The organism is Enterobacter cloacae complex sp. P38RS, assembly GCF_014930775.1.
Taxonomy (GTDB): Bacteria; Pseudomonadota; Gammaproteobacteria; order Enterobacterales; family Enterobacteriaceae; genus Enterobacter; species Enterobacter bugandensis.
Genome location: NZ_JADBRS010000018.1, coordinates 1 through 56,984, shown reverse-complemented (window position 1 = coordinate 56,984; position 56,984 = coordinate 1). Strand labels below are relative to the sequence as shown.

Annotated in this window: 52 protein-coding genes and 1 tRNA gene (1 of these 53 running past the window's edge); 33 read left to right on the top strand and 20 right to left on the bottom strand. The window is 55.2% G+C overall.

Annotated features, from left to right (window positions below; all coding sequences use genetic code 11):
* On the top strand, positions 1 to 756 hold the 3' portion of the coding sequence (gene frsA / locus IM303_RS18830) for an esterase FrsA (protein WP_028012084.1). It extends 489 nt beyond the left edge of the window; only the last 756 of its 1,245 coding nucleotides appear in the window; its start codon lies beyond the left edge, outside the window; it ends in the stop codon at positions 754 to 756.
* 57 nt (positions 757 to 813) lie between these two features.
* Positions 814 to 1,215 (top strand): sigma factor-binding protein Crl, encoded by a 402-nt coding sequence (gene crl / locus IM303_RS18825; protein ID WP_008500249.1) that lies wholly within the window; start codon positions 814 to 816, stop codon positions 1,213 to 1,215.
* A gap of 111 nt (positions 1,216 to 1,326) precedes the next feature.
* Here crl and phoE read toward each other — a convergent pair whose 3' ends face one another.
* Positions 1,327 to 2,379 (bottom strand): phosphoporin PhoE, encoded by a 1,053-nt coding sequence (gene phoE / locus IM303_RS18820; RefSeq protein WP_028012086.1) that lies wholly within the window; start codon positions 2,377 to 2,379, stop codon positions 1,327 to 1,329.
* A gap of 305 nt (positions 2,380 to 2,684) precedes the next feature.
* Here phoE and proB point away from each other — a divergent pair, with 305 nt between their 5' ends.
* The 4 genes from proB (at position 2,685) to IM303_RS18800 (ending at position 6,174) form a co-directional block, all read left to right on the top strand.
* Positions 2,685 to 3,788 (top strand): glutamate 5-kinase, encoded by a 1,104-nt coding sequence (proB, locus tag IM303_RS18815; protein WP_193360164.1) that lies wholly within the window; start codon positions 2,685 to 2,687, stop codon positions 3,786 to 3,788.
* 11 nt (positions 3,789 to 3,799) lie between these two features.
* Positions 3,800 to 5,053 (top strand): glutamate-5-semialdehyde dehydrogenase, encoded by a 1,254-nt coding sequence (proA, locus tag IM303_RS18810; RefSeq protein WP_048999734.1) that lies wholly within the window; start codon positions 3,800 to 3,802, stop codon positions 5,051 to 5,053.
* A 111-nt stretch (positions 5,054 to 5,164) separates the two neighbouring features.
* Positions 5,165 to 5,237, top strand: a tRNA-Thr gene (locus tag IM303_RS18805).
* A gap of 622 nt (positions 5,238 to 5,859) precedes the next feature.
* Positions 5,860 to 6,174, top strand: coding sequence for a hypothetical protein (locus IM303_RS18800; protein ID WP_049119897.1), 315 nt, complete (start codon positions 5,860 to 5,862; stop codon positions 6,172 to 6,174).
* Here the strand turns inward: IM303_RS18800 and IM303_RS18795 are convergent.
* The 10 genes from IM303_RS18795 to IM303_RS18750 all read right to left on the bottom strand — a co-directional run bounded on the left by IM303_RS18795 (position 6,171) and on the right by IM303_RS18750 (position 17,954).
* Positions 6,171 to 6,977 (bottom strand): DUF4225 domain-containing protein, encoded by an 807-nt coding sequence (locus IM303_RS18795; protein WP_049119898.1) that lies wholly within the window; start codon positions 6,975 to 6,977, stop codon positions 6,171 to 6,173. The two genes, IM303_RS18800 and IM303_RS18795, sit on opposite strands and share 4 nt — an antisense overlap.
* 897 nt (positions 6,978 to 7,874) lie before the next feature.
* Entirely contained in the window at positions 7,875 to 8,729 is an 855-nt protein-coding gene (locus IM303_RS18790; RefSeq protein WP_049001814.1) for a GIY-YIG nuclease family protein, read from the bottom strand.
* Between the two features lie 137 nt (positions 8,730 to 8,866).
* A complete protein-coding gene (locus tag IM303_RS18785; protein WP_049001819.1) occupies positions 8,867 to 9,613 on the bottom strand; it encodes a cyclopropane-fatty-acyl-phospholipid synthase family protein in 747 nt (248 codons plus the stop codon).
* A 10-nt stretch (positions 9,614 to 9,623) separates the two neighbouring features.
* The gene (locus tag IM303_RS18780) at positions 9,624 to 9,881 is read right to left on the bottom strand and encodes a YjhX family toxin (RefSeq protein WP_028012097.1); all 258 of its coding nucleotides are present in this window, start codon (positions 9,879 to 9,881) and stop codon (positions 9,624 to 9,626) included.
* Positions 9,882 to 10,120: 239 nt separating this feature from the next.
* Positions 10,121 to 12,058 (bottom strand): bifunctional diguanylate cyclase/phosphodiesterase, encoded by a 1,938-nt coding sequence (locus tag IM303_RS18775; protein WP_047367578.1) that lies wholly within the window; start codon positions 12,056 to 12,058, stop codon positions 10,121 to 10,123.
* 17 nt (positions 12,059 to 12,075) lie between these two features.
* A complete protein-coding gene (locus tag IM303_RS18770) occupies positions 12,076 to 12,570 on the bottom strand; it encodes a molybdopterin-dependent oxidoreductase (protein WP_028012099.1) in 495 nt (164 codons plus the stop codon).
* A 427-nt stretch (positions 12,571 to 12,997) separates the two neighbouring features.
* Positions 12,998 to 13,561, bottom strand: a complete 564-nt coding sequence (locus tag IM303_RS18765; protein WP_041911125.1) for a cytochrome b — start codon at positions 13,559 to 13,561, stop codon at positions 12,998 to 13,000.
* On the bottom strand, positions 13,558 to 14,631 hold the full coding sequence (locus IM303_RS18760; protein ID WP_049001823.1) for a catalase family peroxidase: 1,074 nt from the start codon (positions 14,629 to 14,631) through the stop codon (positions 13,558 to 13,560). The genes IM303_RS18765 and IM303_RS18760 overlap by 4 nt, the downstream gene beginning before the upstream one ends.
* Before the next feature lie 309 nt (positions 14,632 to 14,940).
* Complete coding sequence (locus IM303_RS18755) at positions 14,941 to 16,725, bottom strand: diguanylate cyclase (RefSeq protein ID WP_049001831.1); 1,785 nt, start codon at positions 16,723 to 16,725, stop codon at positions 14,941 to 14,943.
* 119 nt (positions 16,726 to 16,844) lie between these two features.
* A complete protein-coding gene (locus tag IM303_RS18750; protein WP_045259869.1) occupies positions 16,845 to 17,954 on the bottom strand; it encodes an AI-2E family transporter in 1,110 nt (369 codons plus the stop codon).
* Between the two features lie 337 nt (positions 17,955 to 18,291).
* Between IM303_RS18750 and mmuP the strand changes: the two genes are divergently transcribed.
* The 6 genes from mmuP to tauD all read left to right on the top strand — a co-directional run bounded on the left by mmuP (position 18,292) and on the right by tauD (position 24,195).
* Positions 18,292 to 19,692 carry an S-methylmethionine permease gene (mmuP, locus tag IM303_RS18745; protein ID WP_193360163.1) on the top strand — a complete coding sequence of 467 codons (1,401 nt, stop codon included), beginning with the start codon at positions 18,292 to 18,294 and terminating at the stop codon, positions 19,690 to 19,692.
* The gene (gene mmuM, locus IM303_RS18740; RefSeq protein WP_193360162.1) at positions 19,679 to 20,611 is read left to right on the top strand and encodes a homocysteine S-methyltransferase; all 933 of its coding nucleotides are present in this window, start codon (positions 19,679 to 19,681) and stop codon (positions 20,609 to 20,611) included. The genes mmuP and mmuM overlap by 14 nt, the downstream gene beginning before the upstream one ends.
* 174 nt (positions 20,612 to 20,785) lie before the next feature.
* Positions 20,786 to 21,748, top strand: coding sequence for a taurine ABC transporter substrate-binding protein (gene tauA / locus IM303_RS18735; protein ID WP_049001834.1), 963 nt, complete (start codon positions 20,786 to 20,788; stop codon positions 21,746 to 21,748).
* 10 nt (positions 21,749 to 21,758) lie between these two features.
* Positions 21,759 to 22,526: a taurine ABC transporter ATP-binding subunit gene (tauB, locus tag IM303_RS18730; protein WP_048957570.1), complete on the top strand. Its 768-nt coding sequence runs from the start codon at positions 21,759 to 21,761 to the stop codon at positions 22,524 to 22,526.
* The gene (gene tauC / locus IM303_RS18725; protein WP_041911117.1) at positions 22,523 to 23,350 is read left to right on the top strand and encodes a taurine ABC transporter permease TauC; all 828 of its coding nucleotides are present in this window, start codon (positions 22,523 to 22,525) and stop codon (positions 23,348 to 23,350) included. Before tauB ends, tauC begins: the two co-directional genes overlap by 4 nt.
* Positions 23,347 to 24,195, top strand: coding sequence for a taurine dioxygenase (gene tauD / locus IM303_RS18720; RefSeq protein ID WP_049001836.1), 849 nt, complete (start codon positions 23,347 to 23,349; stop codon positions 24,193 to 24,195). The genes tauC and tauD overlap by 4 nt, the downstream gene beginning before the upstream one ends.
* A gap of 69 nt (positions 24,196 to 24,264) precedes the next feature.
* Here the strand turns inward: tauD and IM303_RS18715 are convergent, their stop codons facing one another.
* Together IM303_RS18715 and hemB are read right to left on the bottom strand one after the other, a co-directional pair.
* Positions 24,265 to 25,965: a lysophospholipid acyltransferase family protein gene (locus IM303_RS18715; RefSeq protein ID WP_049001837.1), complete on the bottom strand. Its 1,701-nt coding sequence runs from the start codon at positions 25,963 to 25,965 to the stop codon at positions 24,265 to 24,267.
* Positions 25,966 to 26,037: 72 nt separating this feature from the next.
* Positions 26,038 to 27,012 carry a porphobilinogen synthase gene (hemB, locus tag IM303_RS18710; protein WP_028012112.1) on the bottom strand — a complete coding sequence of 325 codons (975 nt, stop codon included), beginning with the start codon at positions 27,010 to 27,012 and terminating at the stop codon, positions 26,038 to 26,040.
* Between the two features lie 445 nt (positions 27,013 to 27,457).
* Here hemB and IM303_RS18705 point away from each other — a divergent pair, with 445 nt between their 5' ends.
* Positions 27,458 to 30,232, top strand: coding sequence for an autotransporter outer membrane beta-barrel domain-containing protein (locus tag IM303_RS18705; protein WP_049001839.1), 2,775 nt, complete (start codon positions 27,458 to 27,460; stop codon positions 30,230 to 30,232).
* A gap of 89 nt (positions 30,233 to 30,321) precedes the next feature.
* Positions 30,322 to 30,948 (top strand): helix-turn-helix domain-containing protein, encoded by a 627-nt coding sequence (locus IM303_RS18700; protein WP_049001841.1) that lies wholly within the window; start codon positions 30,322 to 30,324, stop codon positions 30,946 to 30,948.
* 2 nt (positions 30,949 to 30,950) lie between these two features.
* Here IM303_RS18700 and ampH read toward each other — a convergent pair whose 3' ends face one another.
* The gene (gene ampH, locus IM303_RS18695; protein ID WP_041911111.1) at positions 30,951 to 32,111 is read right to left on the bottom strand and encodes a D-alanyl-D-alanine-carboxypeptidase/endopeptidase AmpH; all 1,161 of its coding nucleotides are present in this window, start codon (positions 32,109 to 32,111) and stop codon (positions 30,951 to 30,953) included.
* A gap of 204 nt (positions 32,112 to 32,315) precedes the next feature.
* Here ampH and IM303_RS18690 point away from each other — a divergent pair, with 204 nt between their 5' ends.
* The 3 genes from IM303_RS18690 (at position 32,316) to IM303_RS18680 (ending at position 35,296) form a co-directional block, all read left to right on the top strand.
* Positions 32,316 to 32,849, top strand: a complete 534-nt coding sequence (locus IM303_RS18690) for an isochorismatase family protein (protein WP_041911110.1) — start codon at positions 32,316 to 32,318, stop codon at positions 32,847 to 32,849.
* A 114-nt stretch (positions 32,850 to 32,963) separates the two neighbouring features.
* The gene (gene sbmA / locus IM303_RS18685) at positions 32,964 to 34,184 is read left to right on the top strand and encodes a peptide antibiotic transporter SbmA (RefSeq protein ID WP_028012117.1); all 1,221 of its coding nucleotides are present in this window, start codon (positions 32,964 to 32,966) and stop codon (positions 34,182 to 34,184) included.
* A gap of 14 nt (positions 34,185 to 34,198) precedes the next feature.
* Positions 34,199 to 35,296 carry a DUF1615 domain-containing protein gene (locus IM303_RS18680; RefSeq protein WP_049001844.1) on the top strand — a complete coding sequence of 366 codons (1,098 nt, stop codon included), beginning with the start codon at positions 34,199 to 34,201 and terminating at the stop codon, positions 35,294 to 35,296.
* Here IM303_RS18680 and IM303_RS18675 read toward each other — a convergent pair.
* Entirely contained in the window at positions 35,293 to 35,592 is a 300-nt protein-coding gene (locus IM303_RS18675) for a DUF2755 family protein (protein WP_014882725.1), read from the bottom strand. The two genes, IM303_RS18680 and IM303_RS18675, sit on opposite strands and share 4 nt — an antisense overlap.
* A 249-nt stretch (positions 35,593 to 35,841) precedes the next feature.
* Between IM303_RS18675 and IM303_RS18670 the strand changes: the two genes are divergently transcribed.
* Positions 35,842 to 36,072: a DUF2754 domain-containing protein gene (locus IM303_RS18670; RefSeq protein ID WP_028012119.1), complete on the top strand. Its 231-nt coding sequence runs from the start codon at positions 35,842 to 35,844 to the stop codon at positions 36,070 to 36,072.
* Here the strand turns inward: IM303_RS18670 and ddlA are convergent.
* Entirely contained in the window at positions 36,069 to 37,169 is a 1,101-nt protein-coding gene (gene ddlA / locus IM303_RS18665; RefSeq protein ID WP_049001847.1) for a D-alanine--D-alanine ligase, read from the bottom strand. The two genes, IM303_RS18670 and ddlA, sit on opposite strands and share 4 nt — an antisense overlap.
* Before the next feature lie 103 nt (positions 37,170 to 37,272).
* On the opposite strand from ddlA, the gene IM303_RS18660 reads away from it, so the two are divergent.
* The 5 genes from IM303_RS18660 (at position 37,273) to adrA (ending at position 41,613) form a co-directional block, all read left to right on the top strand.
* A complete protein-coding gene (locus tag IM303_RS18660; protein WP_049001850.1) occupies positions 37,273 to 37,956 on the top strand; it encodes an extensin family protein in 684 nt (227 codons plus the stop codon).
* A 168-nt stretch (positions 37,957 to 38,124) separates the two neighbouring features.
* Positions 38,125 to 39,339: a multidrug efflux MFS transporter gene (locus tag IM303_RS18655; protein ID WP_049001852.1), complete on the top strand. Its 1,215-nt coding sequence runs from the start codon at positions 38,125 to 38,127 to the stop codon at positions 39,337 to 39,339.
* 211 nt (positions 39,340 to 39,550) lie between these two features.
* Positions 39,551 to 39,811, top strand: coding sequence for an anti-adapter protein IraP (gene iraP, locus IM303_RS18650; RefSeq protein ID WP_049001853.1), 261 nt, complete (start codon positions 39,551 to 39,553; stop codon positions 39,809 to 39,811).
* Positions 39,812 to 40,086: 275 nt separating this feature from the next.
* Positions 40,087 to 40,407 carry a phosphate starvation-inducible protein PsiF gene (gene psiF, locus IM303_RS18645; RefSeq protein ID WP_041911105.1) on the top strand — a complete coding sequence of 107 codons (321 nt, stop codon included), beginning with the start codon at positions 40,087 to 40,089 and terminating at the stop codon, positions 40,405 to 40,407.
* Between the two features lie 102 nt (positions 40,408 to 40,509).
* A complete protein-coding gene (gene adrA / locus IM303_RS18640) occupies positions 40,510 to 41,613 on the top strand; it encodes a diguanylate cyclase AdrA (protein WP_049001855.1) in 1,104 nt (367 codons plus the stop codon).
* A gap of 14 nt (positions 41,614 to 41,627) precedes the next feature.
* Here adrA and proC read toward each other — a convergent pair whose 3' ends face one another.
* On the bottom strand, positions 41,628 to 42,437 hold the full coding sequence (proC, locus tag IM303_RS18635) for a pyrroline-5-carboxylate reductase (RefSeq protein WP_041911103.1): 810 nt from the start codon (positions 42,435 to 42,437) through the stop codon (positions 41,628 to 41,630).
* A gap of 97 nt (positions 42,438 to 42,534) precedes the next feature.
* Here proC and IM303_RS18630 point away from each other — a divergent pair, with 97 nt between their 5' ends.
* The 5 genes from IM303_RS18630 to ppnP all read left to right on the top strand — a co-directional run bounded on the left by IM303_RS18630 (position 42,535) and on the right by ppnP (position 45,172).
* Positions 42,535 to 42,993 (top strand): YaiI/YqxD family protein, encoded by a 459-nt coding sequence (locus IM303_RS18630; protein ID WP_010428006.1) that lies wholly within the window; start codon positions 42,535 to 42,537, stop codon positions 42,991 to 42,993.
* A 144-nt stretch (positions 42,994 to 43,137) separates the two neighbouring features.
* Positions 43,138 to 43,662, top strand: a complete 525-nt coding sequence (gene aroL / locus IM303_RS18625) for a shikimate kinase AroL (RefSeq protein ID WP_028012127.1) — start codon at positions 43,138 to 43,140, stop codon at positions 43,660 to 43,662.
* A gap of 44 nt (positions 43,663 to 43,706) precedes the next feature.
* Positions 43,707 to 43,898, top strand: a complete 192-nt coding sequence (yaiA, locus tag IM303_RS18620) for a protein YaiA (RefSeq protein ID WP_003859135.1) — start codon at positions 43,707 to 43,709, stop codon at positions 43,896 to 43,898.
* Between the two features lie 237 nt (positions 43,899 to 44,135).
* A complete protein-coding gene (locus IM303_RS18615; protein WP_028012129.1) occupies positions 44,136 to 44,813 on the top strand; it encodes an AroM family protein in 678 nt (225 codons plus the stop codon).
* A gap of 71 nt (positions 44,814 to 44,884) precedes the next feature.
* Positions 44,885 to 45,172, top strand: a complete 288-nt coding sequence (gene ppnP / locus IM303_RS18610) for a pyrimidine/purine nucleoside phosphorylase (protein WP_008503270.1) — start codon at positions 44,885 to 44,887, stop codon at positions 45,170 to 45,172.
* A gap of 47 nt (positions 45,173 to 45,219) precedes the next feature.
* Here the strand turns inward: ppnP and rdgC are convergent, their stop codons facing one another.
* Positions 45,220 to 46,134, bottom strand: coding sequence for a recombination-associated protein RdgC (gene rdgC / locus IM303_RS18605; RefSeq protein ID WP_014882739.1), 915 nt, complete (start codon positions 46,132 to 46,134; stop codon positions 45,220 to 45,222).
* A gap of 123 nt (positions 46,135 to 46,257) precedes the next feature.
* On the opposite strand from rdgC, the gene mak reads away from it, so the two are divergent.
* A complete protein-coding gene (gene mak, locus IM303_RS18600) occupies positions 46,258 to 47,163 on the top strand; it encodes a fructokinase (protein ID WP_045259882.1) in 906 nt (301 codons plus the stop codon).
* An 80-nt stretch (positions 47,164 to 47,243) separates the two neighbouring features.
* On the opposite strand, the gene sbcC is transcribed toward mak, so the two are convergent.
* On the bottom strand, positions 47,244 to 50,375 hold the full coding sequence (gene sbcC, locus IM303_RS18595) for an exonuclease subunit SbcC (protein ID WP_193360161.1): 3,132 nt from the start codon (positions 50,373 to 50,375) through the stop codon (positions 47,244 to 47,246).
* Positions 50,372 to 51,577 carry an exonuclease subunit SbcD gene (gene sbcD, locus IM303_RS18590; RefSeq protein ID WP_193360160.1) on the bottom strand — a complete coding sequence of 402 codons (1,206 nt, stop codon included), beginning with the start codon at positions 51,575 to 51,577 and terminating at the stop codon, positions 50,372 to 50,374. The genes sbcC and sbcD overlap by 4 nt, the downstream gene beginning before the upstream one ends.
* Positions 51,578 to 51,764: 187 nt before the next feature.
* Here sbcD and phoB point away from each other — a divergent pair, with 187 nt between their 5' ends.
* From phoB to proY, 4 genes are all read left to right on the top strand, one after another.
* A complete protein-coding gene (gene phoB / locus IM303_RS18585) occupies positions 51,765 to 52,454 on the top strand; it encodes a phosphate response regulator transcription factor PhoB (protein ID WP_008503265.1) in 690 nt (229 codons plus the stop codon).
* A 21-nt stretch (positions 52,455 to 52,475) separates the two neighbouring features.
* Entirely contained in the window at positions 52,476 to 53,771 is a 1,296-nt protein-coding gene (phoR, locus tag IM303_RS18580) for a phosphate regulon sensor histidine kinase PhoR (protein ID WP_047363942.1), read from the top strand.
* A gap of 410 nt (positions 53,772 to 54,181) precedes the next feature.
* Complete coding sequence (gene brnQ, locus IM303_RS18575; RefSeq protein WP_193360159.1) at positions 54,182 to 55,501, top strand: branched-chain amino acid transporter carrier protein BrnQ; 1,320 nt, start codon at positions 54,182 to 54,184, stop codon at positions 55,499 to 55,501.
* A gap of 80 nt (positions 55,502 to 55,581) precedes the next feature.
* Entirely contained in the window at positions 55,582 to 56,955 is a 1,374-nt protein-coding gene (gene proY, locus IM303_RS18570) for a proline-specific permease ProY (protein ID WP_028012135.1), read from the top strand.
* Positions 56,956 to 56,984: the final 29 nt, after the last annotated feature.

Genomic DNA, 56,984 nt, shown 5'->3' with positions numbered 1-56,984 from the left:
CTGCCGGGTCAGATGCGCGAGCTTGAGTTCGCCGTTCCGGGCGGTGCGCCCGTCACCGGGTTCCTGCACATGCCAGAAGGCGACGGCCCGTTCCCGACCGTGCTAATGTGCGGCGGGCTGGATTCCCTGCAAATCGACTATTACAGCCTGTATGAGCGCTACTTCGCACCAAAAGGGATCGCGATGCTGACGCTCGATATGCCTTCTATTGGATTCTCATCGAAGTGGAAGTTAACGCAGGATTCGAGCCTGCTGCACCAGCATGCGCTTAAAGCGCTGGAAAATGTTCCGTGGGTTGACCACACCCGCGTCGCGGCGTTCGGCTTCCGTTTTGGTGCCAACGTTGCGGTGCGTCTGGCTTACCTTGAATCTTCACGTCTGAAGGCCGTCGCCTGCCTGGGCCCGGTGGTTCACGCCCTGCTCAGCGATCCTGCCCGTCAGGGCAGCGTGCCGGAGATGTATCTGGACGTCCTTGCCAGTCGCCTTGGCATGCATGATGCCTCAGACGAAGCGCTGCGCGTTGAGCTCAATCGCTACTCGTTAAAAACGCAAGGGTTGCTGGGACGCCGCTGCCCGACGCCGATGCTGTCCGGTTTCTGGAAAAACGATCCGTTCAGCCCGGAGGAAGAGTCACGCTTAATCACTTCGTCATCTGCGGATGGCAAATTGCTTGAGGTGCCGTTCAGTCCGGTGTATCAGAATTTTGACAAAGCCTTGAAAGAGATCACGCGCTGGATCGCCCAGAGAGTGTGTTAATAGATTGCTAAATTTCGCTGGTTTGGTAAAACAGTGGCTTCACAAAAGGAGATCGCAATGACGTTACCGAGTGGACACCCGAAAAGTAGGCTGATCAAGAAATTTATGGCTCTCGGCCCGTATATTCGAGAAGAGCAGTGTGAAGAGAATCGCTTTTTTTTCGACTGCCTGGCTGTATGCGTCAACGTGAAGCCTGCACCCGAAAAACGTGAATTCTGGGGCTGGTGGATGGAAATGGAAGCAGAGGAGAAACGTTTTACGTATAGCTACCAGTTTGGCCTGTTTAACAAAGACGGCAACTGGCAGGCTACTACCATCAAAGATCAGGAAGTGATCGATCGCCTGGAATACACCCTGAAAGAGTTCCACGACAAAGCGAGCGCGCTGCTGGCCACCCTGGACCTTAAGTTCGAGCCTGCGGATGACTTTTCCAGCGAAGCGGTGAAGCTGACCGCGTAATGGTTTCTCCCTCTTCCTGTGAAAGAGGGCCGGGGTGAGGGCAGCAGACCGCATTTACCCTGGGCAAAAAAATCCCGGCTTGTATGCCGGGATTTTCTTATCTGGATAATCTTAGAACTGATACGTCACACCCAGCGCAACGATATCATCGCTGCTCACGCCCAGCTTATTATCGTCGTCAATCTGGTTGATTTTATAATCAACAAACGCGGACATGTTTTTGTTGAAGTAATACGTGGCGCCCACGTCAATATATTTCACGATATCTTCGTCGCCAATGCCTTCGATATCTTTACCTTTGGACTGTACATAACCCACGGATGGGCGCAGACCAAAGTCAAACTGATATTGTGCAACCACTTCGAAGTTTTGCGCTTTATTTGCAAAACCACCGGAGATAGGGGCCATATTGCGGGTTTCAGAATAAATAGTGGCCAGGTAAATATCGTTCGCGTCGTATTTCAGACCGGTTGCCCAGCCCTCGGCTTTTTTACCTTCACCGCGCGCCTGCAGGTTCTGCGCGTTGGTGCGATCGGAGCTGGCATAAGCACCAATGACGGAGAAATCGCTGCCGCCGAAGTCATAGGCCAGAGACGTACCAAAGCCGTCACCGTTCTGCTTTTTCACGTCGCGGTTTTCGTTTTTGCCCTGGTACTGCAGGGTCATATCAAGACCGTCTACCATGCCAAAGAAGTCGGTATTGCGGTAGGTGGCCAGTCCGGAGGCACGTTTCGTCATGAAGTTGTCGGTCTGTGCCAGGCCGTCACCGCCGAACTCAGGGAACATATCGGTGTATGCCGCGACGTCATAAAGCGCGCCCAGGTTACGGCCGTAATCCAGTGAACCAAAGTCTTTCAGTTTAATACCGGCGAACGCCAGACGTGTTTTCTGCGAGGAGTCGCTTTCAGCTTTGTTACCTGCGAATTCAGCTTCCCAACGGCCATAGCCCGTCAGCTGATCGTTAATCTGGGTTTCGCCTTTAAAACCGAAACGAACGTAAGTCTGGTCACCATCTTTGGTGTCATCATCACTGATATAGTGCATAGCTTTCACTTTGCCGTACACGTCCAGTTTATTACCGTTTTTATTATAAACTTCTGCTGCGTGAACAGATGCGGAAGCCACCACGCCCATAACCACTAATGCCAGAGTGCTCTTTTTCATTTTCGATCCTGTCTTATAAACGCGCTTTAAAAATTCGCTGGACGATAAGCTGATGCTTAAGTCCCGTGAAAAAACAGGAAGGGTTTTATCGTTCTGTAATGAAACTTTTATGACAAACTAAGAATAATTTTAAAAAACTGTGATTTATTATTACGGTAATAAATTTGTCAAATTCTGCCGCTACGCTTCCTGATCCCGCGCAACAAAGTGCCTGGTGATGCACTAAGGCAGTTGGCAACCGGGCTGACTCCTGTTAAAACGTTCGTTCGACATTACTTTCCCTTATCGTTGAACGGCAGAGAATCATGAGTGACAGCCAGACGCTGGTGGTAAAACTCGGTACCAGTGTGTTAACAGGCGGATCGCGCCGCCTAAATCGCGCCCACATTGTTGAGCTTGTACGCCAGTGCGCTCAGCTGCATGCCGCAGGGCACCGTATTGTGATTGTGACCTCCGGGGCGATTGCCGCCGGGCGTGAACACCTGGGTTATCCCGAACTCCCCGCGACGATCGCCTCTAAACAGCTGCTGGCCGCCGTGGGACAAAGCCGACTCATTCAACTCTGGGAACAGCTGTTCTCTATCTACGGTATTCACGTCGGGCAGATGCTGCTGACGCGTGCGGATATGGAAGACCGGGAGCGCTTCCTGAACGCCCGCGATACCCTGCGCGCCCTGCTGGACAACAATATTGTTCCCGTTATCAACGAAAACGATGCCGTTGCCACCGCTGAAATAAAAGTGGGCGATAACGATAACCTCTCTGCGCTGGCCGCCATCCTGGCCGGTGCCGATAAACTCCTGCTTCTGACCGATCAGCAGGGGCTGTTCACCGCCGACCCGCGCTCCAACCCGGAAGCCGAGCTGATTACCGATGTTCATGGTATCGACGATGCGCTGCGCGCCATCGCCGGTGACAGCGTGTCCGGCCTCGGAACGGGCGGGATGGGGACAAAGCTGCAGGCCGCCGACGTGGCGTGCCGCGCCGGTATCGACACCATCATTGCCGCGGGCAGCCGCCCTGGCGTGATTGGCGACGTGATGGAAGGCATTTCCGTTGGCACCCGCTTCCACGCCCAGGAATCCCCACTGGAGAACCGCAAGCGCTGGATCTTTGGCGCGCCGCCTGCCGGTGAACTCACCGTTGATGAAGGGGCAACCGCGGCGATTCTGGAACGAGGGAGTTCATTGCTTCCTAAAGGAATTAAAAGCGTGACAGGCCACTTCTCCCGTGGTGAAGTGATCCGCATCCGTAACCTTGAAGGTCGCGACATCGCGCATGGCGTAAGCCGCTATAACAGCGATGCCCTGCGCCGCATTGCGGGCCACCACTCGCAGCAGATCGACGCTATTCTGGGCTATGAATATGGCCCGGTTGCCGTGCATCGCGATGACATGATTATTCGTTAAGGAGCCAGAACATGCTGGAACAAATGGGCGCAGCCGCGAAGGCCGCTTCTTACAAACTGGCGCTCCTTTCCAGCCGCGAGAAAAACCGCGTGCTGGAAAAAATCGCTGATTATCTGGAAGCACAGTCTCAGGACATTTTGCTTGCCAACGAGCAGGATCTGCTGGAAGCGCGTCGAAACGGCCTGAGCGAAGCGATGCTCGACCGCCTGGCGCTGAACCCGGCGCGTCTTAAAAGTATCGCCGACGATGTTCGTCAGGTTTGTAATCTGGCCGACCCGGTAGGACAGGTGATTGACGGTGGGCTGCTCGACAGCGGTTTGCGTCTGGAGCGTCGCCGCGTGCCGCTCGGCGTCATCGGCGTGATTTATGAAGCCCGTCCAAACGTGACGGTTGACGTCGCTTCCCTGTGCCTGAAAACCGGTAATGCCGCCATTCTACGCGGTGGGAAAGAGACCTGGCGCACCAACGCCGCGACGGTGAAAGTCATCCAGCAGGCGCTGGAAGAGTGCGGTTTGCCGGCGGGTGCCGTGCAGGCGATTGAGAGCCCTGACCGCGCGCTGGTCAACGAGATGCTGCGCATGGACAAATACATCGACATGCTGATCCCACGCGGTGGCGCGGGCCTGCACAAGCTGTGCCGTGAGCAGTCGACCATTCCGGTCATCACGGGCGGCATCGGCGTATGCCATATCGTGGTAGACGACAGCGCCGAAATTGAGCCAGCGCTGAAGATTATCGTCAACGCCAAAACCCAGCGCCCAAGCACCTGTAACACCGTAGAAACGCTGCTGGTGCACCAGGGGATTGCGAGCGCCTTCTTGCCTGCTCTGAGCAAACAGCTGGCGGAGAGCGGGGTGACGCTGCACGCTGATACCAATGCCCTCGCGCTGCTCCAGGGTGGCCCGGCTAGCGTGGTTCCCGTAAAAGCGGAGCAGTACGACGACGAGTTCCTGTCGCTGGATCTGAACGTGAAGGTGGTTGCGGATCTCGACGACGCTATTGCGCACATTCGTGAACACGGCACGCAGCATTCTGACGCGATCCTGACGCGTACGCTGCGCAATGCCGATCGCTTTGTGAATGAAGTGGATTCCTCTGCGGTATATGTGAACGCTTCCACCCGTTTCACGGACGGCGGCCAGTTCGGACTTGGCGCAGAAGTGGCGGTCAGCACGCAGAAACTGCACGCGCGCGGTCCGATGGGCCTTGAAGCGCTGACCACCTATAAGTGGATCGGCTTCGGTGACGATACGATTCGTGCGTAAATAGTCACGGGTGATGCAAAAATAGCCGTTTGATTCAAAAGGGCATTGACGCATCACCCGGTTAGATCTAACCTTTTGCCCCGTGGTTACACTCGTAACCGGCCTCTCAGGGCCGATATAGCTCAGTTGGTAGAGCAGCGCATTCGTAATGCGAAGGTCGTAGGTTCGACTCCTATTATCGGCACTCACACAACAAAATCCTTTAAAAACAATGAATTAAGGCGATTGTCACTCTCGAGGTACAATCTTTTTTTAAGGGATTCTATGACCAACAGTTGCCGCTATGGTTAACAGTGGCTATTCAGGGAAGTTAGCACGTAGCGGCCTGTAGTTGTAAAGCTCGAACAGGTACAAAGCGTGAACAGTCCCCACGAACCGCTATCAACTCGAAGCTGATGACGCTGCCAACGTCTCTAAATCCTCCCGAAACAGATTGATCACACGCATTCAAGCCCGATGTGCGGCCTTATGGCTGCGTAAACAGGTGAATAGTGGTAATGCTCCGGTAGCTACAGATCCGGCTCTGCCAGCGCTTCGCTCACGCTCCGAAAGGTACATGAGCACCCTGATAAGGTGTGATCCCTCTGACAATCTGATTTGGTCACTGGTGACTTTCGCAAAGCGAAACCAACCAGGTTGGCCAGATGAAGTCGCTACGCTCCGCTTGTCTTCTTACCACTAACGGGGCTTTATGGCTTCTATTGTCTGAAATCTGATACATTGCACAAACATCATATGGATTACTGTAAAGTTCATCATTATGATTATGTGTGCCATTGCCAGTTAAGAAATGCGGAGAGGACAATATGGATGTTACTGATGAGGCTTTGTTGAGTTCTGGCTTTACACCATCGGATTTGAAGAAGATAAAGAATAACGTTGAAAGCTATGGTGGAACGTTGGGGAATGCAATCAGGGACCTGGCCAGGCGATTTATTCTAGCCGTGTGGGTTGTATCCGGTTGCCTTGCTGTATTAATTTTTCTTGTGATGTTCGCATCTGAGCAGAGTGTTTTCTCTGGTGCTATTGGCCTTTCTTGTGGCGCAGCGGTTGCAATTTTTATACAACCGCCTGTACTTGCTTATAAATCTTGGCGATTCTGTAGAGCGAACAAATCTTAATTAGTACTGTTATCAGTAGCCAGAAGATCAAAAATGACTTTCGCTTTGACACCATATCCAGCGATTTTCATCGTTAGCTTAGGCTTGCTCATTGTGTCAACTTTTCGGTAGTAATCACGCGGCAGCCAACGGAATAATCGCCAAGCTCCGGGTTTCCTTGCTAAGCCGAAGATACTATAGACACTCACCCCTAGAGTCACCGTATTATAAAGAGCTAATCCACTTTCTGGGCTAAACCCCATAAATTGTGCGGTCTCCATTGCGCCATCAGCAAAAATTCCTTCCGATTTGGATTGTTCACCATAGCGAAGATGGCTTGCTTCTTTTGTTATACCGTTAATACCATCAACAAATAAAACGGCTCCTGCAAGAACTCCAACAGGGGTCATAGTGGACATCATAACCATCCCACCAAATAATGCTGCTCCAGATACCACTATATGGATTGCCGAAATAACGTATCCGACGATTTTATTGTTTTCCCTGACAAACTCGACCTTTGCATAAAGTTGGGCGGCTCTGGTTCTTAACAGGCGTTCTTGTTCTTGCAGATTATCTGTTTCGGCACGCAGATTTTTGATGCATGCAATGCATTCTTCATCGGTTTTGGCCCGTCGTGCAGTTTCAAATTCTTTCTCTACGACCTGCCTTATCTCTTCGACAAACTTGATACGTGTTATCCCATCTTGCAAATAGAATGCTGATAGCCGATTTGCAGTTTCGACGAGTTTCCGGGCTTCCAGATTTACCATGGTATCTGACCATGTTCTGTTCCAGCCCCTGTTGAGCAGCGCAATATCCATTAAAGACTCCTTCCCAAAATGTGTCTGGTCATTTTACGTGCAATAAAGTCGAAGATAACAGGAAATACTTTCACAACCCGCCACTGTGGGTGTCCCGTTCCTTTATCCTTCCAGTTTACATTCTCCTGTTCAAAATATCCCCGGCTCTGTTGGTGATCTGCTAGACCGTCAGCCCAGGCTCTCGGTGAAAAGCACTTTTCTTCGCCAAATATCGCTACGTGATGCCTTCAGCGACACGCCTCACTGCAACAAGGAGTGCAGTTACACAATGCTGCTTTGGGCTGACGCAAGGGAGATAACTTGATGTTTTGAAGTGCATCTGTTCACTAATTGTACAGCAATTTAACATGTTGTATCTTATAAGTACTTGGCTTTTTTGGTCAGGTATTGCTTTTCGGCGCGTTGGCGTGAAGCGGGGTATACAACAGCGATTTGATCAACAGAAGGATAGCATTCGGGAGGATTTGAGGTGAGTTTACTTGTTCAAGGATTTTGGATGAGTTTATCTGGTCACCCCACAACTTCGGGTTTCAGGCCTTTGATCCTGCCAGAGCATTAAACGCCATAAAAGCATATTTTTCTATTCACCAGCAGATGCAAAGTCACCACGGCGACGTTACCACAACGGGTAGAAGGTCTACCCTCACCTGGCGAAATTCTCCCGTCCTGGCGGTCATAGATGCGTATCTTTTTCCACACCAGCGCATGCAGTCCCATCAATCCCTTCTACGCTTCACCAGAAGCCCTCAGCTGCGATTTCTAGCACCAGATATAACTGGCGTAACGATAATCCATGACTCCCCACAGCGCGATACAGGATTCACCAGAGGGCATCTGTCTTGATGACAGTACGTCGTCTTGCCCTTGAATAGCAATAAGTGTCGCGGCATAAGCAACTTAATCCTCGTCATCATTCTGTAATACCCTACGCAGGATTCGGCTCGATTCCAGTATCGGCAGATCTTCCATTAATAACGCCGATCGCGATGGCAATTTATTAAACAAGCGCTCTGTTTGCGAGGCGAGATAGGCCACCAGAGGATGTGCGTCAGGGTCGCCTGAAATCAACTCCACGTTGTATTGCGTGACCGTGCCTTCACCAAAGACCCCCGAGCAGTAGTTGGTCCCGCCCAAATATCTGAAGTCTTCAATAAAAAAGCTGAACATGCGCATTATTTTGTGAGCATCGCGTTGGTCAGTACGGTTGTCTGCTATCCGAAACAGTATGGTATTACCTTCAATGTCATATTGATAACGAAGGCGGTGCTGCTTAAATAGCAAGATAAGCAGTAAACGATTTATCCTGCTGAACTGTTCCGTCACCCTGACAACGTTGTTAATCATAGTATCTGACTGTTTTTTCATTTTCGCGTGGCGATGCGCCGCGCTTTTGCCGGGCCGAAGCTGTGGCTTTTCGATTCCCTGAAGGAGCTGAGCATCAATGACCCCATGCTCAATGACGTAATGAATATGCTTAATGGCGGGCTCCAGCGCCTCAATGGAAAACAGCTCGGTATAGCCGTCGCCGGCATCAATGCCCGTTTGATATTTGGCCAAAAGAAAATGCAGCATTTTTTCCAGCTTAAAGACCTCGGACTGCGGTAACGCAATGCGGTAAGAATGGGCATAATCCACATCGCCCCAGACCCGTTTTAGCGACTGAATGCGGTTATAGATATTATTGGCTTTACCCACTTTCATCATCTTTTTGGCCGGGAAAAGCAATAAATAGAGAAAAGAAGGGGTGTCCATAAAGCGCCTGTGAATGCGGTAACGGAAAAAGCAATGATAGAAGTTTTTTCATGCCAGGCGTAGCGTAGCGTTCACAATGCTGAGCGCTTCATGCTTAAGGCCGGTATAGCCCCAAAAGGCTATACCGCCACTCCCTCCTATCGTGCAATTAACGCAAACACGCCCCAGCCAATATATTCCCTTGTGTAAGCCACATGGCGCTTAGGCGCTGCCGTCAGCTCCGCGCGCACCTCCTGTGCAAAATCATCGTCGGGGTTTTGATCCAGCCAGCGGCGCAGGGTCATCCATTTCGCGGCTTCGTATCTGTCCCAGCCTTCCTGATCTGCCAGCACCATTTCGACCAGGTCATAGCCCTGGCGATCGAAAGACGCGACAAGGTCGGGCAGGGTGAGAAAGTCTGCGGTGGACGAGACGCCGCAAGCCCGAGCCGTCTCCTCCGTTGCGGGAACCTGTCGCCAGTAAGGTTCACCGATGAGCATGATTCCCCCGGGCTTAAGGCTTTGTGCCAGCAGGTCCATCGTCCCGGCAACGCCGCCCGCAATCCATGTGGCGCCAACACAGGCCGCCACGTCGCATTGTTCATCAGCCACGTAGCCCGCCGCGTCGTTATGCACAAAATGGACGCGTTCGCTGACGCCGAGCGCCTCTGCGCGCCGCGTTGCCTGCGCGGTAAAGATTGGGCTCATGTCGATACCGGTACCGGTAATCCCGTGATCGCGCGCCCAGGTGCAAAGCATCTCTCCCGAACCGCTGCCGAGATCGAGAAGGCGCGCGCCTGGCTTCATGCGTAACACGCGCCCCAGCGTGGCGTACTTTTCTGGCGTGAAGGGGTTATGAATGCGGTGTTCGCTTTCGCTAACAGTAAATATGCGTGGGATATCCATCATCCTCTCCTTAACGATTATCAGGCTGGGCACGGACGTTGTTCAGCCCGGTAGTATTGATACGGTAGGGCTGACCGTTAACGGATTTGATCAGCTTTTTGGTTTTGAGCTTTTTGAAGACGGCGAGCGTGCAGTCGCTGAGCAATAGCCCTTCGCGGCTGTAACATTCAACGGCGGTGACGCGGCCGGACGTATCGCGGACGTGCACAATACGGCCACCTTTGGCGAGAACGTGTAAGGTACGCTGTTCCTGACGGGATAAATTCATACTGGAAAACCTGTTTAATCATCATGTGCAAAACGTGCAAACACACAGCGGTGTCCGCATTCGATTTCGGCGCATTGATAATCAGTCCGGCCTGAAAAGGTCGGGGAGCTGATTATCGGATGATTACATTCTCCAGCATCAAAGCCTCGGATTGAGTTGAAAGGTATTTACGGGGTGAATGATAACACCCGGTCATTGTATGTGTATACCCAGGGTTGAAAAGTGTGATCCCGGTAAGATCACACTGTACCGTTTTTTATATTTTTATCGATTTCAGCCTGTGGCTTTCCGAACAGATAGCCCTGCACGAGATCGCAGCCCAGCGCCTGAAGCCGTTCAAGCTGCGCTTCGGTTTCCACACCTTCTGCAATGACCCGCATATTGAGGCTCTTCGCCATGCCGGTAATCAGTTTAACGATATTAAGCGCATCGTCTTGGGTGGATATCGGATTCACAAAGGATTTATCAATTTTAATTTTATCAAAATTGAGTTCACTCAGCCTCGAGAGCGAGGAATAACCCGTTCCGAAATCATCAATGGAAATTTTTACCCCCAGCGATCTGAGCTTTTTGAGAATAGTGAGCGGCGTGTTGCTGTCACTGAAGAGCGAAGACTCCGTAACTTCCAGCTCAAGGCGGCTGGCCGGCAAGCCCGTCTCTTTCAGGATGGACTGAACCATTGCAGTAAATGATTTAGTCCCCAGCTGAACAGGTGAGACGTTTACCGAGATTCTGGCCGGAACCGCCCAGGAAGCTGCCTCCCGGCAGGCAAGTTCAAGCACATTTTTGCCAATCTCATTAATCATCCCTGTTTTTTCAGCAACAGAAATAAAGTAATCAGGCGACAAAATCCCCTTTACCGGGTGTATCCAGCGAATAAGCGCTTCATAGCCGTAAATTTCATTGCTGAATGAATCGACAATAGGCTGGTAATAAACAACGAATTCATGGTTGCTGATCGCGAGAGCCATATCATGCTCAAGGGTTCTGCTTTCCTGCAGCTTCTGCAGCATCCACTGACGGAAGACTTTTATCTGCTGTGAGCCCTCTTTTTTGGCTTCGTAGAGGGCCAGATCGGCAAATTTATAGAGATAATCCGAGCGCCGCTCATTATCAGATAAGACGATACCTACACAGGTGGCAATTTTTATCAGCTGGTTATTGATTGTATAGGGCAGACTGATGTGAGCGCTGATCTCTTTGGCGCGCGAAACCGCTGCGTTCTCGGTCAGGCCGCTGGAGAGAAGTGCAAATTCGTCACCGCCCAGGCGGTAAAACGTATCCGTCGCGTTACTCATTGAGGTAAGCCGTCGGGATACCTGATTCAACAGTAAATCGCCGGCGTCATGGCCATAGGTATCGTTGACCTCTTTGAACCGGTCTAAATCAAATAACATCACCGTGACAGGGGTATGGTTTTTATCTGCCTGAAGGGTAATTTTATTGAGATCGTCCCAGAAGAACAGACGGTTTTTCATGCCGGTAAGGGAGTCATGATACACATCATATTCCAGCTTCGAATTCTGTATTTGCAGCGTTTCTTTTGAACGCTGAAGTTCGTCAGCGAGGGTTTTAACCTGCATGTGGGCTTTAAGAATATTTTTATTCTGATAGATCATTAAGAACCCCAGAATAAAGCTTAATATCACCAGAAGTAACGAAAGTACGGAGTAAATATAATATAGGATCTGTATTTTATGGTTAGATTCATTAATTGTGTTAATATCTTTGGTTAATGCGCTTGAAGACAGTTGACTGAGCGGCGCATCGAGCAGGTGCATATTTGCCAGGTACTTTTTTAATTCTTCATGGCTCATTTTTTCCAGGTTACTGTCCAGATACGCCAGTATTTCTTTCAGGCGTGCAGCGATCTCTTGATGCGTTTTATCGCTCTCAATATAGCGGCCTAAGTCTCCCCCGTTCAGTAACTCGCCCTGGCTGAGCATAATTTCGAGACGCATGCGGGCCTGGTCTATCGTAACGTCATCGGTATCGGTTGCGTATAGACCAAGCCATGATTCAAATCGGTAATACTCTGATACCAGTTGAGCCACGGACCAGGACTCAGTGTAGTGAGTCAGTTTTTGCAGCTCTTGCTGACGATCGTAAACAAGAAATGCAATATATCCCGTCGTGATAAAAAGAGAAAAAATGATACCAACCAGTATCCTGTTCATTATGTTCTCCTGAACTGCTATTCAATCTTCATTTTGCTAACCTGCCATGCTGAACGCGAGTAATAAATTTGATTATTCAACTCAGGAAGACTGTCATAAGGGTATACAATGAATGATGGGCCTTTATCGCGGATACGCATATATTCGCCATTAATCTTTAAGGCAAGAATAGCATTATATTTCTTAAAATCGCTGAGAGGAATAGCGGTAGCGTAATCATTAAGGGCAATAACATTAACGACAGAACCCTTTGCTCCAACATAATCCATGAGTTTGTTCATTGGAACACCCTCAAACTTCGTCCTGCCCGTATACCAGGGAGATGTCGTCTCGAAACTCACCATGCCGAGTTTTTCAAGGCTTGCGAGATCAAACACTGCTTTTCCATCTTCGTTAGTATTTTCTATATTCCCGTAAATCGTCAAAATGGGTTTTCCGGCGGGTTTCGGCAGTTCACCCGCCCAGGCTAAACTCTGAACCAGACAGCATACCAGCATTAGGATTAATCGCATTATGGCCTCCACTTTTGCACAGAAGTATATGAATTATAATTTAGTTATCCTACTAGTTTATGTATTTTGTTGAGACGCTACCGTTTTTGGATATGCGTTGCAGGAAAATGTTTTAAAATCATCGAGTTGAAGTGGTTTGGTGCGAGCGGGTTTTACAGCACTGTGAGTGCTTCTTTTTTTAAGTACGCGACCATTATGTGAATAAAGTCGCTTTCGGCTAAAAAACGATCGTTTTTTATTGACGCGCACGAGGCATCGCCCGGGCAGCGTTGCTAACCATAACGTCGGATGCCCCAGACTGCAGGTTACCGGGACAACGACGCCTGGTTATTTTTCGCCAATTTATATGTCGCGCTAATTGTGCCGTTTAATTATCACACTCCGGCGATTTTTTATTCGAGAGCGGATAAAAAGGCCTTTTTTTTATTTAATTTTTCTGGTTGCCGCTTTTCGTCATGCTGGCAAAAACGCTATCCCGGTAGATCCAGGCATGTACTAATGCAGCAGAAATATGTAATAGCACCACGGCAAAAAGGAGTTTTGCCAGAAGGCTATGCGCATCGTGACACCAGGCGAAAAGGGTTGGGCTTACTGGCAAAATCGGTGGGAGATTAAATCCCTCGAACATGACGACGGGCAAGCCTGCTGCCGACAGCTGCGCCCAGCCCAAAAATGGCATTGCCAGCATGAGCGCATACAGCAGCCAGTGCGACGCTTTAGCCGCAAGCACTTGCCAGAAGGGTAAATCAGCAGGCAGCCGGGGCGTCTTGCTACGAAGTCGGTTCACCAGACGGAGCAGCGCCAGCAGTAATATGGCAATCCCCAGAGGGCGATGCAGGTCGATAAGCGCAATCCGGTGATGAAGCGTCGTCATCATTGCGGTACCAATAAACAGCATGGCCAGAATCATCGCCGCCATTAGCCAGTGTAGTCCTCTTGCCAGGGCGTTGAAATGCTGCGGCGCTTTTCCGTGTTCTTGATTCGGGTTCATTTTATCTCCTGCTTTTCAACAGCTTCGGTGGCTTTGCCGTAACCAATTTCCCGTTCCCGGCGACTAAAGGAGTGTGAATACGCGGCGGAACGCGCGTTTAACACCGGATCGTCAGACACGTTCACACCCGAAGGAACCGTCGAGGGGTCGAAGTTAACGTCGCGGCACGGACCGTCAGCCTGGGCTTCGACGCGCACCACTTCCAGCGTACCGGCCACGATCTGCCTGCGATCGTTAGGCCACGGCCGGGAAGGGTCATCCACCGGATCGCCCGGCTGGGCGAGTTGCAGAACAAAATCCCAGTAGAGAGGCTTCTGAGCAAGCCTCTGGCTGACGCCCTCGAACATGATGTTGCGATCGGCCTTCTGGCGCTGCTCCTCGCTCAGCGACACAAAAGGATCGTGCGGGCGCATCATCCAGCGTACCGCCTGGCGATTTCCGAGACCGTCCACGAGGTAAAAGGCGTTAATGCTGTAGAACGTTGCGCCGGCAAAGCTCCCGGGGGCGGGCTTTTGTGCCGCCCATTTGAGGTATTTCTCTGCTTCCGGATAGGCTTTTAAGAATGCCGCGAGGCGCTGTGGATCCGGCTTGCCGGTGGCCGGGTCTGGCGCGGTTGCCTGGTGCAGCGCCAGAAATCCTTCAGGGTCCCGGGTCGCAAAGAAGGGTTCGTTGTTCATCGCCATACGCCACTGCTGGTTATCGTCTGTTCTGAACATCAGGGCCATGCTCAGGGTTTTCGTTGAGCTATCCGCCGCGTGGGGGTCGCCAGTGCCGATGGAAAACCGTCCGACAACAGGGGTATGCTGCTGGGAAAAAAGGCGCGCGGTTGACAAAGACGTTGCTGAACCGGCTGGAATGAAGTTTCCCGTAAAACACATTCCTTTGCCATGTGCCCGGCGAAATCCGGGAGGAAACGGCGTTGGTGTTTCCGAGACTAATGCCTGACTGGTGGTGCGAGAACCGATCCAACCCGCCGTCCACGCAAATGCGGATGCTATCGCGCCCACGATCGCGGCGATGATGGCCAGCGCTCCCCAGGATTTTTTGGATCGTAAATCCACATTAGACATAGACGTTTTTCCAGTGTGAAAGAATAATACCTGTCACGCGCACGAACATCGGCGAGCCACGCATTAATACAGGGATAAAGTTGAGGCGATTATTTTTTTATAATCGCGGTAATATGCCAGAGGATATTTTTATGATGAGGCGATTATAGACGCGCTAAAGAATAATAGACTGAAAAGCCACTATTTTTATAACGTGCGTTTTACGCTCTGAGAAGAGTATATAAGGTAAACTTTATTAAAAAAGAATATCACGAAAAGTTTATAATTTTTGATGCCAGATATTTTCGCGTTCGCCACCCGGCGGGCGGTCTAACCCGCCTCCAGCATCCCAAAACTCACAATTCGCGAGCGTCCCAGCTCTTTCGCCCGGTACAGTGCCACGTCCGCGGCGCGCAGCAGGTTGTCACTTTGAGCATGCTCTGGATAGCTGGCGATACCAATCGACACATCCACCGGCCCAATCTCGGTCAGCCCGTAGCGAAGCGATAGCGCATGCACGCCGTTGTAAATCTTCTGCGCGCAGGCGTGCGCTTCTGCTTCACCGGCCCCGGGAAGCAGAACCAGAAACTCCTCGCCCCCGTAGCGGAATGCCAGCCCGCCGTCGTGCGCGGCCCGCTGAACAATCGTCGCCACGTTTTTGATTACCTGATCGCCGGCCTCGTGACCAAAGCGGTCGTTAATGCTTTTAAAGTGATCGATGTCGATCATCATGCAGCTTAACGGCTCGCCGTTGCGCATGGCCTGCGTCATTTGCGTGTGCAGGGTGTCTTCCAGATGATGACGATTACGCAGGCCGGTAAGCGGGTCAAACAAGGCTTTTTCCAGCAGCGCGTTGCGCAGGCGCTGATTCGCCAGCGCCAGTCCGAGCGCCTCGGCCATCAGTTCCAGATACGCGCGTGCAGGAGCATTTTCCGGGGTGATGTTCTGGAACGAGAGCAATCCAATGGCCTCGCCCTGGGCGATAAGCGGTACGCACAGTGCGCTTTCCGCCTGTGATTCCGGGAGATGATAGCAGGCGACATCCGGTTCACCGTTAACCGGCGGGTGGCTCTGACCGCGACGCACGGCCCAGCACGCATCGGGGTGGAATGTGGCCTCATCATCTGCCGGTGAAAGCCACTGGGCGACGCAGCGCATTTGCCACGGATCGCGGTCAAAAACGTAGAGCCGGCCCGCTATCCCCGGCGCGATATTGGGCGCAAACAGCTCCGCCACGTTAATCACGTCGTCAAAGTTTTCACACCCCTGCAGCCGCTGGGTCATGCGCGCCAGCAGCTCGCGGATGGCCCAGTCGGCGTCACGCTCTTTTTCCAGCCGCTGTCGCGCAAGGCCGTTTTCACGAAAGATGCGGATGGCCTGGGCCATATCGCCAATCTCATCAATCTGGTTAAAGTTGGGCGTTTCAACCGCGAAGTCCTGAGAAGCCAGACGGTGAACCACGTCGCTCAGGCGTACCACCGGGCGCAGCACGCGGCGTTTTAATATAAAGCCGAGCACAAACAAGAACAGCAGGGCGGTCAGGCCAACCATCACTTCAGAAGCCGTGCGCAGCGCTTTCGATTTTTTCGTCGCCTCCCGTACGGAGGCGATGACACGTTTGTCGAGTATCTGGCGAAAGCGATCGATTTGGGTTTGTGCGCGCTCAAGCTCCTGCTCGTAGGGCATGCCATAGAGCAGGGCAACGGCCTGCGCATCTTCACCCCGGGCCACGCTCGTCAGTGCCGCCTGCTGCTCATCCTGCAGTGCATCAATGATTTTTAAACCATCATGCAGCAGGGCCAGCTCGTCATCTGAAGCGCCGGTGTCCTGCAGTTTCTCCAGCTTCAGCTCGATGCTCTTCAGTTTTTTCTCTGACGCATTGTACTCATCCAGGATTTGCGGATTTTTTTTGATGACATACAGGCGCGCTAAATCGGACTGTTTCCAGGCGTCGGTTTCAATATTTTCTGTAAGCTCATCAAAATTTTGACGTAGTTCAATGGCCTGACGTTCGGCGGTGTCAGCTCCGGAGGCCATCAGCATGATAATGCCGGAGGCGATAGTCAGGCAGACCGTGGCACCGTAGGCCCAGTTGGTTATTGTCGCGATTCGCACCTGGAGATCCTTTTACCGCATAAAGAGGATGGCGTTCTTCAAATTATAGAAAACGTATGATTTAAGGCGAAAAAAAAGGCGGCACAGCGCCGCCTGATGTGGTCGTTATCGTCACGTCCCTACAAATCTGGAGAGTTTTTTCCCTCTTCGATGAACTCGGCGTCCAGCTCTTCGGCATTGCCCGCGTGATCGCGGCCGGAGAAGAGGTTCCAGCAGGCGATAAACAGCGCGGCGATGAGCGGCCCAATCACAAAGCCGTTAATGCCGTACAGCTCCATGCCGCCGAGGGTGGAGATCAGAATCAGGTAGTCCGGCATTTTGGTGTCTTTCCCCACCAGCAGCGGGCGCAGGATATTGTCCACCAGCCCGACAATAATCACGAAGAAGCCAACAATAAACAGCCCCTGCCAGAGCTGGTGCGTGGCGAACAGGTAAATGGCGGCTGGCACCCAGACAATCGCCGAGCCGACGGCGGGGACCAGCGAGAGGAACGCCATCAGCGCGCCCCAGAGCACGCTGCCGTCGATGCCCACGATGGCAAACGCGATCCCGCCGAGCGTGCCCTGAACGACGGCCACCACCGCCGTCCCTTTCACCGTCGCCCGGGAGACGCCGACGAACTTGGCGAACAGGTGCTGTTTAACAAAATCAGACAGCGGCAGGGAGTCGAGGATCTGGCGTACCAGATACGGTCCATCCTTCAGCAGGAAGAACAACAGATAAAGCATGATGCCGAAGCTAATCGCAAAACCAAACGTGCCTTTGCCGATCAGGAACGCGCTGCCTGCCAGATACTGCCCGCCCTGCAGCGCGACGTCGGAGAGTTTTTTCTGGATCTGCGCCGCGTTGGTCAGGTTGTGATCCGCCAGGAAGCCGCTGGCCCAGTCCGGCAAGTGGTTGAAGATGCTCGCCACTACCTCCGGGAATTGGGTGTTGTTCTCCTGAAGCTTCGTGTAAACCACGTTCAGCTCAATGGCGAGCGAGGAGAGGATCACCATCAGCGGGATAAAGACGATCAGGCAGATAATGCCAATCGTCAACAGCGAGGCAAGCCCGTTGCGCTCCCCCAGCGCGGTGCGCAGCTTGTTTTTTACCGGGTTGAAGATGACGGTCAGAATGGCGGCCCACAGTATCGCGGAGAAGTAGGGCGACAGCACGTCGAAGAAGGCCCAGGTCACAAGGGCGAGAATGAAAATAAAGAAACCTTTGGTCAGTCCGTTAAAGCGCATCAGTCAGTCCTGGTTACTAAGAAACTGTGACGACTATAGAACCGATTGCGAGAATTACCAACCCGGCGGCCAGTTCAGCAATATCGCAGTATGAATTTGCGCTTCACGGATAGCACTTTCGACTGACCGAAGATCGCACGTTCCCGCATCATGCTGTTAGTATCTGCTTGCGGAGGTGCTTATGGCCTGGCGTCCCATTCTTTATGTGATCCTCACAATCCACCCCAGACTCAGCGCGCGGCGCGCCCGTTTGCGTCTGGTCATCTAGCTTTTTATTAACAATCGCGGTATAACACCTTCTTTGGATGTTTAGATGTCCATACGTATAGAAGGTAATATGCAAACACAACAAGAAAATGGACAGCTTAAGCGCACCATGAAAACACGCCACCTGATTATGCTCTCGCTGGGCGGCGTGATTGGGACAGGGTTATTCTTCAATACCGGATACATCATTTCCACCACCGGGGCGGCGGGCACGCTGCTGGCGTACCTGATCGGCGCGCTGGTGGTCTGGCTGGTGATGCAGTGTTTGGGTGAGCTCTCCGTGGCGATGCCGGAAACCGGCGCGTTCCACGTCTATGCCGCCCGCTATCTCGGCCCGGCGACGGGCTATACCGTGGCGTGGCTCTACTGGCTCACCTGGACGGTGGCGCTCGGCTCGAGCTTTACCGCCGCCGGGTTCTGCATGCAGTACTGGTTCCCGCAGGTGCCCGTCTGGGCGTGGTGCGTGGTCTTTTGCGTGGTGATTTTCGGCCTTAACGTCATCTCCACGCGCTTCTTTGCCGAAGGGGAATTTTGGTTTTCGCTGGTGAAGGTCATCACCATCATCGCCTTTATTATCCTCGGCGGGGCGGCGGTCTTTGGTTTCATCCCGATGCAGGACGGTTCACCCGCGCCGGGCTTAAGCAACCTCACCGCCGAGGGCTGGTTCCCGCACGGCGGCCTGCCGATCCTGATGACCATGGTGGCGGTGAATTTTGCCTTTTCCGGGACCGAGCTTATCGGCATCGCAGCGGGTGAAACGGAAAATCCGCACAAGGTCATTCCGGTTGCGATCCGCACCACCATCGCGCGGCTGATCATCTTCTTTATCGGCACCGTGTTTGTGCTGGCGGCGCTGATCCCGATGCAGCAGGCGGGCGTGGAAAAAAGCCCATTCGTGCTGGTGTTTGAAAAGGTCGGTATTCCTTATGCCGCTGATATTTTTAACTTCGTGATCCTGACGGCGATCCTCTCGGCGGCGAACTCCGGGCTGTACGCCTCCGGGCGCATGCTGTGGTCGCTCTCGAATGAGAAAACGCTCCCGCGCTGCTTTGCCCGCGTGAACAAAAACGGCGTGCCGCTGACGGCGCTCTCGGTTTCCATGCTCGGCGGCGTGCTGGCGCTGTTCTCAAGCGTGGTGGCCCCGGACACGGTGTTTGTCGCACTCTCGGCCATTTCTGGCTTTGCGGTGGTGGCGGTGTGGATCAGCATCTGCGCGTCGCACTTCGTTTTCCGTCGCCGTCATCTGCAGTCCGGCCAGCCGCTCTCTGCGCTGCAGTACCGCGCGCCGTGGTATCCGCTGGTGCCGGTGCTCGGTTTTATCCTCTGCGTGGTGGCCTGCGTCGGCCTGTGGTTTGACCCCAGCCAGCGCATTGCCCTTTATTGCGGGCTTCCGTTCGTCGCCCTGTGTTATGGTGCCTACTACCTGACCCGAAATATGACATCGCCGGAGCCTGAACATGTTGCAGAATAATCCGCTTACCGCCATCCTTGAAAAACAGCCGTTTGTGGTGCTGGATGGCGCAATGGCAACGGAGCTGGAAGCGCGCGGCTGTAACCTTGCAGACAGCCTCTGGTCGGCCAAAGTGCTGGTGGAAAACCCGGATCTTATCCGTGAAGTGCATCTTGATTACTACCGCGCGGGCGCGCAGGTGGCGATCACCGCCAGCTACCAGGCTACGCCTGCGGGCTTTGCGGCACGCGGTCTGGATGAGGCGCAGTCCCGCGCGCTGATTGGCAAAAGCGTGGAGCTGGCGCGTAAGGCGCGCGAAGCGTACCTGGCCGAAAACCTGCACGCGGGCACGCTGCTGGTAGCGGGCTCCGTTGGGCCGTACGGCGCGTATCTGGCAGATGGCTCAGAGTATCGCGGCGACTATGTGCGTAGTGCCGAAGAATTCACAGAATTCCACCGCCCGCGCGTGGAAGCGCTGCTGGACGTGGGTGCAGACCTGCTGGCCTGCGAAACGCTGCCGTCGTTCACGGAAATAAAGGCGCTGGCCGCGTTGCTGACGGCGTATCCCCGCGCACGGGCGTGGTTCTCCTTCACCCTGCGCGACAGCGAGCACCTGAGCGACGGCACGCCGCTGCGGGAGGTGGTTTCTTCTCTGGAGGACTATCCGCAGGTCGTCGCGCTGGGCATCAACTGTATCGCGCTGGAAAACACCACGGCGGCGCTGAAGCAGTTGCATAGCCTGACGCCGCTGCCGCTGGTGGTCTACCCGAACTCGGGCGAGCATTATGATGCGGTAACCAAAACCTGGCACCACCACGGCGAAGCGTGCGAGACGCTGGCGGGGTATCTGCCGCAGTGGCTGGCTGCGGGAGCGAAGTTAATCGGCGGATGCTGTCGCACCACGCCGAAGGATATTGCAGAGCTGAACGCGCAGCGCTGAGTTTGTGCCGGGTAAGGCGCAGGCGCCACCCGGCACAAACCAACCGCACAAAATCAACTATCCTTTCCCGCTTTTTTTCTAAAAACGAATCGTCATTAGCGATTCTTTTTTATTCCTTTATCAAAATTCCCGCGCCGGAAATACTGCCCTCATAACAACAGGGGAGCAGGCACTATGGCAATTTCATCGCGAATCACACTTCTCGGCGCGCTGGCGCTGTGGGCATTTCAGGCGCAGGCGGTGGACGTTACCGTCGCATATCAAACCTCGGCTGAGCCGGCGAAGGTTGCGCAGGCGGACAATACCTTTGCGAAAGAGAGCGGCGCGAAAGTCGACTGGCGCAAGTTCGACAGCGGCGCGTCCGTCGTGCGTGCGTTAGCGTCCGGCGACGTGCAGATTGGCAATATCGGCTCCAGCCCGCTGGCGGTCGCGGCCAGCCAGCAGGTACCGATTGAGGTTTTCCTCCTCGCCTCTCAGCTCGGTAATTCCGAAGCGCTGGTGGTGAAGAAAAACATCACCAAACCGGAAGATCTGATCGGCAAACGCATCGCCGTGCCGTTTATCTCCACCACCCACTACAGCCTGCTGGCGGCGCTCAAACACTGGGGCATCAAGCCGGGGCAGGTGCAAATCATCAATCTTCAGCCGCCGGCGATAATCGCCGCCTGGCAGCGCGGGGATATTGACGGGGCCTACGTGTGGGCACCGGCAGTAAACGAGCTGGAAAAAGACGGCACCGTGCTGACCGACTCCGAGAAAGTGGGCCAGTGGGGCGCGCCGACCCTCGACGTGTGGGTGGTGCGCAAAGACTTTGCCGAGAAACATCCTGAGGTGGTGAAAGCCTTCGCGAAAAGCGCGATTGACGCCCAGCAGCCGTACATCAGCAACCCGGATGAGTGGCTGAAGCAGCCCGCCAATCTGGAAAAACTCTCCCGCCTGAGCGGCGTGCCGGAAGCGGACGTGCCGGGGCTGGTGAGGGGCAATACCTATCTGACCCCCGCGCAGCAGGTGCAGCAGCTAAACGGGCCGGTGAGCAAAGCGATTGTAGATACCGCCACCTTCCTGAAAGAGCAGGGCAAAGTGCCTGCGGTCGCGGCGGATTACAGTCAGTACGTCACCGACCGCTTTGTGAAATAAGGAGTCCGCCATGCTGAACATTACGAACCTGTATGCCGATTACGGTGGTAAACCCGCGCTGGAGGACATCAACCTGACGCTGGGCAGCGGTGAACTGCTGGTGGTGCTCGGCCCGTCCGGCTGCGGAAAAACCACGCTGCTGAATCTGATTGCCGGGTTTGTACCGTATCAGCACGGCACCATTCAGCTGGAAGGCAAAAAGGTGGATGGCCCTGGCGCCGAGCGCGGCGTGGTCTTTCAGAACGAAGGATTGCTTCCGTGGCGCAACGTGCAGGAGAACGTGGCGTTTGGGCTACAGCTTGCGGGTGTGAACCGTGAACAGCGGCTGGCAACCGCGCGGGCGATGCTGAAAAAAGTGGGGCTGGAAGGGGCGGAAAAACGCTTTATCTGGCAGCTTTCCGGCGGCCAGCGTCAGCGCGTCGGGATCGCCCGCGCGCTGGCGGCGAATCCGCAGCTGTTGCTGCTGGACGAGCCGTTCGGGGCGCTGGACGCCTTTACCCGCGAGCAGATGCAAACCCTGCTGCTGCGCCTGTGGCATGAGACGGGCAAGCAGGTGCTGTTAATTACCCACGATATCGAAGAGGCGGTGTTTATGGCGACCGAGCTGGTGCTGCTCTCGCCGGGGCCGGGGCGCGTGCTGGAGCGGCTGCCGCTGGATTTCGCCCGTCGCTACGTCGCGGGGGAGCCGGTGCGCAGCATCAAATCAGATCCGCGGTTTATTGAGCAGCGTGAATACGTCTTAAGCCGCGTGTTCGAACAGCGGGAGGCCTTCTCATGAGCATCGTCTTTAGTGAAAAAACGCGCCGCACGCGTCTGGCGCTGCGCTGGCCTTTCTCACGTCAAATTACGCTGAGCGTCGGTACGCTGCTGGTGCTGCTGGCAGCGTGGTGGGCGGTTGCGGCCCAGCAGTGGGTCAGCCCGCTGTTTCTGCCGCCGCCGGGACAGGTGCTGGCGAAACTCATCTCCATCGCCGGGCCGCAGGGCTTTATGGACGCGACGCTCTGGCAGCATCTCGGCGCAAGCCTGACGCGCATTCTGGTGGCGCTGCTGGCGGCGGTGGTTATCGGTATCCCGGTCGGGATCGCGATGGGCCTAAGCCCGACGGTGCGCGGCATCCTTGACCCGCTGATTGAGCTTTACCGCCCGGTGCCGCCGCTGGCCTATTTGCCGCTGATGGTAATCTGGTTCGGTATCGGCGAAACGTCGAAAATTCTGCTGATTTATCTGGCGATTTTCGCGCCGGTTGCCATGTCGGCGCTGGCGGGCGTGAAGAGTGCCCAGCAGGTGCGCATTCGTGCGGCGCAGTCGCTGGGGGCCAGCCGTACGCAGGTGCTGCTGTTTGTGATTCTACCCGGCGCGCTGCCGGAGATTTTAACCGGACTGCGCATCGGCCTCGGCGTGGGCTGGTCCACGCTGGTGGCGGCAGAGCTGATCGCCGCCACGCGAGGATTAGGGTTTATGGTGCAGTCGGCGGGAGAGTTCCTGGCGACTGACGTGGTGCTGGCAGGGATCGCGGTGATTGCCGCGATCGCCTTCGGATTAGAACTGGGGCTGCGCGCGCTACAGCGCCGCCTGACGCCCTGGCATGGAGAAATACAATGAGTGAACGACTGACCATCACCCCGCTGGGGCCGTACATTGGCGCGCAGGTATCGGGCCTGGATGTGTCCCGCCCGCTGAGCGATAACCAGTTTGAGCAGCTGTACCACGCGGTGCTGCGCCATCAGGTGGTGTTCCTTCGCGAGCAGGCGATCACCCCGCAGCAGCAGCGCGCGCTGGCGTTGCGTTTTGGCGACCTGCATATTCACCCGGTCTATCCGCATGCGGAAGGGGTGGAGGAGATTATCGTTCTGGATACCCACAACGATAACCCGCCGGACAATGACAACTGGCACACGGACGTCACCTTTATCGAAACGCCGCCCGCCGGGGCAATTCTGGCAGCAAAATTACTGCCAGAGACCGGCGGCGATACGCTGTGGGCGAGCGGGATTGCGGCGTTTGAGGCGCTCTCTGCGCCGTTCCGGGCACTGCTGAGCGGCCTGCGGGCGGAGCACGACTTCAAAAAATCGTTCCCGGAATATAAGTACCGTAAAAGCGAAGAGGAGCATCAGCGCTGGCTGGAAGCGGTGGCGAAGCATCCGCCGCTGCTGCACCCGGTGGTGCGCACCCATCCGGTCACGGGCAAGCAGGCGCTGTTCGTGAACGAAGGATTCACGACGCGCATTGTGGACGTGACGGAAAAAGAGAGCGACGCGCTGTTAGGTTTCCTGTTCGCACATATCACTAAACCGGAGTTTCAGGTGCGCTGGCGCTGGCAGGAGAACGACCTGGCGATCTGGGATAACCGCGTGACGCAGCACTACGCCAACGCGGACTATCTGCCGCAGCGAAGGATTATGCAGCGGGCGACGATTTTGGGGGATAAGCCGTTTTACCGCCCCTGATCCTGTAGTACCCGTAGGCCGGGTAAGCGCAGCGCTACCCGGCGAAAACGGTGCACAATTGCCGGCCAATTAAAGGTGCGCCTCAATATACCGCTGATAGCGGTTCGCCTTCAGGTAGCACAAATCCACCAGCACCAGACCGTCTACGCAATTGTTGAACGCCGGGTCGCTGCCAAAATCAATAAACTGCACGCCGCCGGGCTCGCATAGCTCGGAATACTGTTTATACAGCGGCGGTATGCCGCAGCCCAGATTGCCGAGCAGGGATTTCAGCTTCGTCAGATCGTCCACGTAATCCACGCCGCCAAACTGTGCCAGCACGTCCGGTAAGGATGCCGGATATGGCTGACGTGACGCGGCTAGCGGATGCGTCGCCGGGAACCACAGGCGGTAAAAGGCGACCAGCAGATCCCGTGCCGCAGGCGGTAAGCCGCCGGAGATGGAGACGGGGCCAAACAGGTAGCGATAATGTGGGTAACGCGCCAGGTAAGCCCCGATGCCGGACCATAAATAGTCCAGACCTCGACGCCCCCAGTAGCGCGGCTGAATAAAGCTGCGCCCAAGCTCAATGCCGTGCTCAAGCACGTCATGCATTTTGTCGTCGTAGTGGAACAGGCTGTAGCTGTACAGACCTTCAACGCCGCGTTTTTCGATCTGCATGGCCGTCGGCATAAAGCGATACGCCCCGACGATCTCCAGATCCTCTTCATCCCAGAGGATCAGGTGCAGATAATCGTCATCGTAGCTGTCGGTGTCCCGGCGTTTACCGCTCCCTTCCTCCACCGCGCGAAACGCAATCTCGCGCAGGCGGCCCAGTTCGCGCAGAAGAGGCGCCTCTTCCTGCCCGTTGCGCTGCCACAGGTAGATGGTTTTACCGTCGCTGGTTTTACCCAGACACTCCGCCTGCGCCAGCTCGCGTTTCAGGGTGGCCCGGTCTTCCGGCCGAGCAATGGCGCACTGGGTTTTGAAGACGCCAGGCAATCCCTTGCCAAGACGCATCACGTGCTGACGGCACTGCTCGGCCATCTCACGTGACGAAAGCGTGGCGCTATGCCAGTGATGCCAGGCGATTTGCTGGCCGATTTTAATCGGCAGCTGGCTGTGACGGCGGCGGAACATCTGCTGCATTAGCAGCAGCATCGACAATGTCGGCGACACCAGCGTGCTGGCATAAAAGAGCAGGCTGTTATGCGCCTGAATATGCACCGGCAGCAGCGGGGCGCGCAGCTTGCTGGCGAGTTTGATAAAGCCGGAGTGCCATTTTTTATCGCGAATGCCTTTGCGCGTGGGGCGTGAAACTTCACCCGCCGGGAAGAAGATCAGCACGCCCGCGTTTTGCAGGTGCTGCTCCATCTGAACCAGAGACGATTTCGCCGTCCTGCCGCCCATATTGTCCACCGGAATAAACAGCGAACTGAGAGGCTCAAGGTGGGTCAGCATCCGGTTGGTCACGACTTTAACGTCGCGCCGCACGCGAGAGACGGCGTACATCAGCGCCAGCCCGTCCAGCGTGCCTGTCGGGTGGTTGGCAATAATAACCAGTGGGCCATGTTCGGGGATTTGTTCGAGATCGCGGGCGGAAACGGTGCAGAGAATATCAAGGTGCTCCAGAACTTGCTCCACCATATCCAGTCCTTTCAGGTGGCGGTGAGCGGCGGCAAACTGCTGGAATTCTTCTTCGTAAAACAGCCTTTTTAACAGACTTTTTTGCCAGGGTGCAGGCCTCGCCTGAGGCCAAAGATCGTCGAGAACGCTATCGAGGCTAAACATGATTACTCCTCCTGCCGTCTTGCGAAGACAGTAGAAGGAGCAGATGTCGGTTGTATTGCAGTTTGGTGAAGATTAGCGGAGGATTTTTTTCTCGGCCAGATCCAGCGCGAAGTAGCTGAAGATCAGATCCGCGCCCGCGCGTTTGATCGCGCCCAGGCTTTCGAGGATCACTTTCTCTTCGTCGATGGCACCGGCCAGCGCGGCGAATTTGATCATCGCGTATTCACCGCTCACCTGGTATGCCCCCAGCGGCAGTTCGGTGCGCTCGCGAATGTCGCGCAGAATATCGAGATAGGCGCCAGCAGGTTTCACCATCAGGCAGTCTGCGCCCTGGGCTTCATCAAGCAGGGATTCACGAATCGCTTCCCGGCGGTTCAGCGGGTTCATCTGGTAGGTCTTACGATCGCCCTTCAGCGCCGTACCCGCTGCTTCACGGAACGGACCGTAGAAGGAGGAGGCAAACTTGGTGGAGTAGGACATGATGGCGGTGTCGGTAAAGCCTGCCGCATCCAGCGCCTGACGGATAGCCTGAACCTGTCCGTCCATCGCCGCAGACGGCGCGATGAAGTCCGCACCCGCAGCGGCAGCCACGACCGCCTGCTTGCCGAGGTTCAGCAGGGTGGCATCGTTGTCCACGCCGTGATCGCACAGCACGCCGCAGTGCCCGTGGGAGGTGTATTCGCAGAAGCAGGTGTCGGACATGACCACCATTTCTGGCACGGTATCTTTGCAGATGCGGGACATGCGGGCCACGAGGCCATCCTCTTTCCATGCATCGCTGCCGGTGGCGTCGGTATGGTGGGAGATGCCGAAGGTCATCACCGAGCGGATCCCCGCGTTGGCAATGCGTTCAATCTCGCGGGCCAGATGCTTCTCAGGAATGCGCATCACGCCCGGCATGGCTTCGATGGCTTTGTAGTCATCAATCTCTTCTTCAACAAAAATCGGCAACACCAGATCGTTTAAGGTCAGTGTTGTCTCTTCAAACATAGCGCGCAGTGCGGGTGACTTACGCAGGCGGCGGGGACGTGCAATTAAATCGGTCATGGTATGCCTGATGTTTGTGGAACAAAGAAGGTTAGTGTACCTCAAAGTGAAGTGAGGTGTTTTACTAAAGTGGGCATTTTGATACCGATTAATGCGGCCTGTCTATGATTGCCAGTGAAATATATATAATTAACTAATCCTGCGGAATGTCGGTTCGAATTATTGATGTTAATTCTATTACGAAGGGAATGTATAAATAAAAATGATCTGTTTATAAAACTTATATCACCTTTGCTTGTTTTGTTTATTTTGAATTTTTCTTTATAGTATTTATATTTAGCGCTCCTTTTTTCTCGTTTTACTTCTGCTGTTTGTCTGGATACGGACTTAAATGAATCATTCATTGAACCTTTTCTGAATGAAACTGCATAATTCACTCCGCAATTAAACATTGCTAATTGATTTACGGACAAACATGCTTACGTCCCTGAGGAGGGATGACCCAATGCAAACATGGAAAAAGAAACTGGTTGTATCTCAACTTGCATTAGCTTGTACGCTGGCTATCGCTTCTCAGGCTAATGCGAAAGATATTTCCGGTACGACATATAATACTTTTGGATATGATAATACCGCATCTACGCCGTGGTATTATGGCTACGCAGATTGGGATTACTCGGATGCCACCCATGATGGTGACATTTATCCGGTCATCAATAAATCAACCGTAAACGGTGTTATTTCGACTTACTATCTGGATGATGGGGTCAATGGCCGTACGAACGCGTTGAGTATTTCTAACAGCACCATTAACGGCATGATCACGTCAGAGTGTATGACCACGACGTGTGCAGATGGCGTGGATACTGACGGCACCAGTCATACCCAGTACGATCGTTTTAGCCTGACCGTTGATAACTCCACCATCAACGATGCCTACGAGCATTACGCGTATGATGTCGTCAATGGCGAGAATACTGAAACGCATTATCTGGACACCTATGGTCTGGGTAACGCAATTACCCTGGACGTTGAATCTGATATCGTTATTCAGAACAACTCCCACGTCGCGGGTATCACGCTGACGCAGGGTTATCAGGAACTGGATAACACACCATACGACGGCGTTGAAGGCGTTGCTAACAGCAGCAATGTCTTTACCGATACGCTGGTGGTGAAAGACTCCGTGCTGACCTCTGGTGCGTACAGCGATCTGGGCACCAACGGGTTCTACGGTCAAACGGCGAAGCCGAGCGACTACGGTGAAACCAACGCCTCGGCTGCGGATGATGCGGCGTTGATCGTTGCGGCCGGCGCGTCTGATAACGCCATGCAGACCACCGCTACCTTCGATCACTCTACCGTAACGGGTGACATTCTTTTCTCCAGCACCTTTGATAACAACTTCTACGAGAATGGCGATCCGGCAACGGATACCACTGAAGATGGTGTCTATAACCCAACCACCAACGGCTGGGACGGTACCGATACACTGGATGTTACGCTGACTAACGGCAGTAAGTGGGTCGGTGCAGCGCAGTCCAGCGTTGAAGCTATCGGCACTGCGCAGATGTATGGCCAGGGCTACAGCAACGTTGACTGGCACGCTCTGTCCCCGAACAGCATCTGGCCTGATTCTACCTTCGACAGCAACGGTCACGTTGCCGGTGAAGAGGTGTACCAAAGCGGCCTGTTCAATGTGGCGCTGGATAACGGTTCCGAGTGGGATACCCGCAAGGTCTCCAACATTGATGCGCTGACGGTGAACAACCAGTCTCAGGTCAATGTTGAAAACTCCGGCCTGCTGGCGGATTCAATCACCCTGACCAATGCTTCAACCATGAATATTGGCGACAGCGGAGCCGTGGCAACCGACAGCCTGTATCTGGACAGCTATAGCCGTGCGGCACTGACTGAAGAGACAGCAGAGCTGTATGCCAACACCATTACCGTAGACAACGGTGCCGAGCTGGCGCTGGGTCTGGGTCAGGTTGATACGCACAATATGGTACTGACCGATGGCGGCGTGCTCAACGTTGCCAGCCGCGATTATGTGCTGAACAGCGATCTGAACAACGCACGCTATATCACCAACGATCGCTACAACGCGGAGTATGACTACGGTGTTGTCGCGCTGAACTCCGACGGCCATCTGGCGGTGAACGGTGACGTTGCCGGTAACTACAAGGTGCGCATCGACGATGCAACCGGCGCTGGTTCAGTTGCCGACTACAAAAACAAAGAGATCGTTCGCGTCTACGACAATAACGCGGATACCGCAGCCAGCTTTACTGCTGCAAACAAAGCTGATTTAGGTGCTTACACCTATCAGGCGCAGCAGGAGGGTGACACCGTTGTTCTCCAGCAGAAAGAGCTGACTGACTACGCCAACATGGCGCTGAGCATTCCTTCTGCCAACACCAATATCTGGAATCTCCAGCAGGATACCGTGGGTACGCGTCTGACCAACAGCCGTCATGGCCTGGCAGACAACGGCGGAGCGTGGGTGAGCTATTTCGGCGGCAATTTTGACGCGGATAACGGCACCGTCAGCTACGATCAGGACGTAAGCGGCATTATGGTCGGTCTGGACACGCAGATTGACGGTAATAATGCGAAGTGGATCGTCGGTGGTGCAGCTGGTTTTGCGAAAGGCGATATCAGCGATCGTACGGGTCAGGTCGATCAGGACAGCCAGACTGCGATGATCTACGCGTCTGCGACGTTTGCGAACAACGTCTTCCTCGACAGCTCACTGAACTACACCCGCTTTAACAATGACCTCTCTGCAACCATGAGCAACGGTCAGTATGTTGACGGTGACACCACCTCTGACGCTGTTGGCTTCGGGATGAAGCTGGGCTATGACTGGAAACCAAACCTCTCAGGCTATATCACCCCTTATGCGGCGATTTCCGGCCTGTTCCAGTCAGGCGACGACTACCAGCTGAGCAACGACATGCGTATCGATGGTCAGTCTTACGACAGCATGCGTTATGAACTTGGCCTGGATGCGGGTTATACCTTCAACTACGGCGGCGAACAGGCTCTGACCCCGTACTTCAAGCTGGCTTACGTCTATGACGATGCTGACAATAATGCTGATATCAACTCTGACAGCATTGATAACGGCGTCGAAGGCTCTGCGGTTCGCGTGGGGCTGGGCACCCAGTTCAGCTTCACCAAAAACTTCAGTGCTTACACCGATGCGACTTATCTGGGCGGCGGCGACGTTGACCAGAACTGGGGAGCAAACCTGGGTGTGAAATATACCTGGTAAATAGAAAGCGCGGGGGATATTTTCCCCCGCTTTTTTATATGGTTTAAAAATAATAAAGAACCGACAGATACAGATGCTTTGAGGTATGCATGAACGTTAATGCGAAACCACTTTCTGAATTAAGCCGGCTCGCAAAATGTCTGGAAGTCGCCGGTACCCCCTTTAAGATCGAACCACAGCAATTAATAACAACCGGCAATAATGATGATGAGCCATTTACTTTTATAATACAGTCTGGTCTTACTGCTATCCATCGTAAATCTGATGAACTTCTGATGGGCATTGCGCAGGCACCTTTTATCTATGGTTTGAATGCATGGATAAATGATAGTTATCTGGAATATTCCATGATGACACACACAACCTGTTCTGGATTTTATTTACCGGCCTCTGCCACGCGTCAACTTATTCAGCAAAATCATCTCTGGCAGGATGCTTTCTGCTGGGTGTCATGGATTAACCATATTCTGGGCAAGCGTGACCTGCAGCTGGTGGGAAATAACTCTTATAGTCAGATCCGGGCGATGTTGATCAATATGGCCGAGTGGGATGACTCGCTGCGCTCAAAAATTGGCGTTATGAATCATATTCAGCGTAGCACACGTATTTCACGTTCGGTCGTTGCAGAAGTCCTGGCTGCGCTGCGTCAGGGGAACTACATCAATATGAGCCGGGGCAAGCTGGTCAGCATCAACCGCTTGCCCACGGAATATTAAGATCAGTTAGACGCAGTAAGCACCTGGGCTTTATTGGCGCTCAGTTCGGCCACCAGGTTATTGATGCCGTCACTCATATTAACGAAGCGCGTGTTCGGAGAACGGGTGACCACCACAAACGCGCCCACGTTGGACTGCGGAATCATTGCCATGTAGGTAATGAATCCGCCGCCGCCGCCGGTTTTCTGAATGATGCCCGGACGGCCATTTTTCGGCGCCATATAGACCCAGCCCAGGCCGAGCGCATCGGCTTTACCCGGCACGTCCATCCCGATGACGCGATGCAGCTGAGTACGCTGATAGATAAGGGTCTGCATACGATCGGCCTGGCTGCTGCGGGAGTAAAAATCCGAAGAAAGGAACTGCTGCATCCAGCGCATCATGTCGCCAGGGGTGGAATAGACCCCGCCGCTGCCCACGGCCGCCAGCGTGTTGTTACAGGGGCTTGCGCCTTTCTCTGCCACCATCAGGCGTTTGCACTGGTCCGGGGAAGGGGTAAAGGTGGTGTCTTTCATGCCCAGCGGACGCGTGATCTGCTCTTCAAAAAGCTGCGGGTAAGGTTTGCCCGCCGCCGTTGAAAGCGCATCCGCCAGCAGATCGAACGCCAGGTTCGAGTAAGAGGCCTGCGAGCCCGGGGCGGATTTCAGCGTGGCGGTGCTCAGGTAGTTCCAGCGCTGTTGGCGCGTTGGCCAGACAAAAACGTCGCGGTGCGCCGCGCCGCCCGGCTGCTCGCGCGGCAGAGCGCTGGTGTGCGTCGCGAGGTTCACCAGGCGAATTGGCGTGCCCTGATACGTCGGCACGCGGGCACCCGGCGGGGCGTATTTGCTGAGCGGATCGTCGAGCTTTACCACGCCCTGGTCGAGCAACTTCACCAGCATTTCGCTGGTCATCAGCTTGGTTAAGGACGCGACGCGCACAACGGAATCCAGCTGCGGACGAACGTTATTACCTGGACGCGTTTCACCAAAGCTGCGGAAAACGCGCTGGTTGCCGTCGATGACCACCATTGCCATCCCTGTCGCGCCGCTGCCGTAATAGATAAGGTTCGCGTAGCGATCGGCAATATCGGAAGCCAAAACGGGCGCCGTCAGCGGCTGGGCTGCCTGGGCGGTGGAGAAGCTCACCGCACACAGCGCGGCAAAAGAGAGCAGACAACGTTTCAACGAAAAGCATCCATGAAGTGAATGAGGAAAGTAATGGGTATTTATACTACTAATCGGCACCGAGCAATGCCCCGAATAGCATAACCATAGCGAGAAAAACGTAACCATGGGTAAATATGAAGAATTTCCCTGCGAGCGCTCTCCCATTTTGTGACATCGGGCTTATGATAGGCACCAGTGTTACTCAATCTTGCGGAGAACGGTATGTCTGAAAAGCGTGTGGTAATGGTGGTTGATATGCAGAACGGGGTGTTTGAAACCCCGCGTCATCAGCGCGAGACGTGTGTCTCTCTGATCAACCAGCTTACGCAGGCTGCCGACACGGTGATTTTTATTCAGCATGCCGAGGCCGGGGGGCTGGAAGAGGGAAGTGACGGGTTTGCGTTGCTGCCTGAACTCCATCAACCTGCCGGCGCGCTGTACGTGACCAAAACCGCCTGCGATGCCTTCTATAACACCGGGCTTGAGGCGCTGTTACGCGAGCAGGGCATTCGCGAGTTTGTCATCTGCGGCTGCGCCACCGATTACTGCGTTGACGCCACGGTCAAGAATGGCGTCAGCCGGGGTTACCACATTACCGTGGCGGAAGATGCCCACACCACCGCCAACCGCCCGGCTGCCGAAGCACAGATCCTGATTCACCACCACAACGACGTCTGGCGAAACTTCATTGCGCCAGCGAACCCTGTCGCGGTGAAACGCACCGAAACAATTCTCGAAAACTGGAAAGCGAACTAATAATCAACCCACGGGTCTGACCTTTTTGCCCGAGCCGGGGTCCGGCTCGGGCAAGGTATTCGTGTGGTAATGTGTTGAGCACAGCAACAACCATAACAACAAGAAGGAAGTATCATGTTTAAGTCTTTTTTCCCAAAGCCGGGGCCTTTTTTCCTGTCGGCATTTATTTGGGCACTGATCGCAGTCGTGTTCTGGCTGGCGGGCGGCGGTGCATGGCTGACGCGCATCGTGGGGGCGACAGGCGAGGTGCCGATTAGCGCGGCGCGCTTCTGGTCGTTCAGCTATCTGCTGTTTTATGCCTATTACGCGCTGTGCGTCGGGCTGTTTGCGCTGTTCTGGTTTAATTATTCCCCTCATCGCTGGCAGACGTGGTCCATTCTCGGAACGTCGCTGATTATTTTTGTCACCTGGTTTCTGGTCGAAGTGAGCGTAGCCATTAACGCGTGGTATGCCCCGTTCTACGATCTCATCCAGAAAGCGCTGAGCGCCCCTAACAGGGTGCCAATTGGCGAGCTTTATAATCAGTTAAAAATTTTTATGGGCATTGCCATGATCGCTGTCACCGTGGCGGTGCTGAATAATTTCTTCGTCAGCCATTACGTCTTCCGCTGGCGTACGGCGATGAACGAATTCTACATGACCCACTGGGAGCGTCTGCGCCATATTGAAGGTGCTGCTCAGCGTGTTCAGGAAGACACCATGCGTTTTGCGTCAACGCTTGAGGATATGGGCGTCAGCCTGCTTAATGCCATCCTGAAACTGTTTGCGTTCTTACCGATTCTGGTCGCGCTTTCTCCGCATATTTCAGCATTGCCGATTGTCGGACATTTACCGTACGGCCTGCTCATCCCGGCGCTGATTTGGTCGCTTATGGGCACAGGCCTGCTTGCCGTCGTCGGGATTAAGCTGCCGGGCTTAGAGTTTAAGAATCAGCGTGTGGAAGCGGCCTATCGTAAGGAGCTGGTCTACGGAGAGGACGACCCAACGCGCGCTGCGCCCCCGACGATAAAAGAGCTGTTCCGCAACGTCCGTTTCAACTATTTCCGGCTCTATTTCCACTACATGTATTTCAATATTGCCCGTATTTTCTATCTGCAGGTCGATACTGTTTTTGGACTATTCCTGTTGTTCCCGTCTATTGTTGCGGGAACAATCACGCTGGGCTTACTGACCCAGATTACCAACGTGTTCGATCAGGTCAGAAACTCGTTCCAGTATCTGATCAACTCCTGGACCACGCTGGTGGAGCTGATGTCCATCTACAAACGTCTGCGCAGCTTTGAACATGAGCTGGACGATCGGGACCTGCAGGAAGTCACCAACACATTTAGCTAATACAGGGAGTTGCTATGTCTTTTGCCGTACCGCGTGCGTTACCGCTGTCCTTGCTGGCTGCCCTCGTTCTGGCGGGCTGTGCCGAAAAAGGGGCTGCTCCGCTTAAAAAGGGCGAGAAGCCCGTGGATGTCGCAAGCGTTGTACGGCAAAAAATGCCCGCCAGCGTGAAGGATCGCAATGCGTGGGCGGATGCGCTGGCAAAAACCTTTGAAAGCCAGAAGATTGCCCCAACCGAGGAGAATATCTGCTCGGTGCTGGCGGTGGCGCAGCAGGAGTCGATGTACCAGTCAGACCCGGTGGTGCCGGGTCTCAACAAAATTGCCTGGAAAGAGATCGACCGCCGCGCGGAATCGATGCATATCCCGGTGTTCCTCGTGCATACCGCGCTGAAAATCACCTCGCCAAACGGCAAAAGCTACAGCGAGCGGCTGGACACGGTGAAAACCGAAAAACAGCTCAGCGCCATCTTTGATGATTTCATTAACATGGTGCCGATGGGGCAGAAACTGTTTGGCTCACTGAACCCGGTTCACACCGGCGGCCCGATGCAGGTGAGCATTGCGTTTGCCGAGAAGCATACCGACGGCTACCCGTGGGAAATTGACGGTACGGTGCGTCAGGAGGTCTTCTCCCTGCGCGGCGGGCTGTGGTTCGGCACGTATCATCTGCTGAACTATCCGGCGAACTACAGCGAGCCCTTGTACCGCTTTGCAGACTTTAACGCGGGCTGGTATGCCAGCCGTAACGCGGCGTTTCAGAGCGCGGTTAGCCGCGCAAGCGGCGTCAAGCTGGCGCTGGACGGCGATCTTATCGCCTACGGCAGCAGCGAGGCGGGAAGCACCGAGCGGGCGATCCGGAAATTATCGACAACGCTTGATATGAGCAACAGCGACATTCGCCGTCAGCTTGAGAAAGGCGACAGCCTGGCATTTGAGAAAACGGAACTCTACAAGAAAGTGTTTGCGCTTGCCGATAAGAAGAGTGGGAAAACGTTGCCGAGGGCAATTCTGCCGGGGATTCAGCTGGAAAGCCCGAAGATCACGCGTAACCTGACCACCGCCTGGTTCGCAAAACGCGTGGACGATCGCCGGGCTCGCTGTATGGGGCTTTAATGGCGACGACGAAAGCGCAGGACGAGCGCGACAACGCCTAAAATCATACACCCCGCGAGGAAGGGAACGAGGCCAAACAGCGTGCTCACGCCAAACCCGATTTCAACCCGCGGGCGTCCGTTATCCTGCACCTGCATCAGGTGTTCATAAACGCCCGGCGCGTGCACCAGCATATTAAGCAGCTGGGAGCCAGCCCAGAAGCAGAACAGGACAAACAGGGCATACGCGATATTACCCGCCGTGGAGGTTTTTGGTTTGCCGCCAAAAATCGGTTTCGACAATGTAAAGTCAGCCATGTTGACCTCCCGAAATATCACTCTGTTTTAATACGCGTCTTACGGGGTGAGTTTGACAGGTCATCGCATTTGTCAATATCAGAATCGTGGTAATTTTCGCTCAGGATTTCTCCTGGATTGTTGATTTCTGCAGCATGTCACAATTTGTTAACTTAAATGAAACTGCACCGCATTTCAGAATTTCCGCATCTGCCACAGACCTGGCGGTGAAACTGTGAGAGGATGTCTTTTTTTCCTGCCGGAGTTGTTATGAAGCTCACGTCCAAACTTCGCCGTGACTGGCACTACTACGCCTTTGCTATCGGGCTGATCTTTATTCTTAACGGCGTCGTGGGGCTGTTGGGATTTGAAGCAAAAGGCTGGCAAACCTATGCCGTGGGCCTGGTGACCTGGGTAATCAGTTTCTGGCTGGCAGGGCTGATAATCCGCCGCCGTCCGGAAGAGACGACAGCGGAGGAGACGGCTAAGGGTGCCGATTAGCCGTTAACGGAACTTTTCAGAGCGCTGTCGGCGGCATGACGCTCCAGCGCCAGCTCGATCAGGCGGGTGATCAGCTCAGAGTAGCCAAGCCCGCTGGCCTGCCACAGTTTTGGATACATGCTGATATTGGTGAAACCCGGCAGCGTGTTGATTTCATTGATCACCACCTCGTTCTCCGGCGTCAGGAACACGTCCACGCGTGCCATGCCGCTGCAGCCGAGCGTCTGATAGGCCTCAATGGCGATCGCCCGGATCTTATCGTTAATGGCCGGATCGATATCCGCAGGAACAACAACCTGGGCGCCTTTATCATCAATATATTTGGTGTCGTACGAGTAGAAGTCGCTGTTTAAGACCACTTCACCGCAGGTGCTGGCCTGTGGGAAATCGTTGCCCAGCACCGCGCACTCAATTTCGCGGCCTTTGATCCCCTGCTCAACCACCACTTTATGGTCGAACTCGAACGCCAGACGGACGGCTTGCGTGAACTCTGTTTCGGTGGTGACTTTGCTGACGCCCACGGAGGAGCCCTGGTTGGCTGGCTTCACAAACAGCGGCAGACCCAGTTCAGCGCTAATTTGCGCGAAGCTGTGCTTGTCGCGGTTGGCGCGGGTGAGCGTCACGAACGGCGCGATATTCAGCCCGGCATCGCGCAGCAGGCGTTTGGTGACGTCTTTGTCCATGCAGGCGGCGGAGCCCAGCACGTCCGAGCCCACGAACGGCAGGTTGGCCATGCGTAACATTCCCTGCAGGGAACCGTCTTCGCCGAGGGTGCCGTGCACGATGGGGAAGACTACGTCGATCTGGGCGAGAGCCTGCGCGTTGCCTGCGTCGATGAGCTGACCCTTCACGACGCCGGGTACGGTGGCGACGCTAATTTCCGAAGGATTAAGGGCGATGTGTGCCGGATCGTGGGCATTCAGCAGATACTGGCTGGCATCGTTAACATGCCACTGGCCCTGTTTATCAATGCCCAACAGCACCACGTCGAAACGGCTTTTATCGATCGCATCGACGATATTTTTAGCCGATTGCAATGACACCTCGTGCTCCGCTGATTTTCCCCCAAAGACAATACCTACGCGCTGCTTTGCCATCTCACTCTCTTCCAGTCTGACGAAAAGCCAATAACATACCACGATGCCCTGCGGGTTTCGCGGCCTTCTGCCATAATGTTTTGGGGAACAGTGAGGGGGGAGAGTGAAAGGAAAAACGCTGCTGACCATTTTCATCCTTGGGGCAATCGCAACGGCGGGCTATCGCTGGCTGCCGTCTTACTACAACCCTTTCACGCCGCTGAACCTGGACGACCCGCCTGGCCGCATTACCCAGTATAAGCTGCGGCGCTTAACGCCCGAAGCCTGCGCGAGCCTGTTAGCGCAGGCTAATCAAAAAAAACTGATCCGCACCCAGGCGGTCGCTGACAGCGGCGGGGAATGCCCGCTGAACAACGTCGTGCGCGTGCGTGATTTTGGCCCGGTGAGCCTGAACGGCAGTTTTCTTGCCAGCTGTCCGCTGGCGCTCAGCTCAGCCCTGTTTGTCAGCCAGCAGGCCCGGCCCCTGACTAAACGCTTTACCGGCAGTGAACTGACGCGCATTGAGCACCTCGGCAGCTTTGCCTGCCGCAATATCTACCACCGGCCCGATGCGCGGCGCAGCGAGCACGCCACGGCAGAGGCGCTGGATATCGCCGCTTTTCGGCTGGCGAACGGAGAGCGCGTTACGGTACTTAACGGCTGGAAATCGGCAAAAACGCAGCCCTGGCTGAAGGCTCTGCTGGCGGCAAGCTGCGGTTACTACGGAAACGGTCTTGGGCCGGAATATAACGCGGCGCACGCCAGCCATTTTCATATGGGAATGCGCGGCTTTGGTCTCTGCCGCTGAAGCATAATCTTCCGCCAGAAAATGGATGAATTGTGACTTATTTCACAAATATGATGACTGGGAAGATAAAACACCAAAGTCAGCGAGGCCGCATCTCTGGTGCGACGTTAAGGCGCGTAACTTGCTAATCTGACGGCGAATTCGCCTAAAAATGAAGACTATTTCTGTATGGAATCCTGGAAAGTTAATCTCATCTCGGTCTGGTTCGGCTGCTTCTTCACCGGGCTTGCCATCAGCCAGATCCTGCCGTTCCTGCCGCTGTACGTGTCACAGCTGGGGGTCAGCTCCCACGAAGCGCTGTCCATGTGGTCCGGGCTGACGTTCAGCGTCACGTTTCTGGTCTCCGCCATTGTGTCACCGATGTGGGGCAGCCTGGCGGATCGGAAAGGGCGCAAGCTGATGCTGCTGCGCGCCTCCCTCGGGATGGCGATTGCTATTCTGCTCCAGGCCTTCGCCACCAACGTCTGGCAGCTGTTTTTCCTGCGGGCGGTGATGGGGCTGACGTCTGGGTATATTCCCAACGCCATGGCGCTGGTTGCCTCTCAGGTGCCGCGCGAGCGCAGCGGCTGGGCGCTGAGTACGCTCTCCACCGCCCAGATCAGCGGCGTTATCGGCGGCCCGCTGCTGGGAGGCTTTCTGGCTGACCATGTCGGTCTGCGCGCGGTATTCATCATCACCGCAATCCTGCTGGTGATCAGCTTTCTGGTTACGCTCTTTCTTATCAAAGAGGGGGGCCGCCCCGTTATCAGTAAATCTGAGCGCCTGAGCGGCAAGGCCGTCTTCGCCTCGCTGCCATACCCGGGACTCGTAATTAGCCTGTTTGTCACCACCATGGTGATCCAGCTCTGCAACGGTTCGGTCGGCCCGATTCTGGCGCTGTTTATCAAGTCAATGGAGCCGGACAGCAACAATATCGCCTTTCTCAGCGGCATGATTGCCGCCGTGCCGGGCGTCTCCGCGCTGATCTCTGCCCCGCGTCTGGGAAAACTGGGCGACAGGATCGGCACGGCGCGCATCCTGATGGCGACGCTGATTTTTGCGGTGGTGCTCTTTTTCGCCATGTCGTTTGTTACCTCTCCGCTTCAGCTGGGCGTGCTGCGGTTTTTACTCGGCTTTGCGGATGGCGCTATGTTGCCCGCCGTACAGACATTGCTGGTCAAATATTCCAGCGACCAGGTCACGGGGCGTATTTTTGGCTATAACCAGTCGTTTATGTATTTAGGCAACGTCGCCGGTCCGCTTATTGGTGCGTCCGTTTCTGCAATGGCGGGTTTTCGCTGGGTATTTGCCGCGACGGCGATTGTCGTTTTAATCAATATTATCCAGCTGGCTATTGCCCTGCGTCGCCGCAGAAAAATAGCGGAAGCGAAATCAGCGAAATAACCTTTTCGCTGATGTATTATATATTCTTATGGTAGCCGCATTTTTATATAACAAAATGCGGCGTTTTTTTTATAGAAAAACGTTTCGCTGAAAAGATCGCTGCGCTAATTTGGCGGCAATGTCACTTTTGCATAAGATAATACTTTTCTCCGCTTTGCATATTTCATTCCTGGTGTTAATTTCAGAGGAAATCCCATAAGGAAATAGCACGATGAAAAATCTCATTGCTGAGTTGCTGGTTAAGCTTGCACAAAAGGAAGAGGAGTCGAAAGAACTGGTCGCCCAGGTCGAAGCGCTGGAAATAGTTGTCACCGCGCTGCTGCGGCAGATGGCAACATCGGATCAGCAGGCGTTAATTGAAAGCATTGAAGGAGCGCTGGATAAGGCGCGGCCCGATACGCAGGTTCCGCCACAAGATGCCGAGTTGCTGCAGCAATACGTAAAGAAGCTGTTGAGGCATCCGCGCAGTTAAGCCGTTACTGACATGTCATAGGATTGTCATGCAGGATGCCTGGAGTCGCTCTGTTTTATTTTTGTATTTGTACATGAAGAAAATAAATTGAAACAGAGCGCGCTTTTTAGCGCGTTACATTCCCTGTTAATTACCCCTGCTATTTATGCTGATACCGTCAATTCCTGCGCGCTGGAACTGAAATGATAAATTCCCGGCGGAAATCACATCTGCCGGGTGGTTTTTTTCCTGTCACGAACCAGACTTACAGAGAATGTTCACAAAAGGATGGTGCAATGAAAACAACATTACTGGTTACTCTGCTCTCCGGCCTGTTCCTGATCTCCTCGGCGAACGCGGAAGAAAAAACATTAACGCCGCAACAGCAACGCATGACCACCTGTAATCAACAGGCGACGTCCCAGAGTCTGAAGGGGGATGCACGTAAAACCTACATGAGCGACTGCCTGAAAAACGGCGCCGCGAAACCCGGCGAAAAAAGCCTGACGCCGCAGCAGCAAAAAATGCGCGAGTGTAATGCCAAAGCAACCGAACAGTCCCTCAAGGGCGACGATCGCAGCAAGTTCATGAGTGCCTGCCTGAAGAAAAAAGTGTAGTTCTAACGGGTGAGCGGCTCCGGCGGCTCACCCGAAATTTCATACTTTCCCCGCAGTCCCCCTCTCTATAATTTGGGAAAATGTTTCAGAATATTCCCAAAAATGATGAATGATGACATTTATTACTACAAAAAGCGCATTCGGGAAGAGTGGAGTTTAACCCTTTCTCAGGATGACCCTCACCGTACCGGCATCCAGTTTGCCAGGCGAGCCCGGCTGGCGCGCGTTGTCGGTCTGGCGGCGATGTTTGTCCCGGTGGCGGAAATTCTGGTCAGCCATTTTTTACCCGGCGGCTGGTGGTTGTTTCTGGTGGGGTGGGCATTCATCTGGCCGCACTTTGCCTGGCAGTTATCCTGCCGCGCCGCTTCACCTCATCAGCAGGAAATTTTTAACCTCAAGATGGATGCCGTTATCGCCGGGGTCTGGATCGGCGTGATGGGGATGTATGTATTACCCACTGCGGCGCTGGTGATGATGGTGGGGATGAACATGATGGGCTCTGGCGGCTGCCGCCTTTTTATCGCGGGGATCGTGCTCACCCTGCTTACTGCGCTGCTTACGTTACCGCTTGCTGGCAGAGCGGTGCCCTTTAATCCGGGGGCGCTGGAGTGGGGCTTAACGCTTCCTGTCCTTATGCTTTATCCCATGCTGTTTGCCTGGCTTAGCCATCGAATGGCCGTCAGGCTGGCGGAACATAAGCGGCGGCTGGAAATGATGAGCACCCGTGACGGGATGACCGGGGTGTTTAACCGCCGACATTGGGAAATGCTGCTGCGCAATGAATTTGAGCACTGTCGCCGGAGCCACTGCACCGCCACGATATTGCTGATTGATATCGACCACTTTAAAAACATCAACGATACCTGGGGGCACGACGCAGGCGACAAGGCCATCGTGGCCATTACCCGCCAGCTTCAGATGTCGGTACGGTCAGGCGATGCGATAGGCCGGTTTGGCGGGGATGAGTTCGCGGTGATTATGTCCCAGACGGCCGCTGAAAGCGCCATCGCCGTCATGTCGCGGGTTCACGCGCGGCTGGAAACGCTGTCGTTACCGTGCGCGCCGAAGGAGCCTCTGCGCATCAGCGTGGGCGTGGCCCCCTGGGGGCCGCAGTTTGTACACTATCGGGAATGGTTGAAGGCGGCAGATGTGGCGCTGTATAAGGCGAAAAATGCCGGGCGCGGCCGCACCGAAGTGGCCGCCTGACGCCCGGCCAGACATCAGGATTTACTCAGCTTCTCTGACTTTTCCATGCATTTTGCCATCGCTTCGATAACCGCAGAACGGAACCCGCGTTCTTCCAGCACCCGCACCGCTTCGATGGTGGTACCGGCCGGGGAGCAGACCATATCCTTCAGTTCACCCGGGTGTTTACCGGTCTCCAGCACCATTTTGGCGGAGCCCATCACTGCCTGCGCGGCGAATTTATACGCCTGCGCGCGCGGCATACCGCCAAGCACGGCGGCGTCCGCCATCGCTTCTAAAAACATGAAAACGTACGCGGGGGCTGAACCGCTCACGCCGACCACTGGATGGATCATGGATTCTGCAATCACTTCCGCCTCGCCGAAGCAGCGGAAAATGTTTAGCACGTCCGCCACCTCTTCTGAAGTCACCAGCGCGTTAGGGGTGACGGAGGTCATACCGGCGTTGACCAGTGAGGGGGTATTCGGCATCGCGCGGACGATTTTACGATCGTGGCCCAGCGCGCGCGCCAGCTGATCGAGCGTCACGCCTGCGGCAATCGACACGACCAGCGTCTCTTTATTCAGGCTGGAGGTGATGTCGCTTAACACTTTGATCATGATGTTCGGCTTAACGGCACCAAAGACGATATCGGCAACCTGGGCCACCTCCTGCGCGCTTTCGGCGGCGTTGATCCCGTATTGATCGCGCAACGCGGCGACGTTATCCGGTGACGGGGTATAAACCCAAATCTGACCCGGCAGAACCTGCCCGCTGGCGATCAGGCCGCCCAGGATGGCTTTGCCCATGTTACCGCAGCCGATAAACCCGATTTTCTTGTCCATCATGATTCTCCGTCATTATGCGTTGTTTTCTCTGATTGATAGCTTAACAACGAAATGCAGGCGACAATAGTCGGCAGAGTCATTATGGGGAGACAACATGGCGATTTGGGTTGATGCGGACGCGTGTCCGAATGTGATTAAAGAGATTTTATTCCGCGCCGCCGAGCGCGTTCAGATGCCGCTGACGCTGGTGGCGAACCAGAATATTCGCGTCCCGCCTTCGCGGTTCATTCGCTCCCTCCGCGTGCCGGCCGGGTTCGACGTGGCAGATAATGAAATTGTTCGTCTGTGCAGCGCGGAAGATCTGGTCATCACCGCCGATATTCCGCTGGCGGCGGAAGTGTTGGAGAAAGGGGCAGCGGCGCTCAATCCTCGCGGCGAGCGTTATTCGCCTTCAACCATCCGGGAAAAACTCACTATGCGTGATTTTATGGATACGATGCGGGCCAGCGGCGTGCAGACCGGTGGACCGGACAGCCTGTCCCAGCGCGATCGCCAGCAGTTTGCTGCCGAACTGGATAAATGGCTGCTGGAAGTGAAGCGCCGTACGGCGTAATGATAATTATTGTCAATATGTGGTACAGTGTGGCCTCCACAGGGTTGTCATCCCGTACCGCTTTGCAGTAAAGTAATCGACACATCTTCTGCAATTATTTCTTTACACTCTTCAGCCATTCGGCATCAAGGGGAACACCTGGCTATGACCCAACCCATCTTTTTAGTTGGCCCCCGCGGCTGTGGGAAAACCACCGTTGGCGTGGAACTGGCACGCGCATGTCATCGTCAGTTTGTTGATACCGACCACTGGCTGCAGACTGAGGCCGGCAAAACCATCGCAGACATCGTGGAGCAAGAGGGATGGGAAAGCTTTCGCGCCCGCGAAACGGCCGCGCTGAAAGCGGTCACCACGCCGTCAGCCGTCATTGCGACGGGAGGCGGTATTGTTCTGGCCGAATGTAATCGTCACTTTATGCGCGAAAAAGGCATTGTGATCTATCTTTGCGCGCCGGTGGCGGCTCTGGTAGGGCGACTTGAAGCATTTCCTGAAGAGGGACAACGCCCGGCGCTGACGTCACGACCGCTCAGCGAAGAGGTGAGCGAAGTGCTGGCCGAGCGTGATGCCCTCTACCGTGAAGCGGCACACCATGTCGTGGATGCCTCTGCGGCCCCGGAAGATGTGGTAATTCAGATTATTACCGCCCTGCGTCTGGCGTGTGCCAGCTAACCGCCGTCTATACTGATAGCTCAGACATAAAAAAAGGATGAGCTATGCCAACCAGACCTCCCTATCCGCGCGAAGCACGTATTGTTACCGTTGAAAAAGGCAATGGCGACCAGACCGTCACCTGGTACCAGCTGCGTGCCGATCACCCCAAACCGGACTCGCTGATCAGTGAACATGAGACTGAACAGGAAGCGCTGGATGCCAAGCGGCGCTACGAAGATCCCGAAAAGTCGTGAATGTTTTCCTAAACGCTCCAATACCGTGCCTGAATCACACTTTTTATTCATCGCAAATGTTAAGCAGGGGTTAATATTTAGTTATTACAGGTAGCTCCGTTATCGGCAGGCGATCTTTACATTTCAGGGCTGAGATCGCCTGCTACGCTTGGTGCTGTTTTGTTGAAAAAACGAACTGTACAGCGTAGAGAGCCTGTACCTGTGTATACGTTTTTGTAGTGATGGAAGGCGAAGAAGATGAAGGCAACGTTGGCGATCCTCACCATTGGTGTGGTCCCTGTAAGCGAAGTGTTACCGCTCTTAACCGAGCATGTATCTGAACAACAGATCACGCATCTCAGCCTGCTGGGTAAGATGAGCCGGGAAGAGGTCATGGAAGACTACGCTGTAGAGGCGGGGGAGGATCCCCTGGCGACGTTATTAAGCGACGGTAAACTGGCGCATGTTTCTCGGCAGAAAATTGAGCGTTCGCTGCAGGCAGTAATAGAAGTACTCGATAATCAGCAATATGACGTAATTTTGCTGATGAGCACCGCCCCCATTAAGGGGCTCATCGCGCGCAATGCGATTTTGCTTGAGCCGATGCGCATTATTCCTCCGCTGGTAGCCTCCATTGTTGACGGGCATCAGGTGGGGGTCATTGTGCCCATCGAGGAGCTTATGGACAACCAGGAAGCAAAGTGGCACGTGCTCGAAAAAACGCCCCTGTATGCGCTGGCAAACCCCTTCTGGGACAGCGAGGCTAAACTCATTGCTGCCGGGAAGGAGCTGCTGGAGAGAGGGGCGGATGTATTGATTCTGGACTGTCTTGGTTTTCACCAGCATCACCGGGATTTACTGCAAAAGGCACTGGACGTGCCGGTGCTGTTATCCAACGTTCTGATGGCTCGCCTGGCCTCAGAACTTCTGACGTAATGATTTTGCGTGACAGGTGATGAGCATGGCCCCTATAGTGAATTTTTATCTCTGAATATAAGGGCCAGTTCATGCTTCAAAGTAACGAATACTTTTCCGGTAAAGTGAAATCCATCGGTTTTACCAGCAGCAGCACTGGCCGCGCCAGTGTGGGCGTTATGGCTGAAGGGGAATACACCTTTGGCACGGCGGAAGCGGAAGAGATGACGGTGGTCAGCGGCGCGCTGAACGTCTTACTGCCGGGTGAAACGGAATGGAAAGTTTACGCTGCCGGACAAGTTTTCAACGTCCCTGGCCACAGCGAATTTCATTTGCAGGTCGCTGAACCGACCTCTTATCTGTGCCGCTACCTGAAATAATCGTCTTTCCTCTCCCCCTTTGGGGAGAGGATCAGGGTGAGGGGAAATTATCTCTGCGCTTCGCCGCCGAGACCTTCCACCAGATTCTGAATTAACGCGGCCAGTTCGCCGGTCATCAGGATAAAGTCCGCGTCAAAGCGCTGGGCGTAATCTTCCCGGTCGATATCTTCGTTTTGATCGCGCAGCTCGTCGCAGAACTTCAGACGCTTCACGGAACCGTCGTCGCACATCACGAACTGAATGCGCTGCTGCCAGTCGAGCGCCAGTTTGGTGACCACTTTGCCCGCTTCAATGTGTACGGCGATCTCGTCGCTCACCAGATCCTGCTTTTTCGCGCGGATCACGCCGCCATCTTCCAGCAGGGCTTTCAGCTCGGCTTCGTCCAGGATCTGGAAACCTTGCGCCGCGGTACCGCTGCGGACCCACTCGGTCAGGGTCAGCTCAATCGGCGTTTCCAGCGCCAGCGGTACGACCGGTAAAGAGCCGATGCTTTTACGCAGCAGGGCCAGCGTATCTTCCGCTTTTTTGGCGCTGGCGCAGTCCACCATGATCAGCCCATTAACGGTATCGATCCACATCATCGTCTGGCTGAAGCGGCTGAAGGCGCGCGGCAGCAGAGAGTGCAGCACTTCATCTTTCAGCGAGTCTTTTTCGGTTTTCTTCAGCTTGCGGCCCTGCTCGGCTTCCAGCTTGAAAATTTTTGCTTCAAGCGCCTGCTTAACCACCGGCGTGGGCAGAATTTTCTCTTCTTTGCGGGCGCAGACGATGATTTGACCCGTGCTGCTGGCGTGGGTCAGTGCATCGCTTTGCGAACCCATTGGCGGAACCCAACCGGTTTTCGCCATATCCTGGCTACCGCAAGGGGAAAAGCTATAAGCGGCTAACTGTTTTTCCATCTCTTCTGCGCGCAGCGAAACGTCGCGGCTGAGACGGTAAACCATCAAATTTTTGAACCACAGCATGATAATTTCCACGGCCTTGTCGTTAAATCAGCGGGCATGATAACGAATTGTCGCATCGCTTGCATTGCTAATCGGGAAGCGTGCTTCTACTCTGTTGATAATCAAAATAATGAGGAGAGTCTTGTGCGTATTGGGATTGATTTGGGCGGCACCAAAACAGAAGTCATCGCATTAAGCGAGCAGGGGGAACAGCTGTTCCGCCACCGTCTGCCGACGCCGCGCGATGATTATCACCAGACGATCGAGACGATTGCCCGGCTGGTTGATATGGCCGAGCAGGCGACGGGCGAGAGGGGCACGGTCGGGATGGGGATCCCCGGCTCCATTTCGCCTTATACGGGTGTGGTGAAAAATGCCAACTCTACCTGGCTCAACGGTCAGCCGTTTGATAAGGATTTGAGCCAGCGTCTGAACCGGGAAGTGCGTCTGGCGAATGACGCAAACTGCCTGGCGGTCTCAGAGGCCGTTGATGGTGCAGCCGCAGGAGCGCAGACCGTGTTTGCAGTGATTATCGGTACCGGCTGCGGCGCGGGCGTGGCCTTTGGCGGACGTTCACATATTGGCGGCAACGGCACGGCGGGTGAGTGGGGGCACAACCCGCTGCCGTGGATGGATGAAGATGAACTCAAATACCGCGCCGAGGTGCCGTGCTACTGCGGCAAGCAGGGCTGTATCGAGACCTTTATCTCCGGCACCGGTTTTGCAACCGACTACCACCGCCTGAGCGGCCAGCCGCTCAAGGGGAACGAGATTATGCGTTTGGTGGAAGAACAGGATCCGGTGGCCGAACTGGCGCTCAGCCGCTACGAAATGCGTCTGGCGAAATCGCTGGCGCACGTAGTGAACATTCTCGATCCGGACGTGATTGTGCTCGGCGGTGGCATGAGCAACGTTGACCGGCTGTACGCCACGGTACCAAATCTGGTGAAACAGTGGGTCTTCGGCGGCGAGTGCGAAACCCCGATCCGCAAAGCCGTCCACGGCGACTCCAGCGGCGTGCGCGGCGCGGCGTGGTTATGGCCGGAATAAACGCAAAACGGCAACTTGCGTTGCCGTTTTTGATGTTTAGAGGGCCAGGGAGAGGGCACCAGACCGAATCGACCCAACACTCACCCCACCGCAAACTCCCTGTCCAGCCTGCTATACCCCAGTCCGTTGATCTTCTTCACCTTGATCTGCACCGGAATGCGCTCTTTCATCGCCTCGACGTGGCTAATCACCCCGATGGTTTTCCCGGTGGCGTTCAGCGCGTCGAGCGCATCCAGCGCGGTATCCAGCGTTTCACTGTCGAGCGTGCCGAATCCCTCATCCAGGAACAGGGAATCAATCCGCGTTTTGTGACTGACCAGGTCAGAAAGCGCTAACGCCAGCGCAAGGCTGACCAGGAAGCTCTCGCCGCCGGAGAGCGTGCGCGTATCGCGCACCGCATCGGCCTGCCAGGTGTCGACCACTTCCAGCTCCAGCGCCTCGCTGGCCTTACGCTGTAGGAGATAACGGCCGTGCAGGCGGTTAAGCTGCTGGTTTGCGAGCCAGACCAGGTTATCCAGCGTCAGCCCCTGAGCGAACTTGCGGAATTTGTCGCCGGTGCTGGAGCCGATCAGCGCGTTGAGATAACCCCAGTCGTCGGCCTGGCGCGCGGCCTCTTCAATTTGCAGCATTAACGCCTGCTGATGCTGGCGGTTATCGCTGTCCTGCTTAAGCTGCTGGCGGATCTCGCCCTGATGCGTGGTGTTCTCACGAAGCCGTTGCGCCAGCTGCTGCAGCTGGCTTTGCAGGGTAGACGCATCCGCGTCAAGTTCTTCCGGGCGCAGCGCAAGGTGCGCCTGCAGCTGCTGATTAGCCTGGCCGGAAAGGGCCGCGGCCTGCTGTAGCTGGTTTTCCAGCGACTGTTTCAGCTGTTCGAGGCGGCGAACAGCATCGTCATCCAGCAGCGCGGCAAGGAACGCGTCCCGATCGGCAAAACAGCTTGCGGAGAGCGCCGCGGTGAACTGCGTCTGCGATTGCTGCAGGCGCTCGCGCTCCAGCGCCTCCTGCTGCTGCAGGGCGGCGAGCTGGCTTTGCAGCGACACGCATTCATTATGGATGTCGCGCCAGTCATCAGGAATGGCCGGCTCAGCCTCTTCGCCGTGTGTTGCCGGAAGCGTGTCGAGCAGCGGCTTCAGCGCGCTCACGCGTTCCTGAAGCACGCCGTGCTGCGTTTGCTTCTCCTGCCAGTGGGCAAATTCCGCTTCGCGGGCGTGCAGCCAGTCGGCTTCATTGCCCTCTTCGGGAACGCTAAGCGAGAGCGCGAGAAGGGTATGTTCCAGCGCCTGGCGCGTTGCCGTGCGCTGCTGCTGATACTGGCGTTCCTGCGCCTCCTGCTCGTTCAGCTGGTTTTGCAGGTTCAGACGCTGGCTGAGCTGGTAAAGCTGGTGCTCGTAGTTTTCCTGCTCGTGCAGCCATGGCGCGATATCCTCCTGAATATTCAATGCGATATTCAAAGACGCGCACGCCTCCAGCCACGCTTTAGTAAGTGCTTGCTCTTCCTGAGAAAGCGTCTGCGCTTCGTCTGTCTCACGCTGGATCTGTTGAGCCAGAGCATTAACCTGTCCCAGCACCAGCAGGCCTTCCTCTTTAAGCGCGGCGACCTCTTTTTCGAGTGCATCACGGCGACGCTGGTTATCCGTCAGCTCAAGCGACCGGTAGGTCTCCACGGCAGGATGCTCGTGGGAGCCGCACAGCGGGCAGGGTTTGCCTGCCTCAAGCCGTGAGCGATAGCTTTCCAGATTTTTAATCGTCGCTTCACGTTCGCAAAGGGCTTTCAGGTCCAGATAGTGCTGGTGTTTCTCTTTGTACTGCTGGCGGCGCAGCGCCAGGGTTTCATTGAGCTTTCTCTGCTCCGCCTGGGCTTTCTGCACGCTTTCACCGTTCTGGCTAAGGCGCTTTTGCAGCGGCTGATAGCGGGCATGCAGCGACGTCAGCTGCTGGCGCAGTGTGCGGGACCGGGACTGCTGCTCCATGGCCGCGCTGACCTCATCCGCCGTCAGCGTCAGCGTATTTTCCGGCATCTCAGCCAGCTTCTGACGTAGCTCAGTCATCCGCGCAGCAAGCGCGACGAGCTGACTTTTGTCACGGTTTAGCTGTGAGAACTGGGCGCGCCAGCCGGCAATTTCCTGGCCCAGCAGGCGATAACGCTCATTCTCCGTCAGCCACTGCGCCAGCGCCGTCAGTTCGGCCTGTAGCCGCTCATGGGTACGCAGGGCGGTATTGCGGATCCGCGCGCGCAGTGCGGTTTTGGTCTGTAAGCGAGTATTTACTTCGTTAATTCGCTGCTGGGTTTGCGTCAGACGTGCGGTTTGCTCCTGCTGATGCTCCCAGAGCGGACGAAGCTGGGCGGCGGGCTGGGCAAGCTGGAGTTTTGCCAGTTCCGGCGCCGCGTTCGCCTGCGCCTGTTGCGCCTGCTGCTGCAGGGCGGTAACGCGCTGCTGCTCCCGCACGAGCTCGTCATGACGCGTAAGCCACTGAAAATCTTTCTGTTGGCTTTGCTGCTGGGCCAGCAGGGTTTTCTCTTCGTCAGTAAGTGCCTGCAAACTTTGCTGCAACTGCTGCTGTTGTTCTTCGCTGAGCAGCACGACGCCCGCCGCCTGCGCCTCGCATTTTTCCAGCACGCTGCGGGCGGCTTTGTGTTTCTCAAACACCATCGCGGAAATCTGGCCGTAGATTTCGGTGCCGGTGAGTTCTTCCAGCAGTTCTGCGCGGTCGGCCGGTTTGGCATTCAGGAAGGCGGCAAATTGCCCCTGCGAGAGCAGCATTGAGCGGGTAAAACGGCCGTAGTCCAGCCCGGTGAGCGCCGCGGTTTGCTCCAGTTTATCCGACACCTTATCGGCCAGAATCTTGCCATCCTCGCAGCGGGCCAGCTCCACGCGCGGTGCCTGCAAGTTCCCGTCCGGCTGGTTGCGCGCCCGGTTCTGGCTCCAGAAGGCGCGATAGGCAACGCCTTTCACCTCAAATTCCACTTCCGCCAGGCACTCGGCGGTATCGCGCGTCATCAGATCGTTTTGCGCCTGAGAGACCTTATTCAGGCGCGGGGTTTCGTGGTAGAGCGCCAGGCAGATGGCATCGAGCAGGGTGGTTTTACCCGCGCCGGTTGCGCCAGTGATGGCAAACAGGCCGTTGCTGGCAAAAGGCTCCGCGGTGAAGTCAATTTTCCACTCGCCCTTGAGGGAGTTGAGATTTTTCAGGCGCAGGCTCAGAATTTTCATGCGTTTTCTTCCTCGTCATTGAGGGCGTGCAGAGTATGGCTGAACAGCTCGTTGAGCCTGACGCGCTTCGCATCATCGATCTCTTCCTGCGAAAGTCGGCGCTCGAACACCTCTTCTACGCGCAGTTCGCTAAGCGTTTCGCGCTGGGCGCCGAGCAGAATTTTCTCGCGCTGCTCGCGGCTGCGGCGCACCAGCAGCACCTCAACCGGCAACTCTTCGGTCAGCGCCTGAATTTTCCGCTGCATATCGTGCAGGTAGTCATCGGTGGTGATTTCAATATCCAGCCAGACGGGCGGGTTAAGCTCAGCGCCGCGCCACTGCTCAAGCTGGGCGGTGATGGCAGCCAGATCGCCCTTCAGCACCGCCAGCGGCTGGGTGACCGGCACTTCCAGCGTCTCGACGGCGCTGAGTTTGCCCTCATCAAAGCTCACCAGATGCACGGATTTGGTTTTTCCGGTTTCATCGAAGCTGAGCGAAATAGGGGAGCCACAGTAGCGGATATGCTCGCAGCCGCCGATGACCTGGGCGCGGTGAATGTGCCCGAGCGCGATGTAGTCCGCGGGCGGGAAGTTTTGCGCGGGAAAGGCGTCCAGCGTACCGATATAGATCTCGCGGACTGCGTCACTTTTGCTGGCACCGACGGTGGTGAGGTGCCCGGTGGCAATGACCGGAATGGCCTGTTCACCGCGCAGGGCACAGGCTTCCGCGTGCTGCTGGTGATAGTAGTCGGTGATGGCCTGCAATAAATGCTGCTGCTTTTCCGCTCCCGACAGTCCCGCCTGGCTTTGCACGATGTCGCGCGGACGTAAAAAGGGAATCGGGCACAGTACCGCGCCCGGCGACCCGTCGCGTTTTTTCAGGATCTGCGGCGCGTGCCCGGCGCTGGCGACCACGGTGGTATTGAGAAACGCCAGGATGTCGCGGGATTCATTGAGCGTGGCGACGGAGTCATGGTTACCGGCGACAATCACCAGATGACAGCCGGTCTGCTGCAGGTTCACCACGAAGCGGTTATACAGTTCACGCGCATAGCTCGGCGGCGAACCGGTATCAAAGATGTCACCCGCCACAATAATGGCATCCACCTCGTGCGCCTGGCCCGTTTCCAGAAGCCAGTTCAGGAACGCTTCATGTTCAGCCGCACGGCTTTTGCTGTAAAAATTTTGACCCAGATGCCAGTCCGAGGTGTGAAGTATGCGCATAGGAGATCCGTGGCGAAAAACGATGCGGGCGATTATAAACTGTCAGGGAGAGGAAAATAACCGCTGTAATAAAACAACAGTTTGCCATTTATAGTGGTACTGTTTTTCATAAATCTGTCATAAATCTGACGCATAATGGCGCCGCATTACAAACTTGTAACTTAAATAAGATAAGACAGGGCAAAGTATGGCGAGACGTATTCTGGTCGTAGAAGATGAAGCTCCAATTCGTGAAATGGTGTGCTTCGTGCTCGAACAAAATGGCTTCCAGCCGGTTGAAGCGGAAGATTATGACAGCGCGGTGAACCAGCTGAATGAACCCTGGCCCGATCTGATTCTGCTTGACTGGATGTTGCCCGGCGGCTCCGGACTGCAGTTTATCAAACATCTGAAGCGTGAAGCGCTGACCCGCGACATCCCGGTGGTGATGCTCACGGCGCGCGGAGAGGAAGAGGATCGCGTGCGCGGTCTGGAGACCGGCGCGGACGATTACATTACCAAGCCTTTCTCCCCGAAAGAGCTGGTTGCCCGCATTAAGGCCGTCATGCGCCGTATTTCCCCGATGGCGGTGGAAGAGGTGATCGAGATGCAGGGCCTCAGCCTTGACCCAACGTCACACCGCGTGATGACCGGCGAAAATCCCCTCGACATGGGGCCTACCGAATTTAAACTCCTGCACTTTTTTATGACCCATCCGGAACGCGTTTACAGCCGCGAGCAGTTGCTGAATAACGTCTGGGGAACTAACGTGTATGTCGAAGACCGGACGGTTGACGTACATATTCGTCGCCTGCGAAAAGCGCTGGAACTGAGCGGCCACGATCGCATGGTACAGACGGTCCGCGGTACGGGTTATCGTTTCTCGACCCGTTTCTGAATAATGACAGGAGTGTGACGCGTGCTGGAACGTCTGTCATGGAAAAGGCTCGTCTTTGAACTGATCTTATGCTGTATTCCGGCCCTTCTTCTGGGAGCCTTACTTGGGCATCTGCCGTGGTTTCTGCTGGCGGCGGTCACCGGGCTGTTAGCCTGGCATTTCTGGAACCTGCTGCGTCTCTCCTGGTGGCTGTGGGTGGACCGCAGTATGACCCCGCCGCCGGGAAGCGGCAGCTGGGAGCCGCTGCTGTACGGCCTGCACCAGATGCAGATGCGTAATAAAAAGCGTCGCCGCGAGCTGGGAAGCCTGATCAAACGCTTTCGCAGCGGTGCAGAGTCGCTGCCCGATGCCGTTATTCTGACGACCGAAGAAGGGACGATCTTCTGGTGTAACGGCCTGGCGCAGCAACTGCTGGGCCTGCGCTGGCCGGATGACAATGGTCAGAACATCCTCAACCTTCTGCGTTATCCTGAGTTCACGCTGTATCTGAAAAAGCGTGATTTCACCCGTCCCCACAATCTGAAGCTGAATAACGGTCGCCATCTGGAAATCCGCGTGATGCCCTACAGCGATCGCCAGTGGCTGATGGTGGCGCGCGACGTGACCCAGATGCACCAGCTGGAAGGGGCGCGTCGTAACTTCTTCGCCAACGTCAGCCACGAACTACGCACCCCGTTGACCGTGCTGCAGGGCTACCTGGAGATGATGCAAGAGCAAACCCTGGAAGGCGCGCCGCGTGAAAAAGCGCTGCATACGATGCGCGAGCAAACGCACCGTATGGAAGGGCTGGTGAAGCAGCTGCTGACGCTGTCAAAGATTGAAGCGGCGCCTTCTCTTGCGCTGAATGACACCATTGATGTGCCAATGATGTTGCGCGTTGTCGAGCGTGAAGCGCAGACGTTAAGCCATAAAAAACATCAGCTGACCTTTGACGTCGACAACACGCTGAAGGTGCTAGGCAGCGAGGATGAACTGCGTAGCGCCATCTCCAACCTGGTGTACAACGCGGTAAACCATACGCCGGAAGGAACGGATATCGTGGTGCGCTGGCAGCATACGCCGGCAGGCGCCGAGTTTAGCGTTGAGGATAACGGGCCGGGGATCGCCCCGGAGCATATTCCGCGCCTGACCGAGCGCTTCTACCGGGTGGATAAAGCGCGATCGCGGCAGACGGGGGGGAGCGGCCTGGGGCTGGCGATTGTGAAACACGCGGTGAATCACCATGAAAGCCGTCTTGATATCCAGAGTACCCTGGGTAAGGGAACCCGCTTTAGTTTCGTTATCCCGGAACGATTAATTGCCAAAAAGAGCGCCTGACGGCAGGCGTGTCATTTTACCTTTCCACGGGTCAGCCATCGCTGGCCCGTTTGCTTTGCAGTCAAGCGAAACGCGTGTGAATTTTATACGGTTGGCTGTTTTTTGTTCGCATGATTAGCCATGGGTTTTTCCTATAATTAGCGCATTGTTCTGGTGCGCGTTTTCATACTGGCATATTGTTCTGGTTTTGCGATCCCTCCTTGCCTTTAAACGTTATAAGCGTTTAAATTGCCCCCCAGATACTGTCAGACCGACTGTATTTGCGTGGTAAATCGAAAAACTATTCTTCTCCACGCCAGGACGGGAGCATTTCCCGCTGAAATTGAGCAAATTTTCGGCTGTATCGTCCCGTCAGGGAAATCGAAAAATCTCAACGTTTTCAACACCACATCCACAGGCAGTAAGGTTTTATGACCCATCACTTAAAATCGCGTGACATTATCGCGCTGGGCTTTATGACATTTGCGCTGTTCGTTGGCGCAGGCAACATCATTTTCCCTCCAATGGTTGGCTTACAGGCGGGTGAACACGTCTGGACCGCCGCGTTTGGTTTCCTGATTACTGCCGTGGGCCTGCCGGTACTGACCGTTATCGCACTGGCGAAAGTCGGTGGCGGCGTGGATAGCCTCAGCACCCCGATTGGCAAAGTGGCTGGCGTTCTGCTGGCAACCGTCTGCTATCTGGCCGTTGGTCCGCTGTTTGCCACCCCGCGTACCGCGACCGTTTCCTTCGAAGTGGGCATCGCCCCGCTGACCGGCGACGGCGCGATGCCGCTGTTCATCTACAGCCTGATTTATTTCGCCATCGTGATTCTGGTTTCCCTCTATCCGGGCAAGCTGCTGGACACGGTAGGTAACTTCCTGGCGCCGCTGAAAATTGTAGCGCTGATCGTGCTGGCCGTGGCGGCCATCATCTGGCCAGCCGGCCCGATTAGCGACGCGATGGATGCCTATAAAAACGCCGCCTTCTCTAACGGCTTTGTGAACGGCTACCTGACGATGGATACGCTGGGCGCGATGGTGTTTGGTATCGTTATTGTTAACGCCGCGCGTTCCCGCGGCGTGACCGAAGCGCGTTTGCTGACCCGTTATACCATCTGGGCTGGCCTGATGGCCGGTGTGGGACTGACGCTGCTGTATCTGGCGCTGTTCCGCCTGGGCTCTGACAGCGCGATGCTGGTTGATCAGAACGCGAACGGTGCGGCTATCCTGCACGCTTACGTTCAGTACACCTTCGGTGGGGCGGGCAGCATGCTGCTGGCGGCGCTGATCTTCCTGGCGTGTCTGGTAACCGCGGTTGGCCTGACCTGCGCCTGCGCAGAGTTCTTTGCGCAGTATCTGCCGCTCTCTTACCGTACCCTGGTGTTTATTCTCGGTATCTTCTCCATGGCGGTGTCTAACCTCGGTCTGAGCCACCTGATTCAGGTCTCTATTCCGGTGTTGACGGCGATCTATCCGCCGTGCATCGTGCTGGTGGTGCTGAGCTTCACCCGTCCGTGGTGGCATAACTCCTCACGAATTATTGCGCCAGCCATGTTTATCAGCCTGATTTTTGGTATCCTTGACGGGATTAAAGCATCAGCGTTCGCTGAAATTCTGCCAGCCTGGACACAGCGTCTGCCGCTGTCCGAGCAGGGCCTGGCCTGGCTGATGCCTACCGTTGTTGCACTGGTTCTGGCGGTTATCTGGGACCGTGCTGCAGGGCGTCAGGTCACATCGAACGCTCATTAATCAACGGCAACAAAATGTTTAACCACGGGGCTTAAGGCCCCGTGGTTTTTTGTTTTTTCGTGTTGAATGGCAAGATTTAAATGGAAAGCACTAACAAACTTAAACGTGGATTGAGCACGCGCCACATCCGCTTTATGGCGCTGGGCTCTGCTATCGGCACCGGTCTTTTTTATGGCTCGGCAGATGCCATCAAAATGGCCGGTCCAAGCGTTCTGCTGGCCTATATCATCGGCGGTGTGGCGGCGTATATCATCATGCGCGCCCTCGGCGAAATGTCGGTTCACAACCCGTCTGCCAGCTCCTTCTCCCGCTACGCGCAGGAAAACCTCGGCCCGCTGGCCGGGTTTATCACCGGCTGGACCTACTGCTTCGAAATTTTGATTGTGGCGATTGCCGACGTAACCGCATTCGGCATCTACATGGGCGTCTGGTTCCCGGCGGTGCCGCACTGGATCTGGGTGCTGAGCGTGGTGTTGCTCATTTGCGCCGTTAATCTGATGAGCGTGAAGGTGTTCGGCGAGCTGGAGTTCTGGTTCTCCTTCTTCAAGGTCGCGACCATCATCATCATGATTGTGGCGGGTTTCGGGATCATCATCTGGGGGATTGGCAACGGCGGCCAGCCGACCGGCATCCATAACCTCTGGAGCAACGGCGGCTTCTTCAGCAACGGCTGGCTCGGGATGGTGATGTCGCTACAGATGGTAATGTTCGCCTACGGCGGCATCGAGATTATCGGCATCACCGCCGGGGAAGCGAAAGATCCGGAGAAATCCATTCCGCGCGCCATCAACTCGGTGCCGATGCGTATTCTGGTGTTCTACGTGGGTACGCTGTTCGTGATTATGTCCATCTACCCGTGGAACCAGGTAGGCACTAACGGTAGCCCGTTTGTCCTGACCTTCCAGCATATGGGCATTGCCTTTGCTGCCAGCATTCTGAACTTTGTGGTGCTGACCGCGTCGCTTTCGGCCATCAACAGTGACGTCTTTGGCGTGGGCCGCATGCTGCACGGCATGGCGGAGCAGGGCAGCGCGCCGAAGGTGTTCGCCAAAACTTCACGCCGCGGCACGCCGTGGGTGACGGTGGTGGTGATGACCGTAGCGCTGCTGTTCTCGGTTTACCTGAACTACATCATGCCGGAGAACGTCTTCCTGGTGATTGCGTCCCTGGCGACCTTCGCGACCGTGTGGGTGTGGATCATGATCCTGCTGTCGCAGATTGCCTTCCGCCGCCGTCTGTCGCCGGATGAGGCGAAAGCGCTGAAGTTTAAGGTGCCGGGCGGGGTGGCGACGACCGTGGTCGGGCTGATCTTCCTGGTGTTTATCATTGGCCTGATTGGCTACCATCCGGATACCCGCATTTCCCTGTACGTGGGCTGTGCGTGGATCGTTCTGCTGCTGATCGGCTGGGTGTTTAAGTGCCGCCGTGACCGTCAATTGGCAGAAGCACAGTAATATTTTTATCCCCCCTCCCTCCCGGGAGA

Excerpts from the sequence above, each read along its gene's own strand:
- IM303_RS18775 (WP_047367578.1), bottom strand. The coding sequence starts at position 12,058 with ATGAACAGGATACTGGTTGGTATCATTTTTTCTCTTTTTATCACGACG.
- tauB (WP_048957570.1), top strand. The coding sequence starts at position 21,759 with ATGCTGAACATTACGAACCTGTATGCCGATTACGGTGGTAAACCCGCG.
- yaiA (WP_003859135.1), top strand. The coding sequence starts at position 43,707 with ATGCCAACCAGACCTCCCTATCCGCGCGAAGCACGTATTGTTACCGTT.
- rdgC (WP_014882739.1), bottom strand. The coding sequence starts at position 46,134 with ATGCTGTGGTTCAAAAATTTGATGGTTTACCGTCTCAGCCGCGACGTT.
- ddlA (WP_049001847.1), bottom strand. The coding sequence starts at position 37,169 with ATGGCAAAGCAGCGCGTAGGTATTGTCTTTGGGGGAAAATCAGCGGAG.
- iraP (WP_049001853.1), top strand. The coding sequence starts at position 39,551 with ATGAAAAATCTCATTGCTGAGTTGCTGGTTAAGCTTGCACAAAAGGAA.
- IM303_RS18785 (WP_049001819.1), bottom strand. The coding sequence starts at position 9,613 with ATGGATATCCCACGCATATTTACTGTTAGCGAAAGCGAACACCGCATT.
- IM303_RS18675 (WP_014882725.1), bottom strand. The coding sequence starts at position 35,592 with ATGGCTGACTTTACATTGTCGAAACCGATTTTTGGCGGCAAACCAAAA.
- IM303_RS18800 (WP_049119897.1), top strand. The coding sequence starts at position 5,860 with ATGGATGTTACTGATGAGGCTTTGTTGAGTTCTGGCTTTACACCATCG.
- IM303_RS18780 (WP_028012097.1), bottom strand. The coding sequence starts at position 9,881 with ATGAATTTATCCCGTCAGGAACAGCGTACCTTACACGTTCTCGCCAAA.
- IM303_RS18655 (WP_049001852.1), top strand. The coding sequence starts at position 38,125 with ATGGAATCCTGGAAAGTTAATCTCATCTCGGTCTGGTTCGGCTGCTTC.
- IM303_RS18750 (WP_045259869.1), bottom strand. The coding sequence starts at position 17,954 with ATGCGCTTTAACGGACTGACCAAAGGTTTCTTTATTTTCATTCTCGCC.
- IM303_RS18795 (WP_049119898.1), bottom strand. The coding sequence starts at position 6,977 with ATGGATATTGCGCTGCTCAACAGGGGCTGGAACAGAACATGGTCAGAT.
- IM303_RS18670 (WP_028012119.1), top strand. The coding sequence starts at position 35,842 with ATGAAGCTCACGTCCAAACTTCGCCGTGACTGGCACTACTACGCCTTT.
- tauA (WP_049001834.1), top strand. The coding sequence starts at position 20,786 with ATGGCAATTTCATCGCGAATCACACTTCTCGGCGCGCTGGCGCTGTGG.
- tauD (WP_049001836.1), top strand. The coding sequence starts at position 23,347 with ATGAGTGAACGACTGACCATCACCCCGCTGGGGCCGTACATTGGCGCG.
- IM303_RS18700 (WP_049001841.1), top strand. The coding sequence starts at position 30,322 with ATGAACGTTAATGCGAAACCACTTTCTGAATTAAGCCGGCTCGCAAAA.
- IM303_RS18705 (WP_049001839.1), top strand. The coding sequence starts at position 27,458 with ATGCAAACATGGAAAAAGAAACTGGTTGTATCTCAACTTGCATTAGCT.
- ppnP (WP_008503270.1), top strand. The coding sequence starts at position 44,885 with ATGCTTCAAAGTAACGAATACTTTTCCGGTAAAGTGAAATCCATCGGT.
- brnQ (WP_193360159.1), top strand. The coding sequence starts at position 54,182 with ATGACCCATCACTTAAAATCGCGTGACATTATCGCGCTGGGCTTTATG.
- sbmA (WP_028012117.1), top strand. The coding sequence starts at position 32,964 with ATGTTTAAGTCTTTTTTCCCAAAGCCGGGGCCTTTTTTCCTGTCGGCA.
- aroL (WP_028012127.1), top strand. The coding sequence starts at position 43,138 with ATGACCCAACCCATCTTTTTAGTTGGCCCCCGCGGCTGTGGGAAAACC.
- IM303_RS18680 (WP_049001844.1), top strand. The coding sequence starts at position 34,199 with ATGTCTTTTGCCGTACCGCGTGCGTTACCGCTGTCCTTGCTGGCTGCC.
- proA (WP_048999734.1), top strand. The coding sequence starts at position 3,800 with ATGCTGGAACAAATGGGCGCAGCCGCGAAGGCCGCTTCTTACAAACTG.
- hemB (WP_028012112.1), bottom strand. The coding sequence starts at position 27,012 with ATGACCGATTTAATTGCACGTCCCCGCCGCCTGCGTAAGTCACCCGCA.
- IM303_RS18790 (WP_049001814.1), bottom strand. The coding sequence starts at position 8,729 with ATGGACACCCCTTCTTTTCTCTATTTATTGCTTTTCCCGGCCAAAAAG.
- IM303_RS18690 (WP_041911110.1), top strand. The coding sequence starts at position 32,316 with ATGTCTGAAAAGCGTGTGGTAATGGTGGTTGATATGCAGAACGGGGTG.
- IM303_RS18770 (WP_028012099.1), bottom strand. The coding sequence starts at position 12,570 with ATGCGATTAATCCTAATGCTGGTATGCTGTCTGGTTCAGAGTTTAGCC.
- mmuP (WP_193360163.1), top strand. The coding sequence starts at position 18,292 with ATGCAAACACAACAAGAAAATGGACAGCTTAAGCGCACCATGAAAACA.
- IM303_RS18760 (WP_049001823.1), bottom strand. The coding sequence starts at position 14,631 with ATGTCTAATGTGGATTTACGATCCAAAAAATCCTGGGGAGCGCTGGCC.
- IM303_RS18615 (WP_028012129.1), top strand. The coding sequence starts at position 44,136 with ATGAAGGCAACGTTGGCGATCCTCACCATTGGTGTGGTCCCTGTAAGC.
- proC (WP_041911103.1), bottom strand. The coding sequence starts at position 42,437 with ATGGACAAGAAAATCGGGTTTATCGGCTGCGGTAACATGGGCAAAGCC.
- phoB (WP_008503265.1), top strand. The coding sequence starts at position 51,765 with ATGGCGAGACGTATTCTGGTCGTAGAAGATGAAGCTCCAATTCGTGAA.
- proY (WP_028012135.1), top strand. The coding sequence starts at position 55,582 with ATGGAAAGCACTAACAAACTTAAACGTGGATTGAGCACGCGCCACATC.
- IM303_RS18630 (WP_010428006.1), top strand. The coding sequence starts at position 42,535 with ATGGCGATTTGGGTTGATGCGGACGCGTGTCCGAATGTGATTAAAGAG.
- crl (WP_008500249.1), top strand. The coding sequence starts at position 814 with ATGACGTTACCGAGTGGACACCCGAAAAGTAGGCTGATCAAGAAATTT.
- mmuM (WP_193360162.1), top strand. The coding sequence starts at position 19,679 with ATGTTGCAGAATAATCCGCTTACCGCCATCCTTGAAAAACAGCCGTTT.
- psiF (WP_041911105.1), top strand. The coding sequence starts at position 40,087 with ATGAAAACAACATTACTGGTTACTCTGCTCTCCGGCCTGTTCCTGATC.
- tauC (WP_041911117.1), top strand. The coding sequence starts at position 22,523 with ATGAGCATCGTCTTTAGTGAAAAAACGCGCCGCACGCGTCTGGCGCTG.
- IM303_RS18715 (WP_049001837.1), bottom strand. The coding sequence starts at position 25,965 with ATGTTTAGCCTCGATAGCGTTCTCGACGATCTTTGGCCTCAGGCGAGG.
- adrA (WP_049001855.1), top strand. The coding sequence starts at position 40,510 with ATGATGAATGATGACATTTATTACTACAAAAAGCGCATTCGGGAAGAG.
- proB (WP_193360164.1), top strand. The coding sequence starts at position 2,685 with ATGAGTGACAGCCAGACGCTGGTGGTAAAACTCGGTACCAGTGTGTTA.
- IM303_RS18765 (WP_041911125.1), bottom strand. The coding sequence starts at position 13,561 with ATGAACCCGAATCAAGAACACGGAAAAGCGCCGCAGCATTTCAACGCC.
- phoE (WP_028012086.1), bottom strand. The coding sequence starts at position 2,379 with ATGAAAAAGAGCACTCTGGCATTAGTGGTTATGGGCGTGGTGGCTTCC.
- sbcC (WP_193360161.1), bottom strand. The coding sequence starts at position 50,375 with ATGAAAATTCTGAGCCTGCGCCTGAAAAATCTCAACTCCCTCAAGGGC.
- sbcD (WP_193360160.1), bottom strand. The coding sequence starts at position 51,577 with ATGCGCATACTTCACACCTCGGACTGGCATCTGGGTCAAAATTTTTAC.